Genomic DNA, 57,671 nt, shown 5'->3' on the forward strand with positions numbered 1-57,671 from the left:
CACCTGTTACACCAACTGTTGTTAAAAAAATTGGAGCAATACCATTTGTACCTGCAATTACAGGTGCAATATTAATAAATGGTACATATGGGCTTGATGGAATTCCTGTCCATAAAGCAACGTTATTTACACCAGACATTCTAGAAGACCCAACTCCCATTGTTCCTTTTTCTGCAATTAACATTACACGTTTATCTGGGTGTTGCTCTTTTAAAGCCAACACTTCTTGTTGCATTTCTTTATTATGCTCAAAAATACATTGTCCGTGTAATTCACGGTCAGAACGAGAGTGTGCATCACCTCCTGGTGATAATAAATCTGTAGAAATATCTCCAACACCAGCAATGTATGTTACTACTTCTATTTCTTCTTCTATTTCTGGTAATTTTGTAAAAAACTCAGCTTTAGAGTAACTTTCAATAATATCTTTTGCTATTTCACTTCCGTTTTCAAAAGCCTCTTTTAAACGATCTGTGTCTGCTTCGTAAAGAAAAACTTGTGTTTTTAATACTTTTGCAGCTTGTTTTGCTATAGCTACATCACTACCTAAAGCAAGATCTAATAATACTTTTACAGAAGGACCTCCTTTCATGTGCGATAATTGCTCTAAAGCAAACTCTGGAGTAATTTCTTTTACAATCTCTTCTCCTAAAATAATTTCTTTTAAAAACTTAGCTTTAACAGTTGCAGCACTTGTGGTTCCTGGCAAAACATTGTATATAAAAAAGTTTAGAGATTCTTCTCTATGCTCATTATCTAAATCTTTAATTTGGGAAATGATAGCACTTAATAAATCTGCACCATCAATTGGCTTTGGATGAAGTTTTAAACCTTTTCGGTCTTCTATCTCCTGGAGATAATCCTTGTAAATATTCATGAAAGAAATCTTTAGTTAGTACAACGTTTAAATTAATTAAAATTTAAACGTTTAATGTATTTGTTATTTGTTAATTTTTAGTAAAAACAAATTTACATTTTTTATATTGATATTAAAAAATAAATAATAGTTTGCAGCAATTTATGAATAAACAAAAGCTATACATATATTTATTAAATTAAATCTAAGTAAAACAGCAATTTACCTAGTAAAAATGGAAGATTCTTAAAATTATAGTAAAAGCAGACTAATAAGCCGAATTCTGTACCTTATAAAAATAAGGCTCTTATCATTTATCTAGTTCTAAAATTACTCTTAGAATCTATCTGCCTACCCTTTAGAATCGAGCGAGTAACTCTCAAACTCTAATATACATGGCATTTCACCTCATAGAGTTTACCTGGTTTCACTACAGCCTAACTGTACATTCTTTCTGTTGCACTTGTCCTCAACTCTCGTTGGACGGATGTTATCCGCTATGATTACTCTTTGGTGTCCGGACTTTCCTACTTATTATTAAAATAAGTCGATAAGATAAGTCTGCTAATTCTATAATTTTTTATAATTATTTTTTTAATTCATAAAAAAACCCACTCATATATGAGTGGGAAAAATTGCTATGAAAAAGAAAAAGTGTTGCTAATAAATTAACAACACTACAAATGTATACTAAAAAGCTTTATAAAAAAACAATTATTTTAAAAAAAATTATTATTTCTAATTTATTAACATTTTTTTATGAAAACATGTCTTTTACTTTTTCAAAAAATGATTTGTCTGACTTGTTAGGACTTGGCCTAAAGTTATCATTATCAGACATTTTCTCGAAAAATTGCTTTTGTTCTTTATTTAACTCTTGAGGTGTCCAAACACTAATATGTATTAAAAAATCTCCTGTTCCGTAACGCTCTATACTTGGTAAACCTTTACCTTTTAATCTTAAAATCTTACCAGACTGTGTACCTGCTTCAATCTTAATTTTTACTTTACCAGTTAATGTATCTACCTCTTTACTGGTTCCTAAAACAGCTTCAGAAAAATTGATATATAAATCAAAATGAATGTTTGTACCTTCTCTTTTTAAAGTTTCATGAGGTATTTCTTCAATTAACACCAATAAATCTCCCGAAATTGAATTTTTACCAGGAGCATCATTCCCTTTTCCTCCTACTTTTAACTGTACTCCTTCTGTAACACCAGCAGGAATATTAATAGGTACAGTTTCTTCTTTTACAATTAAACCTTGTGCATCTGCACCATTTGGTTTACTACTTATAATTTCTCCGGCACCAGAACAAGTACTACAAGTAGTTGCTGTTTGCATTCTACCTAAAATTGTATTTGTAACTCGCATTTGTTGACCAGAACCATTACAAGTTGTACAAGTTTTATATCTTACACCATCTGCTTGTACTTTTCTACGGACTTTTACTTTCTTCTCTACTCCTTTGGCAATTTCTTCTAAAGTTAATTTTACACGAATACGCATATTGCTACCTTTAACTCTTGCTTGCCTTTGGCCTCCGCCACCGCCGAAACCTCCAAAGCCGCCGCCGCCAAAGATATCTCCAAACTGACTAAAAATATCATCCATGTTCATACCTCCGCCACCAAAGCCGCCTGCGCCGCCACCTTGTGGACCATCAAAAGCTGCATGACCATATTGATCATAACGCGCTTTCTTATTTTCATCACTTAAGATTTCATAAGCTTCCGCTGCTTTTTTAAAGTTTTCTTCAGCTGTTGTATCTCCAGGGTTTTTATCTGGATGATATTTTATAGCCATTTTTCTGTATGCTTTCTTAATTTCTGCTTGAGTTGCAGATTTAGAAATTCCTAATATCTCGTAAAAGTCTTGTTTTGCCATAATTTTTCAATTATCAATTAACAACAATCAATGATCAATGGTAATTGTAAAATATTAATTGTAATTTATTTATTGTCCAATTACTACTTTTGGGTAACGAATTATCTTGTCACCTAATTTGTATCCTTTTTCTACACAATCAATAATTTTTCCTTTTAGATCTTCTGTAGGTGCTGGTATCTGAGTAATTGCTTCGTGTATTTCTGCATCAAAAGTATCACCTGCTTTGGTTTCTATTTTTGATAGCCCTTTTTGCTCTAAAGTATTATAAAGTTTGTTATAAATTAATAGAACTCCTTTTCTTAATTCTTCTGCTTCTTTATCTTCTTCTATGTGTGACAAAGCTCTTTCAAAATCATCTATAACTGGCAGTAAAGATGTCATAACTTCTTGTCCTGCTGTTTTAAATAATTCTATTCTTTCTCTAGAAGTTCTTTTTTTATAGTTTTCAAATTCTGCAAAAAGACGTAAAAACTTATCTTTTTCTACCTGAACTAATTCTTCTGCAGTAGGTTCTTCTTTTACCACTTCTTCTTCAACCTCTTGATTTTCTTCTGATTGAACAACTTCTGGCTCGTTTTTTATTTCTTCTTCTTGTATATTTTCTTTCTTACTCATTATCTTGTAATCGTTAAATTGTACTCTGTTTATTCGCAAAAACATTGCCAACAAAAAAATAGTGTCAGATTGACACTATTTTTTATCTTATTTTTAAATTTTAACATGAGCCCAATTCTCTCCGCTCTTAATTCGGTGTATTTGCATATCCGAAACTCCAAACCGCTTGGCTATCATTGTTATTCTTGTTCTCTTATTTTTTAGCTGCCTTTTAATTATCTTAACTTTTCCTTCTGAAAGTTTATAACTTGTTTTTTTATTTTTTTTAGCCTCTATAAAAACAGGATTTTTAAATTGATGCAACTCTTTTTCTCTTTTGGTTGCCCATTTTAAATTTTCTACTCTGTTATCTAATTTGTTATAATTTAAGTGAATTACAAAAACTTGTTCTTCGTTTTCTTTTTCTATAAAATGACGTGCAACTAATTTATGAACATACCTACCTGTTGTTTTACCATTTTCTTTTTGTTTTAAAGATAAAAAAACATAACCGTTAGTATAAGTCTCTTTTTTTAAATACTCTTTTTCTTTTTTTTTGCAATTTATTATTCTTCCGTAATTTGATATCTTAAACTTTTCTTTATCAGAAATTTTCTCATCAAATTCTATTTCTTTCCATTCTTCATTAAATAAATTTCTTATCATAATATTAAAGTGTTTTTAAATTATTAAAAATACTTTTCCTTAGTCAGCAATTCTTTCAATTTTTGCACCAATAGATTTTAAACGTTCTTCTATATTTTCGTATCCTCTATCAATTTGTTCTATATGATCTATAACACTTGTTCCCTTGGCAGATAAAGCAGCAATTAATAAAGAAATACCCGCTCTAATATCTGGCGAGCTCATCTTTGTTGCTTTTAATTGTGATTGATGATTATGACCAATAACTGTTGCTCTATGCGGATCACATAAAATAACTTTTGCTCCCATATCAATTAGCTTGTCAACAAAAAACAATCTACTTTCAAACATTTTTTGATGTATTAACACATTACCTTTAGCTTGTGTAGCAATTACTAATACAATACTTAATAAATCTGGCGTAAAACCTGGCCATGGTGCATCTGCCACTGTTAAAACAGAACCGTCTATATAATTTTGAATTTCATAAGATTCTTGTTCTGGGATATAAATATCGTCTCCTCTCTTTTCTAATGTAATTCCTAACTTTCTAAATACATTTGGTATTTGACCTAAGTTTTCCCAAGATACATTTTTTATAGTTAACTCAGATTGTGTCATTACGGCAACACCAATCCAAGAACCAATTTCTATCATATCTGGTAAAACGGTATGCTCACATCCACCTAAATAATCTACACCATTTATGGTTAATAAATTAGAACCTACACCTGTAATGTTTGCTCCCATAGAATTCAACATTTTACATAATTGTTGAATGTAAGGTTCGCAAGCTGCGTTATAAATAGTTGTTTTACCTGTTGCTAAAACAGCAGCCATAATAATATTTGCTGTACCTGTAACCGATGCTTCATCTAATAACATTTCTGTACCAAATAACTCTTCTGCATCTACACCGTAAAAATGTTCTTCTTTATTATAACGGAATTTAGCTCCTAATCGTATAAAACCTTCAAAATGGGTATCTAATCTTCTTCTACCAATTTTATCTCCTCCTGGTCTTGGTATATATCCTTTACCAAAACGAGCTAAAAGAGGACCAACAATCATAATAGAACCTCTTAAAGAACTACCATCCCTCTTAAAATCTGCAGATTCTAAATATTCCAAATTAATTTCGTCTGCTTGAAAAGAATAAGAGTTTTTACCTAGCTTTTCTACTTTAACACCTAATTCGCCAAGAATAAAAATTAATTTATTTACGTCTATAATATCCGGAACGTTATTTACTGTTACTTTTTCTGGTGTTAATAAAACCGCACAAAGTATTTGTAAAACTTCATTTTTTGCTCCTTGAGGAGTAATTGTTCCGTTTAATTTATGACCGCCTTCAATTTTAAATGATGCCATACACTAATATCTTTTTCTATTTTTATTTTGATTATTATGGTGCGGCTTCTTGTAATTATTCTTAGAATTATGTTGCCCTTGCGTTGTTCTTTTCTTTAGTAAACTTTTACTTTCTGAAAGTGTTTCTTCTGAGTTTCTTAAATCTAATTTACCATCAGATAAATCATATAGATGATTAAAAATAACATTATCATCTACAGTATCTTTATTCCAATTTAAGTAACATTTTTTCATGTGATTAGCAATCGTAAAAACCAAAGCTTCCTTTTTTTCACCTTCTTCCCAGCTTAAAGCAATATCAATCATTGTTTGGATATTGTTACCATAATAACGGTATCTTGATGCTGATTTAGGGTAAGGCAAACCCTCTGGTTTTTCTTGTAACTCTTCTTTAGATGGTTGTGGGTAAGGAGACTCTACGTCTAATTTAAAATCTGCCATAATGTACAATTGATCCCAAAGCTTGTGCTTAAAATCTGGTACATCACGCAAATGTGGCTGTAAATTACCCATAACATCTACAATAGCTTTTGCCATTTTATCGCGTTCTTCTTTTGTTTCTAGAGCTACGCAATGGTCTACTAATTTTTGTATATGTCTGCCGTATTCTGGAATAATCATTAACGGTCTTTCTGAATTATATTCTAAATCGAATGTCATTTATTTGTTTTTGTGAAGTGTGTTCTCAATACATTTTCCTTTCTCCTTTTTATCAAAAGAAAACACTAGAGCTAACAATTATGTTTGTAGTTATTTAACGTTGCAAAATAACGATTTATTTTTTGTTTATAAAAAATTCTTATCCAATCACTTTTAATTTAGCAAATTGTAATAATAATTTCTTCTTACCAACAGTACCAAATTTAATTTCTGCTTTTTTATTTGGTCCATTTCCTTCTAAAGCAATTACCTCTCCTGTACCAAATCTATTGTGTTCTACAATATTACCAACTACCACTTTACCGTCAAATAAATTGGTTTTTGAGGTTGCTTGCGATACTTTTTTAAGATTTTTAGGTATAATTACTTCTTTTTTCTTTATCAAATCTCGCTCCATTTTTTTGCGCTGAATCGGTTTTTGAAAACGGATTCCTTTTGGAGCATCATCAAAAATACTTTTATCAATAAAATTATTTACCGCTCTTTCTGGTCCTTTTGGCGTTAAATAGTGCAAATATTTATCGTCTATTTCTTCTAAAAACCTACTTGGTTCTGCATCTACCAATTTACCCCAACGGTAACGTGTTTGTGCATACGTTAAATAAGCTACTTTTTCTGCTCTTGTTAAGGCTACATAAAATAACCTACGTTCTTCTTCTAACTCACTTCTTGTATTCATGCTCATGGCAGAAGGAAATAAATTTTCTTCTAAACCAACAACGTATACATATAAGTATTCTAATCCTTTAGATTGATGAATAGTCATTAAAGAAACACTTGGTTTTTCATCGTCTTTTTTAGCATCAAAATCTGTTGCTAGCGCTACATCTTCTAAAAAAGTGGTTAAAGATGCATCTGCTCCTTCTTCTATTTTATCGGTAATAAAATCTTTAATTCCGTTTAAAAGTTCTTGTACATTTTCTACTTTACTAACCGCTTCTGGTGTACCGTCTTTTTCTAAATCTTTTATTAATTGCGTTTGTTTTACTACTTTTTCTGCAATTTCAAAAGCATTCTTTGTTTTACTTTCTATTTGCAAACTCAAAATCATATTCATAAAGTTCTGCAACTTATTCTTAGTTCCAGTATTTATTTTTAAATCGATTTTATCAATGTATTTTATAATATCAAAAATTGATTTTTTATAATGATTGGCTGCAATAGTAAGCTTATCTATAGTTGTTGCACCGATTCCTCTTGCCGGATAATTAATGATTCTTTTTAACGCTTCTTCATCACTTGGATTAATAAGAATACGTAAATAAGATAATAAATCTTTTATTTCTTTACGTTGATAAAAAGAGATTCCTCCGTAAATTTTATAATCAATATTTTTTTTACGTAGTGCATCTTCTATTGCTCTAGATTGTGAGTTTGTTCTGTACAACACACAAAAATCATCTGGTTTTAATTGATGATTCATTTGGTTTTCCCAAATAGATTGTGCTACAAAACGTCCTTCTTCTCCATCAGAAATAGTACGCATTACATTTATTGCTTCTCCTGCATCATTAGACGTCCAAACTTCTTTGTCTAATTTTGTTTTATTTTTTTCTATGACAGAATTTGCAGCATTTACAATATTACTTGTAGAACGGTAATTTTGCTCTAATTTAAAAGTTTTTACATCCGGATAATCTTTCTGAAAGTTTAAGATATTCTGAATATTTGCTCCCCTAAAACTATAAATACTTTGAGAATCATCACCAACCACACAAATGTTTTGAAAACGATCTGCTAATGCTTTTACAATTAGGTATTGCGAGTGATTTGTATCTTGATACTCATCTACCATAATATATCTAAAACGATCTTGGTATTTTGCTAAAGATTCTGGAAAACGAACTAATAACTCATTGGTTCTTAATAACAAATCATCAAAATCCATCGCGCCAGCTTTAAAACATCTATCTACATATTCTTTGTAAATATTACCCACTTCTGGCCTACTTGCATGTAAATCTGCTTCTTGTAAATCTGGATTGTTAAAATAAGCTCTAACCGTAATTAAACTGTTTTTAAAGGAAGAAATTCTGCCTAAAATCTGTTTTGCTTTGTACTGCTCTTTATTTAAATTCTTTTCTTTAATAATTGCAGAAATTAAACGAACAGAATCTTGAGAATCGTAAATGGTAAAGTTTGTCGGAAAACCTAATTTATCTGCTTCTGAACGTAAAATACGTGCAAAAACCGAGTGAAAAGTTCCCATCCACAAATTTTTAGCTTCACTTGCACCCACAACACCTGCAATTCTTTCTTTCATTTCTCTCGCTGCTTTGTTGGTAAATGTTAGCGATAAAATATTAAAAGAATCTACACCTTGCTGCATTAAATGTGCAATTCTGTAAGTTAGCACACGTGTTTTACCAGAACCCGCACCAGCAATAATAATCATTGGTCCATCTTTTTGTATAACTGCCTGTCTTTGTGCTTCGTTTAAAGTATTTAAATAAGTATTCAATAGATTATTTTAAAAGAATTTAAAAACGTGAAATTAGCCAAACTATTTGTTTTTATAAAAGAAGATCGTTAATTTTTATTCACAAATTACATTCTTCTTAATTCGGGTCTACGCCCGATATTTAAAAAATTCGTGCTAAGACCCGAATATTTCAAAATTCGTTCTAAAACCCGAATTTTTTGTTTTAATTAGATAAAAAAGGTATTTTTACTAAAAATTAAAAATGACAAGTATTTTAACTGGTGATATAATAAACTCTAGATCTGTTGCTTCTAAAGAATGGTTACCTTTAGTAAAAACTGCTTTTAAAACAGTTGGAGAAACACCCAAAACTTGGGAAATATATAGAGGCGATAGTTTTCAAATAGAAATTAACAAGCCAGAAAATGCGTTACTTTTTGCTATTGAATTAAAAACCATTTTAAAAAAAAATAAAAATTTAGATGTTAGAATTGCCATAGGAATTGGTTCTAAAAACGATGATTATAAAAATATTACCGAAGGAAGTGGAGAAGCTTTTATAAATAGCGGAGAAGCTTTTGACAAGTTACTTAAAAAACAAAATTTAGCTATTATTTCTCCTTGGCAAGAAATTGACAATATTTTTAATACTGCTTTTGCTATTGCTCTTTTAACCATTGATAATTGGACAGTAAATTCTGCCGATTTTGTTGCCATGTGTCTTAAAAAACCAAATACAACTCAGAAATTAATTGCCAAAGAATTAAACATTTCTGAAAGTAGCGCAAGTGAACGTAGAAAAAGAGCTGGTTTTGATGAAATTATGCAATTAGAAAAATTATACAGAGAATTAATCATCAAAAAAACAAATACATAAAGATGTTTATATTCCTTCAATTTTTATTGGCACATATTTTAGGCGATTTTGTTTTTCAACCAGAAAAATGGGTGAAAGACAAAGAAGAAAAGAAAGCAAAATCTGTAAAATTATTTTTTCATATTTGTATACACGCAGTTTTATTATTGCTAATTTTTATTTTAAACTTAAAAGAATATTGGCTTGGCATTTTATGTGTTGTAGTTTCTCATTACTTTATAGATATCTTAAAACTATATCTTCAAGAAAAGAAAACAAAAAGAGCTTGGTTTTTTATTGATCAAATTTTACATGTCTTAATTTTAATTATTACCACTTCTTTTTATGTTGATTTTCAAATATCAACAGACAAAATAATTACTGATAAAACTTTATTATTACTGATTTTTTTATTGCTAGTAATTTACGTTTCAGCAATTATCATTAAAATAATTATTACACAATGGAATCCTGAAAAGAAAAAAGAAAATGATGATTCTTTGGCTAAAGCCGGACGTTATATTGGTATTTTAGAACGTTTGTTTGTTTTTACTTTTGTAATTACCAATCATTGGGAAGGAATTGGTTTTTTATTAGCAGCAAAATCTGTTTTTAGGTTTGGTGATTTAACTTCTTCTAAAGACAGAAAATTAACCGAATATATTTTAATAGGAACATTATTAAGTTTTGGATTGGCAGTATTTTTAGGAATTCTATATTTGTATATTATAAACTTACTCTAATTTATGGAAGATCAATTAATAGAAAGTATTGCTTATATTCTACCCGCTGCCGTTACAGGTTTTGTTGCTTATTATATGTTTAATGGCTTTTTAAATCAGCAAAATTCTGATAAAAAAATGGCTCTTTTAGCGGAAAAAAGAAAAGATGCTTTACCTATTAAATTACAAGCTTACGAAAGAATGTTATTGTTTTGCGATCGTATAAATCCTGTAAAAATGCTTATTAGAGTTAAACCGATTTCTGAAGACACAAATGATTATTTACAACTTTTACTAGCTAACATAGAACAAGAATTTGAGCATAATCTGGTACAACAAATATATATTTCTAATGAAACATGGACTGCTATTGTTGCTACTAAAAACGCTATTATAAATAAATTAAAACAAGTTGCAGAAAGCTCTAACTCTGCAAATGATTTAAGAGAAAATGTTTTAATCGACTATTCTAAAATATTACCACCTACAGAAACAGCGATTTCTTTTATTAAAAATGAAGTAAGAAAAATATTATAATTCAAAAAGGCTCTTACTTAGAAAAACTACTAAGTAAGAGCCTTTTTAAAAAATATTAATTAAAATATATTTTAGAAGCACCAATAGCTACATCTTTTGTTATACTTACAGATCCACTAGAAATACTGTAGATATTTAATTTACTTGAATCAGAAAAACTAGCATCTAGAGTATATAAGTTATCTCCTTCAACTTCTAGACCATATAAAAACCCTTCAGTTTCCACAATACTTGTGCTAGATAAACTTGTTGCAGATTCATTAATAACATAAACACTGTTACCAATATTATAATAAATAGCTCCGTTTTCAAATACCATTAAAGAAGGTTGTTCTCCTTCTGCAAAAACCAACTCATTAGTAATTTCTAATGAGGTAATATCAATCATAGAAATACTAGCTAAAGTAGTACCAATTACACTCCAATCAGTATCATAAATAGTTCTTCCAGAGGATAAAACAACTAACTCTCCTAAATTATTAAAAAATAACTCATCTGGATTGTCTTTAACAGTTATTTCAATAACTTCTTCAGAATCGATATCAATAACAGAAATAACATTATTAGTAGTATATGCACCTTTATGAGAAACATATAATTTACCATTATTTTCTATAATTCGTTCTGGTCCATTACCTACAGAAATAGTACTCTCTACTTCATAAGTTTCTAAATTTACAACCGCTATAAAATCATCTGTATCACTTGAGGTAGAACCCCAGTTTGTAACGTAACCTTTATTACCCACAACAGCAATAAATCTTGGTAAAATTAAACCTGTATTAATAGACCCTAACTTTTCAAAAGTATACCTATCTGCTACTGTAACTGTATTTTGGTTATCTACAACAATGTAAGCATTATCATTATCAAAAGTCATTGATTGTAAAAAAGTACCTAACTCTTCATTATTTACGGTTTTGTAAATAAGATTTTCTGATGTAACAAAATCATCAGAAACAAAAGAGATAGAACCTGTACCTGCTCCACTACCTTCTCCTGAAATTAAAACTCCGTTTTCGTAATCTCCTTTAGGTAAATCTACCGAATCCTTTTCGCAGGATGCAAAAAGAATTGTTGCTAATAATAAAAGTGAAAGTAATTTGTTAATTTTCATTTTTTTTTAAAATTTATAGTTTATGTTTAATTTGAAATTCCTATTTGGCATTGGTCTTCTAGGTTGTGTAACATACAATTCGTTAAAAATGTTATTTACTCTGAAACCAATAGATATTTGTTTTTCTTTATAATTATATATCTTATAATAACTACCAATATTGGCTACGTAAAAACTAGGCACAATAAAATCTTTAGAATTGCTTTCTGTTGTAAATGTTTTCCCTGTAAATAATTGCTCGTAAAAAAAGCCATATTTTTTATAACGATAAGACAAGTTGTTGTTCAATAAATGTTTTGGCACAAAAATTAAATAGGTTTGTGTTTCTTTATTTTTTGCTTCTGTATAACCATAAGTTAAGTTAAAGTCTACAAAATGATTTTTAAAATTTTCTTTAAAATTTAAAGCAACCTCTATTCCTTTATTTTCTGTATTTGTTAAGTTAATAGGCGTCCAAATACCTGGTCTCTCTGGATCTCCATTTGGTGTCCAAACAATCTTATTTTCAGCATTAATATAAAACACAGACATATCTATACTTAATATATTATTCTTAAAAACAACCCCAAACTCTCCTTGTAAAGCTATTTCTGGTATCAGGTCTGTATTACCTTGACCTGGCCAATACAAATCATTATAAGTAGGTACTCTGTAATTTTTAGATGCGTTAGCCCTAACAAATAAATTATTAATTTTTTTAGATTTTATACCAAGTGCAAAGCTTAAAGGCACTTTATAATCTGAATTAAAATCTTTTCTAATTTTAGCATCAAAAAAAACAGCATTTGCTAAATTTTGATTATAAAGTATGGATTGAGAAAATTGTCTTCTATTTTTTTCTAAAATTTGATCCGTTTTACCAAAAATTGATTCATATTCTGAATATGAAGTAACTACTGCTTTTAATTCTTGTAATTGATATGAAAATGAGTAGTTTGTAATGTATCTTTTGCTTTTACCAAAATTAAATTCTGTTGAATTTTTATCTTCAAAATACTGATATTCTTGTGTTAAAAATCCGAATTTTAATTCGTGTGATATTTTTTTATCATCATAAGTATAGACTAATAAATTTCTATTATTATAATCCTTATACTTTTCGTTTGCAGAAGTTGGGTTTGGTAATTCTCCAGAAAAAAATCTTTCTGCAGCATAACTTGTACTGTAAAATTTTATTTGAGATAAAGTAGAAAATCTATGTCCCAAACTTACATTAATATTTAGATTTTTGTAAGCTCCATTAAAATTCTTGTAATCTGTACCTAATAATTTATAATCATTTTGAGATTGGTTGTAAGAAAACCCTATTTTTAATGAAAAATTATCAGCATACATTTTAAATTTATGTAAAGCATTAAAAGTATCAAAACTACCTAAAGATGCTATAAATTGATTACTAATTGTTTTTTTAGGTTGATATTTTAATTCATCATTTAAATGAATAGTTCCACCAATTGCACCAGAGCCATATTCTATACTTCCACCTCCACTTCTAATAGAAATTTGATCGAATAAACTAACCGTTAACGAATTAAAACCTGTTTGCCCATTATTAATTGAGTTAATATTTATACCATTCCACACTACTGCTGTGTTAGATGCACTTGTTCCTCTAAAACTAGCTGTACTTGTACCTCCTGCACCATATTCTTTTAAGTAAATTGGAGAATTAAAACGTAAAAGAGAAGTAAATGATTCTGTATTTTTTAGTAAAATAGAATCGTTTAAGGTAGTAATTTTATAGCCTTTAGAATTTTTAGCTATTCTTTTATCAGCAACAACAATAACTTCATCTAAAATATTTTTAATAGAGTCGTTCTGTGATAAAATAGAATTTGTTACAATAAAGAATATTGCAAATAATATGAGTCTTTTCATGTTTACGTTAACTTTTATCCCGAAAGTTTTAATTGTTAAAAATACAGGCAGGTCTCCTGGCTTGCGTCTTGTAATTGGTCTTCCCATTTTTATTCTAATTTATTTTAGAAATACAAACAGTGACATTAAATAATTACAAGCTTTGTAGCTTACAGTTGCGGGAACAGCTTCGGTTTTTAACCGAATTCCCTTTTAATTTATCCTAAAAGAATAAAACCTTAATTTTTGGCAAAAATAGATTATTATTTATGATAATCAACAAATAATAATTAATTATAATTTAAGAATTTACGACTTAATTTTTCTGAAATCTCAAAATGCTCTGGATGAATCATTTTTGCTAAACATTCTATCCCGTTTACTAAAGTTCCTGCAGAAGATTGGGTAAACATATCAAAATCTGCAATAAAAACTTGCTTGTTTTTTACTGCTTTTAATGATTTCCATTCTGGTTTATTTTCTAAGAATTGCATATCTTCTTTTGTTCTTGCAACATTGTAACCACAAGGTGCAATGATTAATACCTCTGGATTGTATTTTACAATTTTATCCCAAGGTATTACAATACTATCTCCAGAAGGATGTGATAATAAATCGATACCACCAGCATACCCAATTTGATGAGGAATCCAATGCCCGCAATTAAATAAAGGATCTATCCATTCTAAAAGTAAGACACTTTTAGTCTGAATTCTTTTGGCTCTTTGAGTATCTATAATAGCATAAATTCTTTCTTTTAATTGCTGCACATACTCCAAACCAATTTCTTTTTTTTCTAGAGCAGTTGCAATAGTTATGGCATTATCAAAAACATCTTCTAAAGAATTTGGTGTAATAGAAATTAATTCGGGTATTTTTGGTAATTTATATGCAGATGTTGCTACGCATGCAGTATCTATTTGACAAACATCACAAACATCTTGTGTAAAAATAATATCTGGTGCAACGCTGTTTAAGACAGGCTCATCTACGTAATATAAAGTACCTCCTTCTTTCTTTGTTTTAGAAAAAATAGCATTTATTTCTTCGCTTGTTAATTTTTGCCCCTCTAATTTATATCTAACAGCAACTTGTTTTTCTTCTAATGCAATTTTAGGACATTCAAAAGTAATTCCGTTTAAATATTTTTGTAAACCCATATCGTAAATCATTTGAGTTACTGCAGGCATAAAAGAAGAAACTATCATTTATATTTTATTTTTTTACTTACAAATTTACATCCTTTTTAAGGATATTTTTACTTTTCTAAAAATGTTTCTAAGCGTAGAAATTAAAATATTTTGATTATTAAAAATATTTTTTCTTAAAATTATAACCTTAAAAAAAAAAATCTTAAATAGCTTTACATCATCTAAAACTGTAAAATTCTTAGTTAAGAATTAATCAAAAAATATTTTTAAAAACACCGATTTTTTGTCAGAAGTTTACACGAATCATTCATAATATTCCATAAAAAATTTATTGCTTTAAAATGAGACATCTTTTATCAATCCTAATTATTTGTTATAGTTTTATTTCTTGTAAAGAAAAAAAAAGTAAAACAATTTTAAATAAAAACACCAAAAGCACCGTAGAATATGCCAAAGGTTTTGATATCATTACAGATGGTAATCAAAAAAAGTTAATTATTAAGAGGCCATATCAAAATGCCAAAAAAAACTATACTTATATTTTAAGTAACAAAACAGACATTAACAAAAACACCCTTAAAGTTCCTGTAAATAGTATTGTTGTAACAAGCACAACACATATATCTATGCTAGAGCAAATTAATGCGGAAAAATATCTAGTAGGTTTCCCTAAAACAAAATTTATTTCGTCTAAAAAAACAAGAAAGCTTATAAACCAAGATAAAATAACCGAACTTGGTAACGAACAGACAATTAATACAGAAAAATTATTAGAATTGGCTCCAGAATTAGTAATCGGTTTTGGTTTAAATGATAGCAATAAAGCTTATAAAGCAATTGCTAACAACGGAATACCCGTAATTTACAATGGAGATTGGCTAGAAGAAACACCACTTGGGCGTGCTGAATGGATTAAGTTTTTTGGAGTTTTATTTAACAAAGAAAAAGAAGCCGATAGTATTTTTAATGTAATAAAAAACAATTATCTATCTGTAAAAAAAATGGCTTCTACAGCCAAAACAAAACCTACAATTATGTCTGGTAGTCTTTTTAAAGATATATGGTATGCACCTGCTGGTAAAAGTTTTATTGCCAGTTATTTTAATGATGCCAACACTAATTATTTATGGCTAAACACAAAAGGAGCCGCAAGTTTAAATCTAAGTATAGAAAGTGTCTTAGACAAAGCTGTTAATGCAGATTATTGGATAGGTTGTGGTTTATATGAAACTAAAGAAAACATGTTAAACTCTAATCAATATTACAGTTCTTTTAATTCTTTTAAAGAAAATAATGTGTATACATACGCTGCTGATAAAGGAGAAACTGGAGGAATCATTTATTTTGAAACATCTCCTACAAGACCAGATTTAGTTTTAAAAGATATTATTAAAATTACACATCCAACTATATTGCCTAATTACAAATTAACATTCTTTAAAAAATTAGGTAACTAAAACTGTTGGTTCTTTTTATAAAAACTACCAAATACTTTTTTTGTTGACAAAACAAACTAATCAAAACCAATAGAATCACTTACAAATTCAATATATTTATCGCTTAATTAATTTTACAGATGAGAATAGAGAATGATTTAAAATTAGGTTTTAAAGACGTTATGATTCGCCCAAAACGTTCTACATTAAAATCGCGATCGCAAGTTAATTTAGAAAGAGAATTTACTTTTTTACATAGTGATGTAGTTTGGAAAGGAATACCAATAATGGCCGCTAATATGGATACTGTTGGTACTTTTGAAATGGCAAAAGCAATTGCAAAACACGGTCTTTTTACCGCAATACATAAACATTATTCTATTGAAGAATGGAGAGATTTTGCCAACAATACAGACCAAAAAACATTAAATAATATTGCTGTAAGTACCGGAACAGGAAAAGAAGATTCTGAAAAAGTAAAGCAAATTTTAGAAGAATTTCCGCAAATAAATTTTATTTGTATTGATGTTGCCAACGGATATTCTGAACATTTTGTAAATTTTGTACAGAAAATGCGTAAAAATCATCCTAACAAAATAATTATTGCTGGTAATGTTGTTACTGGAGAAATGGTTGAAGAATTATTACTAGCTGGCGCTGATATTATTAAAGTTGGTATTGGGCCTGGTTCTGTTTGTACAACGCGTGTAAAAACAGGTGTTGGCTATCCGCAACTGTCTGCAATTATAGAATGTGCAGATGCTGCTCACGGAATGGGCGGACAAATAATTTCTGATGGTGGTTGTAAAATTCCTGGTGATATTGCTAAAGCTTTTGGTGGTAGTGCCGATTTTGTAATGTTAGGCGGAATGTTAGCTGGACACGAAGAAAGCGGAGGAGAATTGATTGAAGAAAATGGAGAAAAGTTTAAAGCTTTTTACGGTATGAGTTCTGAAACTGCCATGAACAAACATGCTGGTGGGGTTGCTAATTATAGAGCTTCTGAAGGAAAAACAGTAAAAGTGCCTTTTAAAGGAAATGTAGACAATACAATTATTGATATTTTAGGCGGTATTAGATCTACATGTACTTATGTTGGTGCAAGCAGATTAAAAGAATTAACTAAAAGAACCACTTTTATTAGAGTTCAAGAACAAGAAAACCAAGTTTATTCTTAATGAAGAAATTACAAATAATTTCCGTAATTACATTTTTATTATTTACCGTTTCTTGTAAAAAGGAAACGGTAAAAACTACTAAAAAAACAAAACCCGAAAGTGCTATTAAATATGCAAAAGGTTTTGATATTGTTGATGAAAATGGAGTTAAAAAACTTATAATTAAATCTGCTTATCAAAATTCTGATAAAGTTTTTGAATACATTATTAAAAGAAAAACAGATGCTAAAATAAGAGAGTTTAATACTTCTATGATTTCTACACCTATTGAAAAAATAGTAGTTACCTCAACAACACACATACCAATGGTAGAGTTGTTAAATAAAGAAACTTCTATTGTTGGTTTTCCTTATGCTAAATATGTATCATCAGAAAAAACAAGAGCTTTAATTGATACAGGAAAAATAATAGAAATAGGAAAAGAAAGTTCTTTAAATACAGAAATATTACTCGATTTACAACCAGAATTGGTTGTTGGTTATAGTGTTTCTTCTGCAGATAAATCTTTAACCACTATAAAAAAAGCGGGTATTAATGTTATTTATAATGGAGATTGGTTAGAAGAAACTCCATTAGGAAGAGCAGAATGGATTAAATTTTTTGGTGTTTTATTTGATAAAGAAAAACAAGCCGATAGTATTTTTAAAACTATTGAATCAAATTATTTAGAAGCTAAAAATATTGCTTTAAAATCTACAAAAAAACCAACTGTTTTATCTGGTGCAATTATGAGTAAAGATATTTGGAACTTACCTGCCGGAGAAAGTTTTGTTGCTACTTTTTTAAAAGATGCTAACGTTAATTATTTGTGGCAAGAAACAAAAGGAAAAGGAAGTTTGTCTTTAAGTTTTGAGAGTGTTTTTGATAAAGGAAAAGATGCTGATTTTTGGATTGCTCCTGGTTATTTTTCTTCTAAAGAACAACTTTTACAAAGCAATCAATTATATGAAAAATTTGATTCTTTTAAAACGGATAACATCTACACTCCATCAACTAAAAAAGGAAAAACAGGCGGTGTTATTTATTATGAATTGGCTACAACAAGACCAGATTTGGTTTTAAAGGATATTATTAAAATTACAAATCCAGAATTACTACCAAACTACGAATTTACTTTTTTTGAAAAAATGAAATAAAAAAAAGCCTTCAGTTAATTTATAAAAAATAACTGAAGGTAAATAAAAGTTGGGGGAAGGCATACAAAATGTATACGCTCTCCAAAAATAGCCATAAACCCATAAAAACAAAGTATATAGACGGGTAGTTTAAGGGTAGTTTGAGGGTGGTTTTTTTAAATTTTAAAAGTTAGAGCCTCTTTTCTACTTTTAATCTCTAATTTTTCATAAATATTTTTAATATGAAATTTAACAGTATTTATAGATATATTTAAATCGCTTGCAATTTCTTTATTAGATTTAGCTAGTACAATTAAATCAAAAATCTCCTTTTCTCTTTTACTTAACTCTGTTAAATTTTGCTCTTTGTTTGACTGATTATCATTAGTAGATTTTGCTAATTCTTTAGAGTAATTTATAATTTCATTTTTCATGAATTTGTTTTCATTAATCAAAACATTCATTCTATATAAAACAGCAAAAGAAAGCGTTATCATCTCTACAAAAGCACCTATTTTTATACTTAAAGAATCTACATTTATAATTGACAAACCTAAAAATTTTAAGACAAAATAATCAATTGCTGAAAACAATATAATAGCATCTGCAATTACTAAAATTTTAGTGTAAAAATTTTTATTAAATAATATTATACCGCAAACCCAATAAATAGTCACCAATGAAAAAACAAGAATATTTAAAATTAATAGATTATAATAATTAGTACAAACTAAAAATAGAATAGCAAAAACAAGAATGCAAAATCCTAAAAATTTTGTGTATTTTTTAAGGTTAGGAAAATAAGTATCAATAAACAAATAGCTTACAGCAAACTTAGATGAAAAGTAAGCCATTGACACATAATTAATAACCATAATTAACTCGTTTAAATACCCCGTAATATTGTAGTAATTAAGCATCCCATCCATCGTAAATATTCCAAAACACAATGTAAATTGAAAAAACGCATAGTAACAGAAGACCTTATCTTTAAATAAAAAGTAGTAAATAAAGTTTAAAAATATTATTAAAATAGAAAAACCGTAGTAAAACCCATTGATTAATAGTGAGTTTGTTTCCTCAAAAATAATATCCTCTAAACTATTAAGCTCTACAGGAATATAAGAATGAAACTTTGGTTTCACTCTTATGTAAAAATCATTATCTCTAGAAAATTTATAGCTTAAATATCTTTGATTTGGTATTTTCTCTAATTTAATAGTATCAATATAAGCGTCTGCAAAATAATATCTATCATACACCATCTTAAAAATATATTTTAATGATGTTTTATAAGCTGGCACTTTAAACCAATAAGCTACCTCATTATTACCATACCCTTCTTTAATTTCTTTTTCTAGTAATAAAAAATTTTCCTTTTTTACTTCATTTAATGAGAGGGTACCTTTTATATCTTGGTAATAATAAATTTCTTCTTGCGAAAACGCAGTTATACCTAAAAAGATAAATAGTAGAAAAAAAACAAATTTCATTAATAAAATTATTTATAAAGTATATTCTACTTTTTTAGGTGAAGATTCTGTTGAAAGAATATTATTGCTGTTGTTGCTGTTGTTGCTGATAATTGGTTGAAAACTCAAAAGCTGCTGTTGCATGAATTTTAGTGGTATCAAAAACAGGTATAGAAACATCTTTTTGTTTTATTAATAAAGGAATTTCTGTGCAACCTAAGATAACACCTTCCGCCCCTTTTTTAATTAATTTTTCTATTATTGTCAGGTATTTTTCTTTAGATATTTCATTTATAACACCAGAGGCAAGTTCGTTATAAATTACGTTATGAATAAGTTCTCTATCTTCCTCTTCCGGAATAACAGCTTCAATATTAAAAGATTTTAAAACATCAATAAAAAAATCTTTTTCCATAGTATATTTAGTACCTAATAAAGCAACCTTACTCAGCTTTCTCTCAATTATTTTTTTGGATGTAGCTTCTGCAATATGAATTACAGGAATTTTTACTGCTTTTCTAACAGCATCTATACACAAATGTATTGTATTGGCACAAATTATAATACAAGTTGCGCCAGCATCTTGTAGGTTTTTACCTGTTTTTGCCATTAATTCATCTAACAAATCCCATCTGTTTTCTTTTTGAAGTTGTGATATTTTACCAAAATCAAAAGAATTAATAACAACTTCTGCAGAGTGTGTTTTACCTAAATTATCTGCATTTAGTCGATTTAAAATTCTATAATATAAAACTGTTGATTCTGGTGTTATTCCGCCAATTAAACCTATCTTTTTCATAAACTATAAGAACTAAAATAATTTTGTTTGGCTTTCATCATCTCTTTTTTTCTCTTCTGCCTTCTTTTTTGCAATAGATTTTTGCAAAGCTATTTTTGCTTTTTCTTCAGCAGAAAGTTCTTCTAAAACAGGCTTTTTGGTAACTACTTCTGGCAAATCAATTGGTAATTTTTCTACAGTTTCTTCCTGTTCATCTTCTTCATCTTCAGACACCTCTTCTTCTGGCTCTTCATAAGGTAAAGATTCTAATAGATTTACTTGTCTTATTCTTTCTGTAGTTAATTGATTTCCTAGAGCTTTAATTCCTTTTACAGCAATAAATTCTTCTAAATTTACTTCTTCGTTTTCTAAACTTCTCTTAGAATACACAATTTCTACAATTGGTCTGCAATCTGTTACAACAATCTCTAATTTAGATTTTGGATGTTCAGAAATAAAAGCCTCTTCTTTTTCTGTAGTTTCAATCATAAAGCGTTTTATATAATAACGCTCTTTTTCTCCATCAAAATACACAGCAGAAATAGGTTTGTTAGGCATCCATTTTTCTAAGACAATCATATCATTATCAAAATGCATTGCTAAATCTGGTTTTACAGCTTTAGCTTTACCGCTTTGTGTAATAATTAATAATTTATCTTCTGCTTTAAACTCTCCCAACAAATCTCCTCTATTATCAACATTTAAACGCTGTACGGTTTCATCAAACCAAATTTTTCGTGGTTTTAATGTAGAAACACCTTCTGATTTAAACTCTACTTTTCTAATAGCGTATTTAGTAATTGTATTACCTCTTACAGCTCTTCCTTTAACAGCAAGATCTGCAAAATCTATATCCCATTTTAGCTTTTTAACACTACCTACAGAACGTAAATTAATAGTAACAACCTCTGCTTCTCCATTTGGATTTGCCGTAAAATAATGTACAATAGAGCCTTTATTTCCGTTGGTTAAATCGTACTCTTTGTCTCTTGTTACAGATAACACATTAAAACGTTTCATATAACTTGGCCCACGAGATCCGTCTCTGTACATAAAATTATAAACTGTTCTTCTATCTTTCTTTTTAAAGACAGCAACATGAATAATATCTTTACCAACAAACGTTTTTGCATCAATCTTGGTAACCATCATTTTACCGTCTTTTCTAAAGATAATTACATCATCAATATCAGAACAATCGGTAACAAATTCATCTCTTCTTAATGATGTACCAATAAAGCCTTCTGCTCTATTAACATATAATTTAGCATTTTTCATAGCTACTTTAGAGGCAACTATATCATCAAAAATTCTAATTTCGGTTTTACGTTCTTTTCCTTTACCGTAAGTATCTTTTAAACGTTTAAAATAATCGATAGCAAAGTCTATTAAATTTGCTAAATGATGTTTTACACCCGCAATTTTTTCTTCTAAACTTTCTATAAATTGCTTGGCTTTATCAATATCAAATTTTGATATTTTTTTAATTCTGATTTCTGTTAAACGTGTTATATCTTCTACAGTTATAGCACGTTTTAAGTGTTTAATGTGTGGCTTTAATCCTTTATCAATTGCTTCGATTACACCTTCCCAAGTTTCTTCTTCTTCAATATCTCTATAAATTCTATTTTCTATAAAAATACGTTCTAGAGAAGAAAAATGCCATTGTTCTTCTAATTCATTTAACTGAATTTCTAACTCTCTTTTTAATAATTCTACCGTTAAATCTGTTGAATGTTTTAACAATTCTGAAACACCTAAAAATACGGGTGTATTTTCTTTAATTGTACAGCATAATGGAGAAATTGAAGTTTCGCAATTTGTAAATGCATACAAGGCATCAATAGATTTATCTGGCGATACATTTGGTGGCAAATGCACTAAAATTTCTACTTCTGCAGCCGTATTATCTTCAATCTTTTTTATTTTAATTTTACCTTTTTCATTAGCTTTTAAAATACTATCTATTAAAGATGATGTTGTGGTAGAAAAAGGAATTTCATTAATTACCAATGTTTTTTTATCTAATTGAGAAATTTTAGCTCTTACCCTAACTTTTCCTCCTCTTTTTCCATCGTTATAATGAGAAAAATCGGCAATTCCGCCAGTTAAAAAATCGGGTACAATTTTAAAACTTCTACCTTTTAAATATTTAATAGAAGCATCAATTAATTCGTTAAAATTGTGTGGTAATATTTTGGTTGATAAACCAACTGCTATTCCTTCTGCTCCTTGTGCTAATAAAAGTGGGAATTTTACTGGTAAATCTATCGGTTCTTTTCTACGACCATCATAAGAAAGTTTCCATTCTGTTGTTTTCGGGTTAAAAACAACATCTAAAGCAAATTTAGACAAACGTGCTTCGATATATCTTGATGCTGCTGCACGGTCTCCGGTTAAAATATTACCCCAGTTCCCTTGCATATCAATCAGTAATTCTTTCTGACCAATTTGCACCATTGCATCTGCAATTGAAGCATCTCCATGCGGGTGATATTGCATGGTATGACCAACAATGTTTGCTACTTTATTGTAACGTCCGTCGTCTAAATCTTTCATAGAATGCATAATTCTACGTTGTACTGGTTTTAAACCATCTTCTAACGAAGGAACAGCTCTTTCTAAAATTACATACGAAGCATAATCTAAAAACCATTCTTTGTACATTCCTGTAACTTTGGTAATGGTTTCTTCTTGAGGATTTTCTCCCTCGTTAATTAATTCTTCTTCGTGTTCGTTGTCGTTTATTTCTTCACTCATGTATTAGAAATAATTATTTTTTAGATTCTTTAGGTTTAATTTGCAATGCAATAATGATTAACACCCCTGCTAATACACCAAAAATTGCTCCTGAATTTTCTTTGTTTGATAAATTATGCCAATCTATTTGTAACACCCAAAACATTATAAATAATGCCAATACTCCACTAATAATACTTTTAATTGCTTTTGTATTACGCTTCCTCTTCAACATAATCTAACTCAACTTTTAAGTTTTCTATGATAAATTTCTGTCTGTCAGGAGTATTTTTACCCATATAAAATTGCAACATTTGTTCTATAGACATTTCTTTGTCTAACATTACTGGGTCTAAACGAATATCATTTCCTATAAAATGTACAAACTCATTTGGAGAAATTTCCCCCAAACCTTTAAATCGAGTTATTTCTGGCTTTCCTCTTAATTTTTCTATTGCTTCGCGTTTTTCTTCATCAGAATAACAATAGAAAGTTTGTTTTTTATTACGCACTCTAAACAAAGGCGTTTCTAAAATAAATAAATGTCCTTCTTTAATCAATTCCGGAAAAAATTGCAAAAAGAACGTTATCAACAATAAACGAATGTGCATACCGTCTACATCGGCATCGGTAGCAATTACAATATTGTTGTATCGTAAATCTTCTAAGCCATCTTCTATATTTAAAGCGGCTTGTAAAAGATTAAATTCTTCATTTTCATACACAATCTTTTTGCTTAATCCGTAAGAGTTTAAAGGCTTTCCTTTTAAACTAAAAACAGCTTGTGTATTTACATTTCTAGATTTTGTTATAGAACCCGATGCAGAATCTCCCTCTGTAATAAACAAAGTAGTTTCTAAATAATTTTCTTTTTTAACATCGCCTAAATGAATTCTACAATCGCGTAATTTTTTATTGTGTAAACTAGCTTTTTTTGCTCTGTCTTTTGCTAATTTTCTAATACCTGAAAGTTCTTTTCGCTCTTTTTCTGCTTGTAATATTTTCTTTTGCAGTATTTCTGCAACGTCAGGATTTTTATGTAAAAAATTATCTAATTTGGTTTTTAAAAAATCGTTTATATAAGTTCTTACCGTTGGCAAATCTCCTCCCATATCTGTAGAACCTAATTTGGTTTTTGTCTGACTCTCAAAAACAGGTTCCATCACTTTTATAGCAATAGCAGAAATAATTGATTTTCTAACGTCTGAAGCTTCAAAATTTTTACCATAAAAATCTCTAATTGTTTTTACAATCGCTTCTCTAAAAGCAGCTTGATGTGTACCTCCTTGTGTGGTATGTTGCCCATTTACAAAAGAATGATATTCTTCTGAATATTGAGTTTTACTATGTGTAATGGCAACTTCTATATCATCTCCTTTTAAATGAATTATCGGGTACAACATGTCTTCTACATTGTTGTTATCTTCCAGTAAATCTTTTAATCCGTTTTTAGAAAAGAATTTTTCTCCATTAAAAATGATGGTTAAACCTGGATTTAAATACACATAATTCTTAAACATTTTAGCTACATACTCATTTCTAAATTTGTAGTTTTTAAAAATGGTTTCATCTGGCACAAAAGAAACTTTTGTTCCTTTTCTACGAGATGATTCTTCTAAAAATTCTTGATTTTCTAAATTACCCTGGCTAAATTCTGCAGAAGCAGATTTTCCTTCACGAGAAGATTCTACTCTAAAATAAGATGATAATGCATTAACAGCTTTTGTACCTACCCCGTTTAAACCTACAGATTTTTTAAATGCTTTAGAGTCGTACTTACCACCAGTATTCATTTTAGACACAACATCAACCACTTTACCTAGTGGTATACCTCGCCCATAATCTCTAACAGTTACTTTGTTTTCTTTAATAGAAATTTCGATGGTTTTACCAGCACCCATCACATATTCATCAATAGAGTTATCTAAAACTTCTTTTACCAAAATATATATACCATCATCGGCAGAAGAACCGTCACCCAATTTACCAATGTACATTCCTGGACGCATTCTAATATGCTCTTTCCAATCTAAAGACCTGATATTATCTTCTGTATATTTTGTTTCTTGACTCATGAAATATCTTACTGTTATTTAGGTTTGAAGTCTCGCTAAAATAGCATTCTAGATGATAAAATAAAACAAGTAACTTAATTAGTTATCAACAAGTATTTCAACGAAAATCTTAAGCTTTAAAAATATAAAAAACACAATAAAAAACAATATGTTATATTTTTAAACATATAATAATATACTAAACAATTTAATTACTTTTGGGGCTTAGTAATAAAATCATACAAAGTGGAAAGATCACAATTATTAGAGTTAGCAAATAAATACGGAAGTCCTTTATATGTTTACGATACAGACAAGATAGAATCTCAATACAACAGATTAACAAATGCTTTTAGTGGCGTTAAAAACTTAAAGTTAAATTATGCTGTTAAGGCACTTTCTAACATTAATATTTTAAAGTTCTTTAAAAATTTAGGTTCTGGTTTAGATACGGTTTCTGTGCAAGAAGTACAATTGTGTTTAACTACTGGTATTGCACCACACGATATTATTTATACACCAAACGGAGTTTCTTTATCAGAAATTGAAGAAGTTGCTAAATTAGGTGTTCAAATAAATATTGATAACCTATCTATTTTAGAGCAGTTTGGTCAAAAACATCCAGATATTCCTGTTTGTGTGCGTATAAATCCACACATTATGGCTGGTGGAAATTCTAAAATTTCTGTAGGTCATATTGATTCTAAGTTCGGAATTTCTATTCACCAAGTACCACACATTAAACGTGTTGTAGAAAATACAGGGATGAATATTAACGGAATTCACATGCACACAGGTTCTGATATTTTAGATATCGATACTTTTTTACGTGCTTCTGATATTTTATTTGGTGTTGCAAAACAATTTGAAAACATCGATTTTATAGATTTTGGTAGCGGATTTAAAGTACCTTATAAAGAAGGTGATATTTCTACAGATATTGAGCAATTAGGATTACAATTATCAGAAAGATTCAACGAATTTTGTGCAGATTATGGTAAAGACATTACTTTAATGTTTGAACCTGGTAAGTTTTTAGTTTCTGAAGCTGGTTCTTTTTTAGCAAAAGTAAACGTTGTTAAACAAACAACCTCTACTGTTTTTGCTCATGTAGACAGTGGTTTTAATCACTTAGTAAGACCAATGATGTACGATTCTTATCATCATATTACAAACATTTCTAATCCAGAAGGTAGAGATCGTTATTATTCTGTTGTAGGTTATATTTGTGAAACAGATACTTTTGCATCTAACAGAAGAATTTCAGAAATTTCTGAAGAAGATATTTTATGTTTCCATAATGCCGGAGCATACTGTTTCTCTATGGCTTCTAACTATAATTCTCGCTACATCCCTGCAGAAGTTATGGTGTATAAAGGACAAGATTATTTAATTAGAAAAAGACAAACTATTCAAGATATTTTACACAATCAAGTAGTAATTGATTTGTCTAAAACAGAAAAAGTAGAAGCTTAAAATTAGCCTTTTTACAAATTATAAATCCATCAGAAAATATATTTTTTGGTGGATTTTTTTATTAAATTTACGTATTAAAATTAAAACAATTTAAAAATGAAAATTCTAGGAATAGGAAGTAACTACGTTACTGATTTAAAAGATATTGAAGAAAAAAAGAAAGGTAAAAAATTTATTTTTTCTAAACCAGAATCTAGTTTAGCTGTTAATTGTGATGTAGCATATCCTAGTAGTATTACCAACGAATTAATTTACGAAGTAGAATTAGTGGTTAAAATTGGTAAAGAAGGTAAAAATATTACTAAAGAAGAAGCAAACTCTTACATTTCTGAAATTGCTGTTGGTATAGATTATACAGCTACAGATATTTTGAAAGATGCTAGAGAAACAAAGCATCCTTGGGAATTTGCGAAAGGTTTTGATGGTGCAGCACCAATTTCTAGCTTTAAACCTGTTGCAGATTATGATTTAGGTGATATTGATTTTGACCTAAAAATTAACGGAGAAGAAAAACAAAAAAGTAATACAGCTTATATGATTAACGATTTTGCTGATATTATTGTATTTATTTCTAAATATATGACCTTACAACCTGGCGATTTAATTTTTACAGGAACACCTGCTTTAGGTAAAGGAGAAATTTTTAAAGGAGATCATTTACAATGTTCTGTAAACGGAGAATTATTGTTAGATTTTAAAATGATATAATTGTCTGTTAGAGCGCAGTCCAGAACTATTAATTTTAGTTAAGGTTTCGATTGCGCTCAACCTGGCAAAACCTTATAATACTTTTTGATGAAAATAAGACTTTCTAAAATTGAAGATGTTCCGCAAATTGAAACCATTATTAATGATGCTAAAAACTATTTAGCTTCTTTAAAAATTGATCAATGGCAAAATGGTTATCCAAATGCAATACAAGTAGAACAAGATATTTTAAATCAAGAAAGCTACGTTGTTGTAAATGACAAAAATACAGTTATGGCAACAGCTATGTTTACCTTAAGAAAAGAACCAACATATAAAAAAATTATAGACGGAAATTGGTTGATTGATGAAAACAAAGTTTACGGAGTTATACATCGTTTAGCAATTAAAAAAGAGTTTAGAAAATTAGGTTTGGCAACTTTTCTTTTTGATGAATTTCATCAACAATTAAAAGATAAAAACATAGAAAGTTTAAAGATTGATACGCACGAAGACAATCTAGGAATGCAAGCTTTAATCAAAAAATTAGATTACAAATATTGTGGAATTATTTACACAAGCTACAATGCAAAACGTTTGGCTTTTGAAAAAGTAATTTTTTAAAAAAGACTTCTCGATACAAAATTCTTAAAAAAAAAGAATTTCACTCGAAGTGACAGTCTGTTTATTATCAAACTTAAAACATTATCACATAATGTCACTTCGAGTGATTTTCTGACAAAGGAAGAAAATTGTATCGAGAAGTTTTTCATCTCAAAACACAAAATAAAACTATATTTACAACCTCATAAATTCATTTTTATGAGGTTTCTTTTTTCTGATAAAATTCAAATAAAAAAATGCAATTACACCAATACATAACACAACAAACTCAACTTTCATCAAAAGCTGTAGAAAATACTATTTCTTTATTAAATGAAGATGCTACAATTCCTTTTATAGCTAGGTATAGAAAAGAAATGACAGGTAATTTAGATGAAATTGAAATTGGAGAAATTGTAAAATTTAAAGAAACTTTTGAAACGTTAGAAAAGCGTAAAAAAGCTATTTTAAAAACGTTAGAAGAACAACAAGTTTTATCTACCGAATTAGATAATAAAATCAACAATTCTAAAGATTTAATTGCTTTAGAAGATTTGTATTTACCCTTTAAAAAGAAACGAAAAACCAAAGCAGAAACTGCAAGATTACAAGGCTTAGAACCATTAGCAAAAATGATGATGAGTCAGCGTGTAAATGATTTAGAATACACAGCATCTAAATACACATCCAACGAAGTTGAAACTGTTGAAAATGCTTTAGAAGGCGCACGTTTTATTATTGCAGAATGGATTAACGAACGTACAGATATTAGAAATAATATTCGCTACCAATTAGAGCGTTTTGCACAAATTTCATCCAAAGTAATTAAAACTAAAAAAGACGATGAAAAAGCACAAAAATTTAAAGATTATTTTGATTGGAATGAATCTTTAAGTAGAATTCCGTCTCATCGGTTTTTAGCCATTTTACGTGCAGAAAAAGAAGGTTTTATTAGAGTTAAAATAGAAATTGACACCGAAAGAGCGCTTCAAAAAATGGAAGACAGAATTATTCGCAGTCAAAATGAATGTTCAGAGCAAATTCAATTAGCTATTAAAGACGCTTTTAAACGTTTGCTTTTTCCTTCGTTATCTAATGAAACTCTAACTGTTGCCAAAGAAAAAGCAGATGAAGCTGCCATTGTAGTTTTTTCTAAAAACTTAAAACAATTATTATTAGGATCGCCTTTAGGTGAAAAACGAGTTTTAGCAATTGATCCTGGTTTTAGATCGGGCTGTAAAATTGTTTGTTTAAACGCACAAGGCGATTTAAAACACAATGAAACCGTATTTCCACATGCTCCACAAAATCAATCTTTTGATGCAATTAAAAAAATTAGTTCGTTAGCAGAAGCACATAAAATTGAAGCCATTGCTATTGGTAACGGAACCGCTTCTAGAGAAACCGAACAATTGATAAAAAAGATTCAGTTTAAACACCAAGTGGATGTTTTTGTGGTTAGTGAAGCTGGCGCATCTATTTACTCGGCTTCTAAAATTGCTAGAGATGAGTTTCCTAATTATGATGTTACCGTTCGTGGTGCTGTTTCTATAGGACGAAGATTGCAAGATCCTTTGGCAGAATTGGTTAAAATTGATGCAAAATCGATTGGAGTTGGTCAATATCAGCACGATGTAGATCAAACCAAATTAAAAAAATCTTTAGACACAACTGTAGAAAGTTGTGTAAATACCATTGGCGTAAACATAAATACAGCAAGTGAATCTTTATTAAGTTATGTTTCTGGTATCGGACCAAAATTGGCAGAAAACATTGTAAATTACAGAAACGAAAATGGTTCTTTTTCTTCTAGAAATGAAATTAAAAAAGTACCACGATTAGGAGGAAAAGCTTACGAACAAGCTGCTGGTTTTTTAAGAGTTAAAAACAGTAAAAATCCGTTAGATGATTCTGCTGTACACCCAGAAAGTTATGCTATTGTAGACAAAATGGCAAAAGACATCAATAAAAAAGTAACCGATTTAATTGGGAATTCTGCATTGATTCAGAAAATTAATCTACAAAATTATTGTACAGAAAATATTGGTTTACCTACATTAAAAGACATTGTAAAAGAGTTAGAAAAACCAGGTGTAGATCCTAGAGAAAAAGCAAAAGTGTTTTCTTTTGATAAAAACATAAAAACCATTTCAGATTTAAGAGTTGGTCAATTATTACCCGGAATTGTAAATAATATTACCAATTTTGGTTGTTTTGTAGATATTGGAATTAAAGAAAGTGGTTTAATTCATGTTTCTAATTTGTCTGATACTTTTGTAAAAGACGTAAATACAATTGTAAGTTTGCAACAACAAATAATAGCCAAAGTTTTAGAAGTTGATGTGATTAGAAAACGAATTCAATTAGCTTTGGTGAAGTAAAATAATAGTTTCTTAAATTTATAAAATGAGCAATAAAACAGAAAAAAATGATCTTTGGGACGACTTAACAGACGCTCAAAAGAATGAAATACATCAAGAAGTTAATGAATTAAGCAAAAAGAAAAAAACAACTTGGGAAGATGTTAAGAATGAGCTTTCAAAATTAAAATAATATATATTCTATTTACTGAACAATATATAAATATCAGTTTTAGTCCTTCAGCTTTAAAAAAATACTGAAGGACTTCTATTTTATTAACAATTGTAAAAAGAACATCTTTAAATATATAATAATTCCTTAATTTCGAGCCCGCAAAAATAATCAATGAAAGTCTGTATTGCCGAAAAACCATCTGTAGCAAGAGAAATTGCTAATATTCTAGGAGCCAACACAAAACGCGATGGCTTTTATGAAGGAAATGGCTATGCGGTAACGTATACTTTTGGGCATTTATGCACACTTTTAGAACCCAAAGATTACAAACCACATTGGAAAAGTTGGGATTTAAATAATTTACCAATGTTACCAGAACGTTTTGATACCAAAGTTACGGGTGATGCTGGTATTAAAAAGCAATTTAATATTGTAAAAAGTCTTTTTGAAAAAGCAGACGTTATCATTAATTGTGGAGATGCTGGTACAGAAGGAGAATTGATTCAGCGTTGGGTAATTAACCAATGTAATTACAAAGGAAAAGTACAACGTTTATGGATTTCTTCGCTTACAGAAGAAGCTATTAAAGATGGTTTTAACAATTTAAAACCTGCAGAAGATTACGATAATTTATACTACGCTGGTTATTCTCGTGCTATCGGAGATTGGTTGTTAGGTTTAAATGCAACGCGTTTATATACCGTAAAATTTGGTGGTTTTAAACAAGTTTTATCGGTTGGTAGAGTGCAAACTCCTACCCTAGCTATGTTGGTAAATCGATATCTTGAAATTAGAGATTTTAAACCTCAACCTTATTGGGAATTACAAACTGCCTACAGAAACACACTTTTTAATTACGAAGATGGGCGTTTTCTTAAAAAAGAAGACGGACAGGTTTTAGCCGATAAAGTTGCGCAATCTGATTTTGAGGTTGTTTCTGTTACCAAAAAGAAAGGAAAAGAATATGCACCAAAACTGTTCGATTTAACAGGCTTACAAGTATATTGTAATAATAAATTCGGTTTTTCTGCAGATGAAACTCTAAAAATAGTTCAGAAGCTATATGAAATGAAAGTAGTTACATACCCAAGAGTAGATACTACTTTTTTACCGAATGATGTATACCCAAAAATTGCTGGTATTTTATCTAAATTAACCAAATACAACGAGTTAACTCAGCCACTTTTAGGTCACAAAATAAAGAAAACAAAACGTGTTTTTGATGACAAAAAAGTAACCGATCACCACGCAATTATTCCTACAGGAATTGAAGGAAATTTACAGTACAATCAACAACAAGTATATGATATAATAACGCGTAGATTTATTGCTGTTTTTTACCCAGATTCTGATGTTTCTAATACTTCGGTAATTGGTAAAGCTGCAGATGTTCCTTTTAAAACAACCGGAAAAGAAATTATAAACAAAGGTTGGCGTGTTGTTTTTGAAACAAACGAAAGTAAGATTAAAAAAGAAATGAATGAGAAATTGACCTTACCTTCTTTTGTAAAAGGAGAAAAAGGACCTCATGAACCTTCTTTTTTAGAAAAGGAAACCAAACCACCAAGAAATTATACAGAAGCAAGTTTATTACGCGCCATGGAAACTGCCGGAAAGCAAGTTGATGATGATGAAATGCGCGAATTAATGAAAGAAAACGGAATTGGAAGACCTTCTACAAGAGCAAGTATTATAGAAACTTTATTCCGTAGAAAATATATTGAACGTAAAAAGAAATTGGTTTTACCAACCCAAACCGGAATCGATTTAATTAATATTATTGACAACGAATTATTAAAATCTGCCGAATTAACCGGACGATGGGAAAAACGTTTAAAAGAAATTGAACGTGGCGATTTTAATGCCGGAACTTTCATAAATAATATGAAAAAAATGGTAGACCAGTTAGTGTATGAAGTCCGTTCTAATACATCTAAAAAAAGAATTTCCTCGAATGCGACTACAAATTCGAGCACAGTAGAGAACTCGTCAAAATCAAAACCCAAAAAAGCATCAACAAAAAAACAGGTTGCAGGTAAAACCTGCCCAAAATGTAATAAAGGAACTCTATTAAAAGGATCTTCTGCTTTTGGTTGTTCTGAGTATAAAAACAATTGCGATTTAAAAATTCCGTTTGTAATTTACGGTAAAAAAGTTTCTGAAAATCAATTAATAAGATTAATAGACAAAGGTTGTACAACCAATTTAAAAGGATTTACAACAGATACAGGAAAAGTTGAAGGATTGATGCGTTTTGATGATAATTTTGCCTTAAAACTAGAACCGAAAAAAAACGTCATTGCGAATGAAACGAAGCAATTTGTTAAAAATAATGAGATTACTTCGTCGAAAACTCCTCGTAATGACAGCAATAAAATAATTTGCCCTAAATGTAAAAAAGGAACTGTTTTAAAAGGAAAAACAGCCTATGGTTGCTCTGAGTATAAAACAGGCTGTGATTTTGTTTTTACTTTTGAAAACATCAAAAAAATAGCCAATGGAAAACCATTGACTAAAGATTTGGTTTTAAAAATTATCAGTCAATAATTTTTAAAATAGTTATAAAAACACAGCTTATTATTCTGCGTACATTTTATCTATAAGTGTCTTATATTTTTTCTGAATTACTTTACGTTTTAATTTTAACGTTGCTGTAATTTCTCCTGCTTCTATAGTAAATTCTTTAGGTAATAAAGTAAACTTTTTTATTTGCTCAAATTTAGAAAACTCTTTCTGCAATTCTTCAAAACGTTTTTCTAACATTGTTTTAATTTGATTGTTTGCAATTAAATCTTCTATATTTTTAAAACTAATTTTATGCTCTACTGCATATTTTTTAATATTTTCAAAACTTGGTACCGCTAAAGCAGTCACATATTTTTGTTGATCTCCTATAACAGCAATTTGCTCTATAAAAGAATCGCTAACTAAAGCCGTTTCTAACTTTTGCGGAGCAATATATTTTCCTCCAGAAGTTTTCATCAAATCTTTAATTCTATCTGTAATTATTAAATTTCCAGATGCATCTATTTTTCCTGCATCACCAGTTTTAAACCATCCATTTTCAAAAACAGCTGCAGTTGCTTCTGGCTTTTTGTAATACCCTTTCATTACTCCAGGTCCTTTTACTAAAATTTCGTTATTATCGCCAATTTTAATTTCAGAACCAATAATTGTTTTTCCTGCAGAATTAAATTCAAAATGATGATCTCCAAATAAAGTAACCGTTGCTGTTGTTTCTGTTAAACCATAACCACATTTTACATTTAATGCAAAAGAATGGAAAAACGAAACCAAATCTGCACCTAACGGAGCACCACCACATGGCATAAATTTTATATTTCCGCCAAATACACCACGTAATTTACTTAACACCAATTTATCTGCTATTTTATATTTTAAACCTAGCATTAATGGCACTTTTTTATCTAGTCTTTTATGTTTATTATGATAATTATTTCCAATACCTAAAGCCCAACTAGCTAATTTCATTTTTGCAGGAGAAGCTTCTTTTCTTTTTTCTTGAATTGCATTAAAAATTTTCTCAAAAATTCTTGGTACCGTACACATTAAAGTTGGTTTTACCTCTTTTAATACATCGGCTATTTTTTTTGGATCTTGATTAAAGTATACTTGAATACCTTGCTGTAAACAGAAAAACACCCAACTACGCTCGTAAATATGACTTAATGGTAAGAAACTTAAAGAAACATCATTTTCATTAACATCTAACTCTGCTTCGTGTGCTTTTAAAGACGATGCAAAATTATTATGATCTAACATTACACCTTTTGGTTCTCCGGTTGTACCAGAAGTATAAATAATACTTGCTAAATCATCTAATTCAGATTCAAAATGACGCTTTTCTAATTCGGTTTCAATACTTTTTGGAAATTCTGCATTGATAAAATCTGTAAAGTAAACAGCATTCTTAAGATTTTTTAAATCTACTGTTTTAGTTAACGCAACAATTAATTTTAAATATTGATTGTTTTCTGATATTTCTGCTGCTTTATCAAACTCTTCTTGATCTCCAACAAATAATACACTAACCTTTGCATCGTTTACAATATATGCTGCTTCTTTTTTAGAATTGGTTGCATAAATAGGAATTGTTACAGCTCTTGTTCCCATAATACCTAAGTCTGCAATAATCCATTCTGTCATGTTTTGAGCAAAAATCCCAATATTATCTTGCTCTTTTACTCCAAAATTAATTAAAGCTTTAGAAACTTGCTGAACTTGAAAGTAAAAAGAATCCCAAGAAACACCTTTCCAACTTTTAGAAGCTTCATCTTTATAAAAGATAGCTTTTTTAGTAGTAAACTTTTTAGTATTCTCTTTAATTACTTTCAGTAAATGTTTGTAATTCATAATTAATATTTCAATTATTTTTTAAAAATAATATTTATAGGTTACAAATTTACGAATATTTAAATATTTAAACAGACAGAACCTTTTTGATTGTTGTTAATAAATAGCAATTAAAAAGAAAAGAAAAAAACATCAACAAAAAAACTCAAGGTCTTGGTTTTAAAAATTATACCGTAATTCTTCTCTTTATAGCAACAACAAAACAATTATTTTAAAAAACTAACGTTAAAAAACTTTAGTTATTCTCTTATTTTACCTTAGTTTTATCAAAAAATTTAAAAATAGTAGATGGATTTTACAAACCCACTTGTATATGGTGTTCCTTGTTTTTTAGGACTTATTTTAGTCGAATTAACATATAGCAAACACAATAAAAAAGAAAAAAGCAAAAAAATTTATAATTGGAAAGATTTAGCAGCAAGCCTTACAATGGGTATTGGTTCTGCAGTTTTAGCACCTTTAACAAAAACAATTGCAGCAATTGTACTTTTTAATTTTGTGTATGAAATTTTTAATCCATTAGTAGATGGTGTTCGTACCAATATTATGGGTTACGAATCTTTTGGTTATGCTTGGTATGTTTGGATTATTTGTCAATTATTAGATGATTTTAGCTATTATTGGTTTCATAGACAAAACCATAATGTTCGTTTTTTATGGGCTGCACACATAGTGCATCATTCTTCTGATAATTTTAATTTAGGAACTGCGGTTAGAAATGGTTGGTTTACCATTTTTTACAAACCATTTTTTTATATGTGGATTACTGCTATTGGTTTTCCGCCAGAAATGTTAGTTGTTTGTTTGGGTATTGAGGCTTTATGGCAATTTCAATTACACACCGTTTACATTGGTAAATTAGGTTTTTTAGACAAAATATTTAATACACATACTATGCACCAAGTACATCATGCTCAAAATTTTGAGTATATGGATAAAAATCATGGTGGATTTTTAAATATTTTTGATAGAATTTTTGGTACTTTTAAAGAATATGATGAAACTATTGATATAAAATACGGAGTTACAACACCGCCAAATTCTTACAATCCGTTTGTAATTTTAACGCATGAATACAAAGATATTTGGAATGATATGAAAAAATCTAAAAATTGGTATCATAAATTTATGTATGCTTTTGCTCCTCCGGGTTGGAGCCACGATGGTAGTTCTTTAACCATAAAACAACAACGTAAATTATTAAAAGAAAATAAAATATAAAAAAATCTGTCAGTTTAAAAACTGACAGATTTTTTACTTTATAAATTATTGAATTGTTCTTACGGCTTTACAAAAAGCTTATCAATTGGTTTAGCCCTGATTGTAGCTTTTGTTTGAGCTCTTTTTTATTCCTTTTTAGGATAAAAAAAGCGAGTGCGGAAAGCAGGAAATAGCTTCTAAAAAAATTAATCTATCATATTTTTTAGGTAAAATTTTTCTACTTTTTCTCTTGCCCAAGGCGTTGTTCTTAAAAATTTTAAGCTAGATTTATAGGTAGGATTGTTTTTAAAGGCATTTATATTTAACGCATATCCTAATTCTTCCCAACCATATTCTAAGAACAATTCTTCTAACATGGTGGCTAATTTTATACCGTGTAACGGATTATTTGGTTGTTCTTTGCTCATTTAATTGTCTAAATTTGGTAAAATAAACTCGTCTAAAACAGTTTTTTTTGCCATCATTTTTTCGATGTCTTCTGCTTTTCTTGGCGCTTCGCCAGATAAATTAATTGGTGTTGTTTTTGTTACTAAAATATCGTCTTCTATTCTAATACCAATTCCCCAATATTTTTTATCACAATTACTACCTTCTGGAATGTAAATTCCAGGTTCCATAGTAACAATCATATTTTCTTCAAAAGTATTATAATTTCCTGGATCGTGCACATCTAAACCAATATGATGACTTGTTCCGTGAGGAAAATATGGATGTTTTTCATCTATAGATTTTATAATTCCTAATTTATACAAACCTTCGTTAATAATTTTTTTTGCTGCTTGGTTTGGAGCTTGCATACTTGTACCAATTGTATATAACTTAATACCAGCTTCTTGTGCTTTGTATACAATATCGTAAATTTCTTTTTGTTCTTTTGTAAACTTTCCACTTGCAGGAATTGTACGTGTTACATCTGCAGTAAAACCTCTATATTCTGCACCTAAATCCATTAAAACTAAATCATTTGCCACTTTGGTTTTGTTATTTTCTATGTAGTGTAAAATGCAACCGTTATTACCAGCACCAACAATAGATGGGTAACCTTCGTATTCTGCGCCGTACTTTTTATATACAAATTCATGAATACCTTGTAATTCTGTCTCTGACATATGAGGTTTCATTGCTTTCATTACTTCTATTTGCCCAACAGCAGAAATTCTTACAGCTTTGGTTAATAATTTAACTTCTTCTGCTGTTTTTACTTCTCTCATTGTTGCTAAATGTGTTGGTAAAAACTTAACATCAATATTTGTTTTTGGTTTTAAGGCTAAAGAAACTTTTTGTTTTATTTCTTTTTTAAGTTCGTTTGAAGTTGCTGTTTTATATTTTTTAATTAACTCATCTTCTTTAACTTCATCTGAACGACTTTCTACTCTATTAATAATCTGAATAACATTTGCGCTACTTTCTACAGGTGTTTCTGCAATATTACTGTAAACGTATTCTTGAATACCCGTTAAAAATAATTTAGGATTATAACCTGCTTTTATTTTAAATCCTTTTACCAAATCAAAAGTATCTGCATTACCGCCTAAATTTCTATAATCATCATTAAATTTTTCTATAAAAACTTTATCAAACTTTTTAAAATCGATGTTTGCATTTACAAATTCTTCTGCATTTAAAGATTTGCTAAAACCTAATTCTGTTTTAGCTCCTTCTGTTCCTAATCTTTTTCCATTCCATTGTTCTGCTCTTTTATCACGTTTTTGCACGTATAAAATTTCGTTATAAGTATTTCCATTTTCATCTGTAATAGTATCAGAAAATAAAACTAAAACCGCATTTGGTTCTCTATAACCAGTTAAGTAATAAAAATTTGGATCTTGATGAAAAACATAATCTACATCATTTGCTCTATTTCTTAACGGATTTGCAAATAAAACTGCTACTGAGTTTGCTGGCATTTTAGATCTTAAAACATCGCGTCTTTCTTTATGGAATTCTTTAGATAAATAATCTGTTGGCGTTTGTGAAAATCCCTGAAAGGATATTGCTAAAAAAGCAATTAAAAGCGTTTTAAAAATCTTCATAATTAATAAGTTTGGTTGTTATTCATCCAAATGTAATATTATTTATTTCCAACTGAAAAATTTTACAAAATATTTGTGCTTGAATATTGTGTATTTTTCAATAATTTAGCCAAAAATTGAAGAAATTTACTCAAAAAAACAATAAACGATCTTTAAAAAAAGGTTTTCTCTAATAAATAAAATATAAAATTTTATAATACAATGAAAAATATTGCATTACATTCTGTTCATGAAAATTTAGGCGCAAAAATGGTTCCTTTTGCAGGTTTTAACATGCCTGTACAATACGAAGGTGTTACCGCAGAGCACAATACTGTTAGAGAATCTGTTGGTGTTTTTGATGTAAGCCACATGGGTGAGTTTTTAGTAAGTGGAGAAAATGCTTTGGCTTTAATACAAAAAGTAACCTCTAACGATGCTTCTAAATTAGAAATTGGTGATGCACAATACAGCTGTTTTCCTAATGAAGAAAACGGAATTGTAGACGATTTAATTTGTTATAAAATTGAAGATAATAAATACCTTTTAGTTGTAAATGCTTCTAACATAGAAAAAGATTGGAATTGGATTTCTAAATATAACCAAGAATTTAATGCTGATTTAAGAGATTTATCTGATGATTATTCTTTGTTAGCAATACAAGGACCAAAAGCTGTAGAAGCAATGCAATCTCTATCTTCTTTAGACCTTGCCTCTATCCCTTTTTACAAATTTAAAGTAGGTGATTTTGCCGGTATAGAAAATGTAATTATTTCGGCTACAGGTTATACTGGTTCTGGCGGATTTGAAATCTATTGTAAAAATACAGAAGTTGCTCAAATTTGGGAAAAAGTTTTTGAAGCTGGTGCAGATTTTGGAATTAAACCAATTGGTTTGGCGGCACGTGATACCTTACGTTTAGAAATGGGATATTGTTTGTATGGTAATGATATTGATGATACAACATCGCCAATTGAAGCTGGTTTAGGTTGGATTACAAAATTTACTAAAGATTTTGTAAATGCTGATGCTTTAGCTAAACAAAAAGCAGACAAACCAACAAGAAAATTAGTTGCTTTTGAATTAGATGTAAGAGGAATACCAAGACATGGTTATGATATTGTAGATGAAAACGGAAACGTTATTGGTAATGTAACTTCTGGTACTATGAGTCCGTCTTTAGGAAAAGGAATTGGTTTAGGTTATGTACCTAGTACTTTGGCCAAAACTGGCTCTAAAATTAACATTCAGGTTCGTAAAAAAGCAATACCTGCAACGGTTGTAAAGTTGCCTTTTTACAAAGGATAAAAAAATAATAGTTTAAAAACCTCACAAATTTGTGAGGTTTTAATTTTTTATAAAACAAAATTTATAAACTTTGGATTCTTTAACTCAAATAGTTTTAGGTGCTGCCGTTGGCGAAGCTGTTTTAGGTAAAAAAATTGGCAATAAAGCTATGTTGTACGGCGCAATTGCAGGTACAATTCCAGATTTAGATGTACTTTCTTCTTTTTTTACAGATAAAGTTACTGCTCTAGAAATACACAGAGGTTTTACACATTCTATTTTATTTTCTATAGTTTTTGCACCAATTTTTGCTTTTATCGTTACAAAGTTAGAAAAATATAAAAGCAAAAAAGATTGGTCTTGGCTTTTCTTTTGGGCTTTTATTACACACCCTATTTTAGACGCACAAACTACTTGGGGAACACAACTTTTTTGGCCTTTAGATATTAGACTGGCTTTTAAAAATGTATTTGTAATTGATCCTTTATATACAATTCCGTTTTTAGTTTTATTGATTCTTGCCATGCGTCAAAAAAAAGAATCTACCAAAAGACGTTATTACAATAATTTAGGATTGATAATTAGTAGTTCTTATTTATTTATAACCTTAATTTTAAAAGGCATTTCTTATCAAACTTTTATAAAAGAGCTTAACAAACAAAACATTTCTTATAAAGAAATAGAAACCAAACCATCTCCGTTAAACACTCTTTTATGGACAGCAAATGTAGAAACTGAAAATGCTTTTTTAATAGGGCATTCATCATTTTTTGATAAAAACTCTATTCAGTTTTCTAGTTATCCTAAAAACCATCATTTACTTGGCAATTTGGCTAATCATGAAAAAGTAAAACGTATGATTGCTATTTCTAAAGGATGGTATACAATCAATCAAAAAAAAGACATTTTATATTTTAATGATTTACGTTTCGGCACTTTAAGTATAAAACCTAATGCAGATAATTTTGTTTTTAAATATAAAATTGAAATTGATAAAAATGGAAATCCTTATTTTATAGAAGAAGTTAAGGATAAAAAAGCTGGGGGAAAGTTGTTATTAGAATTGTGGACAAGAATTAAGGGTAAGTAAAAACAATTGTTATTGTTCAAATCTCCTTATTCTTAAAGACAGATCTTTTGGATCAAATGGTTTTGTTACAAAATCATCTACTCCTAAAGAAAAAGCTTCTAAAACAACATCTTCTGCACCTAGAGATGTAAGTATAATAATTTTTATTTGATCGTTATAATTATCCTTTATCCAGGCTACAAGTTCTAAACCTGTTATAAAAGGCATCATAATATCTAAAATTACTAAGTCTGGAGTTTCCTTTTTAATTTTTTCTAAGGCATCACTTCCGTCTACAGCGAATACAACCTCATGGTTATCGCTAATACTTAAATTAAGTAGTTTTCTACTTAACTCACTATCGTCTGCTACTAATATTTTCATACTAAAGTTTTTAAATTATTTATGTAAATGTATATAAAAAAATATTATTTTTTTGAGAGGTAAACTTCACCTCTTTCTCTTTTGTTTTTTTAAGCTATTTTATAGGTAAAAAGTCTCTTATTAATAAAACAACTTTAACTATAAACTAATATTTACATAAAATAAATATTTAATATTCAATATATTAACCTAAAACACAAATATTTTAACCTCTATATTTTTCAAAAGAAATAGAAAAGAAGTTAACTGCAAATAAACCTTACAAAAAAGCAATTCATCTTTATTTTTTGGCATTCAAACCCTTTTTTTTTCTTACCTTTTACAATGATTTTAACTTTAGAAAAAATGTAAATTATAGTATCATTTAAGATTGATTTTAAGTGTATTTAATTTTAGAAAATTAACATTTATAAATTTTAAATTTTGGAAAAAAAACTGCTAAAAGAAAAACAATTACAAAAAGAACTCTGGAAAATTAGCGACACAATTTTTTGGAGTTTAAATTCTGTAATTTTATTTACTATTATTTTAGATCTTATAATACTAAGTAAAAATTGGTTAGATTTTGTGCTGCTTAAATTATTTCTGTTTATTTTCTTTTACGCAGCTTACAACTTTTTTAAGAAAACACGAGGCGCAACACCTTACCTTTTAATACATCTAATTTTATTTAGTTTTAATTTTTTAACCTTAATCTCTATTTCTCATTCTGGCACCGTAAATACAATTGTATACACTACTGTACTTATTGTTTCGTTTGTAACTTTTAATCTAATTATTGTATGGCCTATAATTAATAGTTTTATACAATATCTTTTAGTTGTAGTGGTCTTTTCTTTGTTAGTGCTACTAGAAATTATAAACGATCCTTATCAAGTTTTAAAAGAAGGAGGTTACCTGTTTTTATCTTTAGGTTTTATAAGTTTTTTCTTACCAAAAATTAAAGAAAATGTATTAATAGAAAGAATTGAAGTAGCTTTAAAAGCAGATGAAAAGATTAACTTTTTACAAAAAGAATTATCAGAAACACAAACTAAATACAACTTATTAGAGCAAAAAGTACTGAAAAAAGAAAACGAATCTAAGTTTATGTTTCAGCAAATTAGTAATGATTTAAATAAAGTTAACGATGTTATTTCTACCGTTAATGATAATACTTCACAAGAAAGAAAGAAAAAGATAGAAGACATTAGTGACTTGATTGATAATTTAAGAAACCAAAGCTCTGTATACTTTAAACCTGTTAATTTAAATACAAATAACAAAAATTACGCTACAGACACCGTAGATGTTAAAAAAGTATATTTAGACGTATTTAAATCTTTTACAAACAAAATTGCAGAAAAAAATATTACCGGTACAGATAAATTAATAGACACTAACCCGTTAATAATTGGTAACGAAAGAATGTTTAAAACTATAATTTATAATATTTTAAACTTTATGGTAATTTTTTCTAAAGAGAATGATGAAATTATAGTTACCATAGACAACCTTAAAAACGATACTATTTTTAGTGTTACAAATAAAACAACCGGTATAAACTCTACTGAAATAGAATCTTACTTTAGAGATTTAGAGTTTGTAAATTATGATTATCAAAAGCACAGCGATAGTGTAAAAATAGGATTAAGAATATCTAAACAATTAACACAAAAAATGAACGGATATTTTAGTTATGTCTCTTCTGAAAGTATGGGATTTGAACTTAAAATACAATTTGAAACATATAAATAAAGCTAAATGATTATGAAAAAATATTATTTTATTGTACTAACAATTTTGTTAGGAATCCATGTACAAAGTTTCGGTCAAGTAGTAGAGCATTTTAATGAATATGATTATAGTGAAGAAATCACCATTAATGGAGCTCAAGGAATGGAAGAAATTTATATTCCTGTTAAAGAAAATATTGATATTCTAAACAGCTATATAAACTTAGAATTTATTTGCTCTAATGTTTTAGATTTTGATAAAAGCCATATGTCTGTATTAATAGCAGATACACCTATAGAAACTAGATTTCTTAAAAATCAAGATCAGATTATTAGCTTTAAAATACCTGTTAAGAAAAAGTATATTGTTTCTGATTTTATAAAAATTACTTTACAAACTAACTTAAGAATTGGAAGTGAAATATGTGAAGCCGATTCTAAAAGTGGTTTTTGGATTAAGTTAACTGAAAACTCTTTTTTCTCTTATAATTTACTTCCATCAGAAGAAAAAATTGTTAAAAAAACAATTAGCTATACAATACCAGATATTAAGTATATCGTTTTATCTGATAATAGTGAAATTAAAGATATAGAATATGCATCTTATATTAAGTTCTACTTAAAAAGAGTTTATGGTTTAGATACTAAGATTAAAAACATTAAAGATTATAAAAATAGCGTAATTGAAGATGCTATAATTATAATGCCATATGACAAATTAAGTGAAAGAATTACAACAAAAACACCTACAATAGAAAAAGAAAATGTAGGTTTAGTCTCTGTTTTTAACGATCAATATAAAGACTCTACAAGCTTAAAAACATACAATGGACAAAATATTGTTGTAACAGGTAAAAGCGAAACTGGTTTTAGTAAAGCTGCTCATTACTTACTACAAAAACACCTTATAAATTCTTCTTATGTAGATTATGTTTTTGTGCATGAAGAAGCAAAGTTATTAGACATTCCACAAAGAAAAGATTACGAACCAATTTACTTTAAAGAATTAGGCGCACAAAATAATATTTTACAAGGATTAGGTTACTTACAATCAAATGTTGCCTTACCTAGATCTAAATTTGGATCTAACGTAAAAAAAATGGATGTTAATATAGAAGGTAAATACAGACCTTTATCAGACAATGAACAAGGTTATTTTAATCTTTATTTTAATGATATCTTTTTAACATCATACAAATTAGATAATACAGGTGATTTAAATATCAGTTTTAGTTTTGATGACATTATTATGCAACAAAACAATAACTTTAAATATGAATTTTATTTTGTTCCTGAAGGTGGAATGTGTGACACAGCAGGAGCAACATTTTACGGTCAAATAGATGCTGTTAATTCTTATTTTAAACCTGTAGGATACGATGTTTCTTCTTCGCTTTCTTTCTTTAGATTTCCAGAAAACTTTCAATCTAAACCTTTAACTATTTATACTGATTTAGATCCTGAACAAAAATTAATAAGCAGCATTTCTGAATTAATTGATATAATTAATCCAGGAGAAACTGGTTTATCTGGGTTTATTTATCCTAAAATTAAAAACGCTACACTAAAAGAAATTGAAGCAGATTTAGAAACTTCTAAAATTATTATTAGTAAAGAAAGTGAAAAATTTTCTACCTTTTTTGCTGAATCTGCTTATATAAAGTTTAAAAACAATGTGGTAGAATATGATTCTGAAGAAATTAAACCTTTCTTTAATGTAGAATACGAAAAAGAGTTAGGATACAACCAACTTTTTTACCACAACAGTTCTCCTGTAATGCTGGTAAACGTACCTCAAGAATACAATGCAAATACATTACTATCTTTAATTTCTAACATTAGAGAACAAACAATTGCAGATACAGGTAATGTAATTATAGCAGATAACAATAATGCTTATTTCTTTGATTTAAGAATTATTAATGACAATCATGATAAAAACTATTTAAATTCTCTTTTAGACGGATTTTGGGGTAAATACAGAATTTTCATCGTTTCTATTTTATTAATTTTAGGAATATTAGTTTTAATATTTATTTTCCAAAAATCTAAAGAATCTAAAGCAAAAATTCAAGATGAAAAATAAGATTCTTTTACTTCTTTTGTTTCTACAAACCATCTGTAATTATGGGCAAAACCCTTGGCTACAATCCAAAGGAGATGTATTATTTTCTCCATCTATAACTCATTATTATACAGATACAAAAAGAGATGAAAACAGTATCAAATCCGATTTTGATAACAATGGATATTATAAAAACAATGTGTATAAAATCTATTTTGCAACCTCATTAATCGGTAATAAGTTAGATCTTATTGGTAATATACCTTACGTAGAAAGTACATATTCTGATGATTTTAATTTTAATGAGAATAATGAATTTGGTGATGTAGAATTAGGTCTTAAAATGCATTTAAAAAAAGTTGGCGAATTTCATTACCTAATGGGATCTTTAACTTCTATAATACCAATGTATAGTAATGATGCAGAACCATTTGTGGGTTTTGGCAAATTTGGTACAGAATTAAAAATTAATATTTCTGGAAATTCTAAATGGATGGGAGTTAATGATAATTTTCATCAATTAGAATTTGGTGTTAAGCAATTTTTTGGTGGTCCTACTCAATTTAAACTATACGGCTCTCAAGGATACAGATTTACAAAAAAGTTTCTTGCTTTAGCAGATATAGATATTTTTCTCTCTAGAGGAGATAATTTTACTGTTTCTCAAGAAAATGTACAAATTACACCCGACTTTGATATTGTTAAAACAACTCTTAGTCTTGGTTATGAATTCTCACCAAGTTTTGCTCTGTACGCAGGTGGTTTTAGCGATTTATGGAATAGAAATGTATCTATTGGTAAAGGTTGGCAAATATTTACGGTAATAAAATTATAAATATCTATGGCTAATTTTAATATAAACATTCATAGAAAAGAACTTTTTATAGAAAGCAAATTGCTTACTCATAAACAAGTATCTAAAATTGAAAGAATTAAAATTGGTCTAAATAAATCTTTTTTAAAGACAGCTTTAAACCATGGTTTTATTTCTAGATATCATTATAACAAAGTTATAGAAGATTTAAATTTACCCACTCTTAACATAAATTGTGATGAAATTGAAAACTATAAATCTTTTTCTGACACTCACGAAAGATTTAATTTATTTTTAAACACTTTAATATTTCCAATAGAACATAATAATAAAGTTGCTTTTGTTGTTGCCGATCCTTCAGATATAAATAACATAAGACTTGTTGAAGAGGAGTTAAAGGTTAAAGTTTCTGAAATTTTTGTTACTAATGAGCTAGATTTAAACAAAGCTTTGCACTTAAGATATGGTGATAAAATTTTACATAAATCTGTGTTTCATCTATATGAAAGTGATGCAGATAGTTGTGCTATAGAAACTTTTACACTAAAACAAGTAATTGCATTAGGTATCCTTTTTTTTATATTTTTAATAAGCTTATATTTTAATTTTGTTAATACTTTAATTGGAGCAAACCTTTTATTAAATTTCTTCTTATTATTTTCTATTCTTTTTAAATTTATGCTTACTATACATGGCTCTAGAACAGAGCTAGAAAGTAAAGTAAGTAAAGAAGAAATCGATTTAATTAACGATAAAGATCTACCTATATACACAATACATTTACCTGTATTTAAAGAATCAGAAGTAATTCAAAAATTAGTTTGGAACTTAAATAACTTAGATTATCCAATAGAAAAATTAGATGCAAAATTGTTAATTGAATCTGATGATGCAATGACATATAATGCTATCAGAGAAATGAAATTTCCTACTAATTTTGAGCCAATAATAGTGCCATATGCACAACCAAAAACAAAACCTAAAGCCTGTAATTATGGTTTGTATTTTTCTAAAGGAAAATATTTAACTATTTATGATGCAGAAGATATACCAGATAGTGATCAATTAAAACAAACTTATAAGCTTTTTAATAAATTACCAGACGATTATATTGCCATACAATGTGCTCTAAATTATTTTAATAAAAGTGAAAACTTTTTAACAAAAATGTTTACACTAGAGTATTCTTATTGGTTTGATTATATGCTACCTGGTTTAGACAGCCTTAGAATACCTATTCCTCTTGGTGGTACAAGTAATCATTTTAAATTTGATAAACTAATGGAACTTGGTGGTTGGGATGGTTTTAATGTTACAGAAGATGCAGATTTAGGTTTACGTTGTTATGCAAAAGATTACAAAATTACCGTATTAGATTCTACTACTTACGAAGAAGCTAATAACGATTTTTTTAATTGGATTAGACAACGTTCTAGATGGATAAAAGGATACATGCAAACCTATTTGGTACATATGAGAAATCCTCTTAAATTATATAAATCAATTGGTGCTAGAGGATTCTTTGGTTTTCAGTTTTTTATTGGTGGTACTGTTTTTACTTTTTTAAGTTACCCTATTCTATTGTTATTTTTATTAATATACTTCTGTTTTAAAAGTAAATGGATAGAATTGCTTTTTCCTGATTGGTTAATTATTATTTCTTTAATCAATTTTACATTAGGAAACTTAATAATGATTTACACAAATATGATTGCTATTTTTAAAAGAAGGTCATATTCTTTAATAATATACGCCTTAGCCAATCCAATTTATTGGTTAATGCATTCCATTTCTGCATACAAAGGATTAAATCAATTAATAACCAAACCTTTTTATTGGGAAAAAACCAACCATGGTTTAACCAAGAAAAAGAATTAAAACAAAAGGTATGGCTAATATTAAAGCAAAAAGCTCTTTACTAGTATTTTTTATCATTTGGTTTATTTACATTGCTTTTTTTAGTTTTGTAACCATGCTAATTCGTATGGATGGGTACATAAATTTTGAACCTTTATTTATTACCAGCCATATTAATACTCTTTTTGATAGTGGAGAGTTAGTTAAAAACTTTTTTCTATCATACCCATTATTAACCAACTCATTAGCATATCCTTTTTCTATATTTAGTGCAGAAGATGCTCCTTTTTTTGCATCAGTATTTTATACTTCTTTATTTGCTACTTTTGTTGTAACTGTTGTTGGTAAAGAAAAAAGTAATACACTTAAAGGATTCGTTTTTTTATATTTTCTAGTTAGCCCAATTACTATTTATACAGCAACTTCTGGTACATCTGTATATGCTTTTTATATTTTATATTTTTTTATTTTTTACTATCTTTTTAATTACATAAAAAACTTTACAACTTATCATATTGCTATATTAAGTATTATTTTAAGCTTAGCTACTTTTTTAGATTATAGAATTTTATGGCTCTTACCAATTCTATTTTTTTATGTATTTATCTTTAGTTTATATGGTATGAAAGGTTTAAAATCTTCTAATATTATTATTAAATATATTAAAACAACACAACACCATTCATTAAGACGAAAGTTTAGAGGTCGTTTAGGTTCTATGATATTTATTATCGGTTTTTTCCCTGTTACAAGTCTACTTTTATACTTTATTATAAATTATTTAATGGGTAATGATTTCTTTTACTTCTACGATTCTTTAGATACTAAATGGAATGGAAATAGCATTTTTAGTTTATTAGAAATAAATACAATTACAAGCTTAGACAATAGAGCAGTAAACAACTTTTCGTTTTTTAATATTGTTTTATTTATATCACCTATATTTATTTTTGAAATAATAAGACATTATAAGAAACCTTTAAATATTATTATTTTATCATTAGTACCTTTATTACTGTATACCTTATTAAGAGACAGTAATACTAATTTTATGAACTTGTCTTACTATGTTATTATTATAGCTGCCGCCATTGCTTCTATTGCTGCTGCAACAAGTAATAATTTAAAGTTTAAAAAAGTAAGCTATTTAATTTATGCTTGTTTATTTTCTATTAATATTTATGGTGAATATCAATATTTAAAAAAATCTTCTTTTACTTCAGAACAAATTTATTTTAATAGTGTAATTAACAAAGAACAGAACACTACTTTATTAGAGTACAAAGAAGGAGGAAGATATTTAGCTGCTAACACACCAGAAAATGCTATTGTTTTGTGCGATAGGTCTATTATGTATCCTTTAGTTGCTTACAATAAAGATAATAACTTCTTTATATCTAACTCTTCTACAGAGTTTAAAAATGCTATTTATAATCCTACCGAAAATTGTGATTATATTATTCTTTCTAATGCAGAATCTCCTTTTTATTATTATGATAAAGTAGAAGCTAATTTTAATAATATAGAAAAAAACGGATTGAGTGTTAATGATTATAGAACTAAAGTTATTTATTTTTCTAATACTTTTAGAATCCTTAAAGTAATCAAATAATTACAAGCAATCTATAATTTTATCAGAATTAGAAATTCCAAAATTACCTTTGTATTCCCATAAGTAAGATTTAATATTATGTTCTTTAAAAACCTCTATCAAATCTTTAAAGTATTTACATCTATAGTTTTCATCAATTGTATTAATTGCACCAAATTCTGTACACCATAATTCTACATTATGCTCTTTAGCCCACTTAGAAATAATATCAATTTTATGACTTAAAGACGTTTTATTAGCCATGTCTTTATAGTCTTTGTAATTAACTTCACCTTCTGTACCTATTGCTTTTACATCTATTTTAGGCATTTTAATAGAATCATACGGATAAGGAATTTTTTCTGTTTTAGTTTGATTTCCTATCCAATTTGCACCTTGATGTGTAAAAATAAACGGTTCATAAAAATGAAATGTATAAACAATGTTTTTATAAGGAAATGGCTTTTTTCTAGAAAGCTCGTAAATACTATTATAATTAGTTGCTCCTATAAGTATTTTAGTTTCCTTATCTTTTTTTCTTATTTCCGGAACAATTTCTTGTACCATTTCATCCCATTTATTGGGATATAAATTAGGTTCGTTTAAAATTTCATAGAAGATAAAATTAGAATACTTTCTTAATTTACGGCTAACATATACCCAGTTTTTCTTAATCGTTTCAATATTTGTAAACGCTGTTTCTTTCTCTAAAGTATGATCAAAATAACAAATTATTAAGGTCATATCTTTACTTTTAATATATTTTACAATCTTTACTAAATCTCTTAAAAAACTACCTTTAGATTTTTTTTTAAATTGATATTCAAAAGCAATTGGTAATCTAATGTCTTTAATTCCTTTATCATACAACTTATCAATATCTGCAATTATCTCTTTATAATTTAATGGTTCTTGCTCCCAAAATCTTTCATAACCCGTTAAATTTATACCAACATTAAGAGTACTTTGTTGAGCTTTTACAATAGTATTGACTGATAAAAGAAGCATAATACAAACGGTTTTTGAAAAACACATATTCTATAAATTATTTTAGTAAAAATAACATCTTTTTTTACCTATTTAAATAACGATGAATGAATCTTAAATATTTTAGATGTTTAAATTTTATTTCTTCATTATCATTATCGTTTTTATTTACTAAATTGAGTGCTTAAACACAACTCTATGAAATTAAAATTAATTACCCTACTTCTTTTAGTAACAGTTTTTACTCTACAAATTAATGCACAAGAAAATGCTCAAAGTATTTTAGAAAAAGCATACGTAAAAGCCAAAGCAGAAAACAAAAATGTTTTTATAAAGTATAGCGCTTCTTGGTGTGGTTGGTGTAAAAAAATGGATAAACAAATGAAAAACGAAAGTTGTAAATCTTTCTTTGATGATAATTATGTAACTGTTAACTTGGTTGTACAAGAATCTGAAAAAAATAAACATTTAGAAACTCCTGGAGCGATGGAAATATTAACAAAACAAAAAGGAGAAAAAGCAGGTTTACCTTTTTGGGTAATTCTTGACGATACAGGTAAATTACTAGAAGATTCTTTTGACTCAAAAGGACAAAATTTAGGTTGCCCTGCAACTAAAGAAGAAGTTACTGAGTTTATAAAAATCCTTATAATTACCTCAACAATTTCTAATGAAAATCTTAAAACAATTTCTGAAATATTTTTAGCAAAATAATATTTTCTAATACAATTTTAAGAGACGTTCCTTTTTTAATCGTTTAAAAATCAATCATTAAAAAACATCTCTATAATATAAAGAACCTCCTTCTAATTTACTTAGAAAGAGATTCTTTATATATTCATCAAAAATAAATTTAAACTATTAAAGTTTAATCCAACAACGCTGCATTATCAAGAATTAATTCTATTTTCTTAATAATTACAGTTATCTGACTCATTTGAGCTTCTATATTTCTAAAATAAATACTTATATCTCTATTTACCCAACTTTCAGAAATAACACGTGCTCCTAAACTAATTCTTAAAACAGCACTTTGCAAATCGTTTCTATATTTTACATTAACTGCTTGACCAATATGACATTTTTGAGCAGCAAGTCTGATAATTTCTAACGAAGCACCTTCAAATTGTTCTGATAAATCTGAATTTAACAATAAATAAAGTTTTTTTACTTTATCTACAGTTAATGCATCTCCGTTTTTAATGATAAAGAAAGGGAAAATAGTTCTAATATTTCTTATTCCGAATTCCTCATTATCATAAGGGTTTTCTTGAAATTCGTTTACATGAAGAGGTTCTAAAAAAGAAGCTTCGTTTATAGAGTCTTCTACAAAATTACAGAACATTTCAATTCCCATATTTCTGTATAAAATAGGTGTTAAAAAGTACTTTTCCATTTCTACAATGGCAGCTTTCCAACGCATATTAGAACCATAATTAAAACCATCACATAAATCTGTAGCACAAGACCAATTTGATGGCCAATCTGATCGATTATAGTAATCTGTTAAACCTTTTGGTAATTTTTCTGTGACAGCACTTATAGATTGACTAACTCCTTTAGGAAAAATTAATGCTCCTGAATAAGGAGGACCTGTAAAATATTTACTACCTGTAATACTAACAATATATTCTTTTTCTAAATAATTTTGAATATCTACAGGATCTAATCTAAGTTGTGCGGCATCTATAATTACTTGTATAGACAGTCCTTTTAACGTATCTAAATCTTGCATCATTTTTTCACTAGGAGATTGATATCCTAATTTAGAATGATCCATTATATGCAATACAACGTGTTTTCCTAATTTATTAGTTTCAGAAATAGCTGTAAAAACTTCATTATCTAATTGATTTGTAGATTTTAATTGACCGTTTTCATCTCTAAAAGGAATTTTAATCAAATCTACATCTTTAAACCCTTCTATTCTATCTCCTTTTTTAGCAGGACAATTAAGTGCTGTATTGTTTTCAAAATGACATCCTTTTAAAGCTGCTGGCACACCACTACCCGTTTCATCAGAGGCAACCAATACATGTGTAATTTCTTTATTAGTTACAATTTGAGTTAATGCTGCTATTTGAAGAGATGAATCTGTACCAGAAGGAGAAAAAATAATTTCGCAAGCTTCATCTAACGTAAATATTTTTCTTAAACTATTTTTTAAAGATTCAGAAAATTCTAATGCTGTATTTTTAAATCCTTTTTTTAAGCTATTTTTAATTAAAATGCTTCTTGCTTTATCCGTTTTATCAAAAGCAAAATTAGAAACACTTGTTGCAGTAGATGATGCAAATGTAAATGCTTCTGGTCTAGGAAACGGTCTACAACCATATTTATTTAATAAGTAAACCTCATCAATTGTTAATCTAAGATCTCCTCCATCCATTAATAAATACTCTGTTGGTTTTGCTAAATTTTTAACAATAGGTTCCCAAGCTTTTTCAAAAACATTTGTTTCTGTACTTATTCCATGAAAAGTTTCTAATTCTTCATAATTAGACGAATTATTATCCGTAGGATTTTTAATTAAGTCTATTAAAGAAAAGTTTACATTTTCTAACTTTTCTTTATCTTCTTTAGGTAATAATTTATAAAAAATCTTGGTTACTTCTAACGCAGAAATATCACACAAATAAGTAGCTTTTTCATTATTATTTAAAGCCTTAAACCAAAGTTGCCACTCTATACCATATCTTAAATATACTAAAGCTAGAACAGGGTTTCTTAAATATAAAGAACCTATTATAATAGATTTATTTGGTTCTATTTTAAAAACATTAGGTACCGTATTAGAAGTAATAATATTTATATTGTTTAATTTAGGTACTGTGTTAAATCTTTTTAAAACATGTACTAAATAATTAACATTTTCTTTTTCAAATAAACTTGTTCTTTTGTATTGATTTTCAATAGGAATATTATTTGTCATAAGTACTTTAATTTTAATCGTTTGCAACGATACTTACTTTTTTAATTCGGTTAAAACCTTTTATTTTTTAATTATTTTTAAACTTTGGTAATAGATGTAACTCTTAAAAATTAATCATTTAAACTTATCAATTCATTTTTACTACTAGTAAGACAATCTACACAACTGGTTGTACCTATAGTGGTTTCAATCAATTTAAAACACTTTTTACATTTATACCATTCTTTTCCAAACTCAAAATCTCCTCCTTTAATAAGAATTGATTTACCTTCTACAAATGCTTCTGCTATTTTTTTTAAGGCACTGTTATAAATTCTGGTAAGAGTTGGCCTAGATACTTCCATCATTTCTGCTGCTGTATCTTGAGATAGCTTATCATAAATAACCAACTTAACAGATTCATATTCTTCATATTGTAAAGAAATATGAGAAGAGTTACAGAATTTAATTCCAAAAGGTTTAAACCCTAACATTTTAGGTGGGCTTTTAATTTTTCTCTTTTTTTTAGGACGTGGCATTTCTTACCTTTAAAATGAGTTTACTTAGTATAAAAGAATAAAAAGTAATTTTTAAGTTTACTACTTGTTAAATCTAAAATTCTATGCAAATGTAATGAACAAACGTTCATTATAAAAAATATAATCTTCTTTTTAAGGTAATTTTTAGAAATTTATAGCGCAATTTAATTATGCAATTAAAAAACAAATGACATTAAAATTACATAAAATTGATTTTAGTGTTTTAATTTAGCATTTTAATTATTTTTTTTTGAAAAAATGTAAGGAATACCATTTTAGATCGATTATATAATTTAGATATTAAATAAACCAATTAAAAACTAATCATGAAAAAAACACTTATTACCGTAATCTCAGCATTTTCGTTATTTATAAGTTGCCAAAAACAAGCTAAAAAAGAAGTAACTGTAACAGAAAACAAAACAGAAGAAATAGTTGCTCCTACTTTTGCTGAAAACATAGAAAAAGCACATAAAAAAGCAGATTTTTTAAAGCATGAAGCAATACAGTATAATACTGTTATAGAGTTTGGTGGAAACGAAATTTTTAATGCAACTATTACAGTTTCTACAACTTCTGATATTGCAAAAATTGTATATAAAAATGGAGATGAAATTTATGTTAACAAAGAAAAAACATTTGTTTCTCCTAGCTTAAAAGAAAATCCGCAAGTTCGTTTTCATGCATATACTTGGAATTATTTTTTCCTTTTTCCTTATAAATTAAATGATAATGGAACAATTTGGGATGATAATTTTAAAACTAATGAAACTGAAAATCCTTATAACACTGCCAAATTAACTTTTGAAGCAAACACAGGTGATGCACCAGACGATTGGTATGTTGTTTATGAAAACAAAGAAACAAACCTTTTAAACCACGCTGCTTACATTGTTTCTTTAGGAAAAACAGTAGAAGCTGCAGAAGCAGACCCACATGCTATAAAATATATAGATTATAGTACTATTGATGGAATTCCTTTTGCAACAAACTGGGAATTTTATGGATGGAATCTTAATGAAGGTTTAACTACTAAAATTGGTAGCGCAGTACTAACAGATATAAAATTTGTTGAAGGTTTTAGAGAAAACTTTAAAGTACCAGAAAATTATATTGCTAAATAATTTTTAGTAATTTTTTTAATAGAAAAATCCTCAGAATTGTTATGTACAGTTCTGAGGATTTTTATTTACTATCTAAATAAGAACAAACCTTTTAAGTCTATTATTTTTATTTAAATATTATTTTTTGTTTTAAATTTATGCTCTAAAAAATGATAAATAAAAGCGATAAATAAATTATATTGCATATTATTTTACAAATTAAGAATAATAATTATGGTGGAGTTCAGAATCCACTTAAAAAAACGAGGCGTATCCGAAAAGCCACATGAGTAGGTAAATTATAAATAATTATGAAAAAGTTAATTTTTAAATCTCTTTTTATTCTTTTAGCAACTCTTTTGTTAACAAGTTGTAATGCTAAATTATATGGAGGAATGTCTAACTCTGCTTCATTAAGTAGTAACAATTTTCGTTATATACACAAAAACTTACAAGGTAAATCTCAAGCGGTTTATATTTTAGGTGTAGGTGGTTTTAACAGACAAAGTATTGTTAATGAAGCCAAAGAAAACCTGTTAGCTTATGCTCCGTTAGAACCTAACCAAGCATTAGTTAATGTAGTAGTAGACTTTAAGAAAACTAGATATTTAATTTTCTTTAAAAAATTAAAATGTTACGTATCTGCAGACATTGTAGAATTTCAATAAATTATATAAAACGCATTAAATAAATTATTTAATGCGTTTTTTTTAAGTAGTCATTTCAAAAACATTTAAGTGCTTCTTTAATACTCCAGAAGGTGTGTTTTTTGTTTCATCAAAAACATTGGTATCCCCAAATAAAATAAAACTATCTCTAGCTCTAGAAACTGCTACATTTAACATATTTGGTTTATTATCTCTATCAAAAAATAAAGTTCCTTCATCTTTTACTGTATATACAGAACTAAACAACACAATATTACGTTCTGCTCCCTGCAATGCATGTACAGTACCTAACTTTATATCATTTACTTTAAAACCAGAAGCGATTAAAGCTTTAGATAATTCATTTTTCTGACTAGCAAATGGTGTAATTATACCCAGAACGCTTTCTATAGCGCTAACATTATACGCTTTTTCTATAGCCTCTTTATGTCTATTTAACCATAAAATAATAGCCTTAACTTCATTTATATTATGTCTACTGTTAAATTTGCGTTCGCTAAAACCATCTATATGATACGCCATCATAGAAGGGAATATTTGATCTCTATCTGCCTTACCTTTCATTGGTTTTAAAATACCATCATAAGCCAATTCATTACAGAAAGTAATAATTTCATCATTACATCTTCTATGTTCTAACAAGAGCAAACCATTTTCTTTTTTGGTAACTAAAGAGGTTTCATATTCGCAAGCATTTTGCGCCATTTTCATGATACTTCCACTAGAGGCTAAAAAACCTACTTCTTTTAAATAGGTGTTTTGATGAGGATCTACAATAATATTTTGATCTATTAAATTACCTAAATCTATTTTTGGTGGAATAGACCAAATAGGTTCTATTTGTTTTAAATCTCCTACAACAATGGCTTTTTTGGCTATCGAAAAAATAGGAATACTAACTTCTGGTGTTACTTGCCCTGCTTCATCTATAATTAATAAATCTAAAAAATTAAATAAAGGTAAATAATCAAAAATTGGTTTTCCTTCTTCATTTTCTCCTTTAAATTGACTGTATAAAAAATGTGTAGGTGCTGTATATAATGTAGCTACAAAACAAGGCGTAAGCATTGCTCTTCTTTTCCATTTTGCAATTACTGTTTTTTCTCCGGTTCCTTTTTCTGTATCATTTTCTAATACATCTTCTGTTTCTAAAATCCATCTTGCTTCCCAATAATGGGTTGCTAATAAAAATGCTTTGTGGCGCAAACTTAAATCTATTTCATCATAAAAAAAACGATGAGTGGTATCATTAGATTGCATTTTTTCGTATTCAAACTTCCACATTTGTTCTTCTGAAACAAAAGGATATCCTGTAATATTATTTTTCTGTTTCCAATTATTCAATTCTAGGTTAGAAGATAAGGCCAAATTAAAATTAGCAATACATTTTTTTATAAATACCAGTGCCGTATCATTATTAGTCAAGTCTTTTTCATCAACCAAAAAAATATGTGCAGGATTAGAGGAATTTTTGTCAGTAACTACTTTAAAGTATTCTTTTATTTTGCTAATAAAATTTACCTCTCTAGAAAACGACTTTATTTTGGTAATAATATTTCTCCATTCTTGTAGTTTTGTAATTTGAATGGCATTATTTTTAATATAATCTTCTTTATGTAAAAGTAATTTATTTACTTTTTCTATAGAACTTAAATAGTTTTGAGAAATACGTACCCCTACAATTAAATTGTCTTCTATGATAGCAATTTCTTCTTGTAAGTGATTACAAGCATCTTCTAAAGAACCCGCATCAAAACCAAAAAATTCTAAATATTTATTGTAAAAAAAATGCTTTGCATCTAGCAAGTACTTTTCGTTTTCTAAATCGCATAAAGTACCTTCGTTACCAAACATATTTCCTTTTAAATAATTGATATTTTTTAAGGATTTTTCGCTTTTAGAACTAGAAGGTAAAAAAGTAGCGTAACCATTAAATCCTGGTATCCATCTTTCTGCTAAAATGCCAAAAGTACTCTTAGAGTTTACAAAACTATCTATAATATTAGTTACCGCTTGGTTGTTTGTAGAGCAAGCTAAAATAACAGGTGCTTCGTCTCCGTTTATGGCAGATTTTACCACTTCTGTAGCAACCAAACTTTGTAATAAAGTAGTTTTACCAGTACCAGGAGGTCCGTTTACTGCTGTAACAGCATTTTCTTCTGCTGTAAAATAAGATAGTAAGGTTTTTCGCTGACTGATAGAAAGCGGGAATTCGTTAGACATTTGACCTAAATGTAAATGATTATAATCTAAAAAACCTTTATCTGTTATAGGAGTTCTTCTTTGCCTAACATTAGGATTAATAATTTTAGAAATTAAGGG

46 protein-coding genes, 1 other RNA gene and 1 riboswitch (2 of these 48 running past the window's edge) are annotated in these 57,671 nt (G+C 28.2%); of the genes, 23 read left to right on the forward strand and 24 right to left on the reverse strand.

Features of this window, described 5'->3' with window-relative positions; all coding sequences use genetic code 11:
* The 8 genes from KI686_RS08670 to KI686_RS08705 all read right to left on the reverse strand — a co-directional run.
* Positions 1-877, reverse strand: the start of a protein-coding gene (locus KI686_RS08670; protein ID WP_237588881.1) for a bifunctional aconitate hydratase 2/2-methylisocitrate dehydratase. 1,898 nt of this gene lie to the left of the window's left edge; only the first 877 of its 2,775 coding nucleotides appear in the window; its start codon is at positions 875-877; the stop codon falls past the left edge of the window.
* A gap of 235 nt (positions 878-1,112) precedes the next feature.
* Positions 1,113-1,424, reverse strand: an RNA gene (gene rnpB / locus KI686_RS08675) — RNase P RNA component class A.
* Positions 1,425-1,613: 189 nt separating this feature from the next.
* Positions 1,614-2,744, reverse strand: a complete 1,131-nt coding sequence (gene dnaJ, locus KI686_RS08680) for a molecular chaperone DnaJ (protein ID WP_237588882.1) — start codon at positions 2,742-2,744, stop codon at positions 1,614-1,616.
* A gap of 69 nt (positions 2,745-2,813) precedes the next feature.
* Positions 2,814-3,362: a nucleotide exchange factor GrpE gene (locus tag KI686_RS08685; RefSeq protein ID WP_237588883.1), complete on the reverse strand. Its 549-nt coding sequence runs from the start codon at positions 3,360-3,362 to the stop codon at positions 2,814-2,816.
* A gap of 93 nt (positions 3,363-3,455) precedes the next feature.
* The gene (locus tag KI686_RS08690; protein WP_237588884.1) at positions 3,456-4,007 is read right to left on the reverse strand and encodes an NUMOD4 domain-containing protein; all 552 of its coding nucleotides are present in this window, start codon (positions 4,005-4,007) and stop codon (positions 3,456-3,458) included.
* Positions 4,008-4,046: 39 nt separating this feature from the next.
* Positions 4,047-5,357, reverse strand: a complete 1,311-nt coding sequence (gene murA / locus KI686_RS08695) for a UDP-N-acetylglucosamine 1-carboxyvinyltransferase (RefSeq protein WP_237588885.1) — start codon at positions 5,355-5,357, stop codon at positions 4,047-4,049.
* Between the two features lie 3 nt (positions 5,358-5,360).
* Positions 5,361-6,017: a DUF4290 domain-containing protein gene (locus KI686_RS08700; protein ID WP_237588886.1), complete on the reverse strand. Its 657-nt coding sequence runs from the start codon at positions 6,015-6,017 to the stop codon at positions 5,361-5,363.
* 139 nt (positions 6,018-6,156) lie between these two features.
* Complete coding sequence (locus KI686_RS08705; RefSeq protein WP_237588887.1) at positions 6,157-8,478, reverse strand: ATP-dependent helicase; 2,322 nt, start codon at positions 8,476-8,478, stop codon at positions 6,157-6,159.
* Positions 8,479-8,701: 223 nt separating this feature from the next.
* Here KI686_RS08705 and KI686_RS08710 point away from each other — a divergent pair, with 223 nt between their 5' ends.
* From KI686_RS08710 to KI686_RS08720, 3 genes are read left to right on the forward strand one after another with little or no spacing between them, the layout of a single operon-like run.
* The gene (locus KI686_RS08710) at positions 8,702-9,316 is read left to right on the forward strand and encodes a SatD family protein (RefSeq protein ID WP_237588888.1); all 615 of its coding nucleotides are present in this window, start codon (positions 8,702-8,704) and stop codon (positions 9,314-9,316) included.
* Positions 9,317-9,318: 2 nt separating this feature from the next.
* Positions 9,319-10,038 (forward strand): DUF3307 domain-containing protein, encoded by a 720-nt coding sequence (locus tag KI686_RS08715; protein WP_237588889.1) that lies wholly within the window; start codon positions 9,319-9,321, stop codon positions 10,036-10,038.
* A gap of 3 nt (positions 10,039-10,041) precedes the next feature.
* Positions 10,042-10,554 (forward strand): DUF7935 family protein, encoded by a 513-nt coding sequence (locus KI686_RS08720; protein ID WP_237588890.1) that lies wholly within the window; start codon positions 10,042-10,044, stop codon positions 10,552-10,554.
* 55 nt (positions 10,555-10,609) lie between these two features.
* Here the strand turns inward: KI686_RS08720 and KI686_RS08725 are convergent, their stop codons facing one another.
* The 3 genes from KI686_RS08725 to KI686_RS08735 all read right to left on the reverse strand — a co-directional run bounded on the left by KI686_RS08725 (position 10,610) and on the right by KI686_RS08735 (position 14,736).
* Positions 10,610-11,671 (reverse strand): YncE family protein, encoded by a 1,062-nt coding sequence (locus tag KI686_RS08725; protein WP_237588891.1) that lies wholly within the window; start codon positions 11,669-11,671, stop codon positions 10,610-10,612.
* 6 nt (positions 11,672-11,677) lie between these two features.
* Positions 11,678-13,549, reverse strand: coding sequence for a TonB-dependent receptor plug domain-containing protein (locus KI686_RS08730; RefSeq protein WP_237588892.1), 1,872 nt, complete (start codon positions 13,547-13,549; stop codon positions 11,678-11,680).
* Positions 13,550-13,578: 29 nt separating this feature from the next.
* Positions 13,579-13,785, reverse strand: a riboswitch (cobalamin riboswitch).
* 33 nt (positions 13,786-13,818) lie between these two features.
* A complete protein-coding gene (locus KI686_RS08735) occupies positions 13,819-14,736 on the reverse strand; it encodes an ABC transporter substrate-binding protein (RefSeq protein WP_237588893.1) in 918 nt (305 codons plus the stop codon).
* Between the two features lie 284 nt (positions 14,737-15,020).
* Here KI686_RS08735 and KI686_RS08740 point away from each other — a divergent pair, with 284 nt between their 5' ends.
* The 3 genes from KI686_RS08740 to KI686_RS08750 all read left to right on the forward strand — a co-directional run bounded on the left by KI686_RS08740 (position 15,021) and on the right by KI686_RS08750 (position 18,429).
* Entirely contained in the window at positions 15,021-16,136 is a 1,116-nt protein-coding gene (locus KI686_RS08740) for an ABC transporter substrate-binding protein (protein ID WP_237588894.1), read from the forward strand.
* 119 nt (positions 16,137-16,255) lie between these two features.
* Positions 16,256-17,293 carry a GMP reductase gene (locus KI686_RS08745; RefSeq protein ID WP_237588895.1) on the forward strand — a complete coding sequence of 346 codons (1,038 nt, stop codon included), beginning with the start codon at positions 16,256-16,258 and terminating at the stop codon, positions 17,291-17,293.
* A complete protein-coding gene (locus tag KI686_RS08750) occupies positions 17,293-18,429 on the forward strand; it encodes an ABC transporter substrate-binding protein (RefSeq protein WP_237588896.1) in 1,137 nt (378 codons plus the stop codon). The genes KI686_RS08745 and KI686_RS08750 overlap by 1 nt, the downstream gene beginning before the upstream one ends.
* A 155-nt stretch (positions 18,430-18,584) precedes the next feature.
* Here the strand turns inward: KI686_RS08750 and KI686_RS16830 are convergent, their stop codons facing one another.
* The 5 genes from KI686_RS16830 to KI686_RS08780 form a co-directional block, all read right to left on the reverse strand.
* The gene (locus tag KI686_RS16830; protein WP_306665751.1) at positions 18,585-19,901 is read right to left on the reverse strand and encodes a LuxR C-terminal-related transcriptional regulator; all 1,317 of its coding nucleotides are present in this window, start codon (positions 19,899-19,901) and stop codon (positions 18,585-18,587) included.
* 61 nt (positions 19,902-19,962) lie between these two features.
* On the reverse strand, positions 19,963-20,679 hold the full coding sequence (locus KI686_RS08765; RefSeq protein ID WP_237588897.1) for an aspartate/glutamate racemase family protein: 717 nt from the start codon (positions 20,677-20,679) through the stop codon (positions 19,963-19,965).
* 12 nt (positions 20,680-20,691) lie between these two features.
* Positions 20,692-23,418 carry a DNA gyrase/topoisomerase IV subunit A gene (locus tag KI686_RS08770; protein WP_237588898.1) on the reverse strand — a complete coding sequence of 909 codons (2,727 nt, stop codon included), beginning with the start codon at positions 23,416-23,418 and terminating at the stop codon, positions 20,692-20,694.
* 13 nt (positions 23,419-23,431) lie between these two features.
* Entirely contained in the window at positions 23,432-23,632 is a 201-nt protein-coding gene (locus KI686_RS08775; RefSeq protein WP_237588899.1) for a hypothetical protein, read from the reverse strand.
* Positions 23,613-25,472 carry a DNA topoisomerase IV subunit B gene (locus KI686_RS08780; protein WP_237588900.1) on the reverse strand — a complete coding sequence of 620 codons (1,860 nt, stop codon included), beginning with the start codon at positions 25,470-25,472 and terminating at the stop codon, positions 23,613-23,615. The genes KI686_RS08775 and KI686_RS08780 overlap by 20 nt, the downstream gene beginning before the upstream one ends.
* Positions 25,473-25,697: 225 nt before the next feature.
* Between KI686_RS08780 and lysA the strand changes: the two genes are divergently transcribed.
* The 6 genes from lysA to KI686_RS08810 all read left to right on the forward strand — a co-directional run bounded on the left by lysA (position 25,698) and on the right by KI686_RS08810 (position 33,299).
* The gene (lysA, locus tag KI686_RS08785) at positions 25,698-26,927 is read left to right on the forward strand and encodes a diaminopimelate decarboxylase (protein ID WP_237588901.1); all 1,230 of its coding nucleotides are present in this window, start codon (positions 25,698-25,700) and stop codon (positions 26,925-26,927) included.
* A gap of 96 nt (positions 26,928-27,023) precedes the next feature.
* Positions 27,024-27,635: a fumarylacetoacetate hydrolase family protein gene (locus KI686_RS08790; RefSeq protein ID WP_237588902.1), complete on the forward strand. Its 612-nt coding sequence runs from the start codon at positions 27,024-27,026 to the stop codon at positions 27,633-27,635.
* Between the two features lie 87 nt (positions 27,636-27,722).
* Entirely contained in the window at positions 27,723-28,238 is a 516-nt protein-coding gene (locus KI686_RS08795; protein WP_237588903.1) for a GNAT family N-acetyltransferase, read from the forward strand.
* 236 nt (positions 28,239-28,474) lie between these two features.
* Positions 28,475-30,598 carry a Tex family protein gene (locus KI686_RS08800; protein ID WP_237588904.1) on the forward strand — a complete coding sequence of 708 codons (2,124 nt, stop codon included), beginning with the start codon at positions 28,475-28,477 and terminating at the stop codon, positions 30,596-30,598.
* A gap of 25 nt (positions 30,599-30,623) precedes the next feature.
* Positions 30,624-30,770 (forward strand): hypothetical protein, encoded by a 147-nt coding sequence (locus KI686_RS08805; protein ID WP_237588905.1) that lies wholly within the window; start codon positions 30,624-30,626, stop codon positions 30,768-30,770.
* A 153-nt stretch (positions 30,771-30,923) separates the two neighbouring features.
* Positions 30,924-33,299 carry a type IA DNA topoisomerase gene (locus KI686_RS08810; protein WP_237588906.1) on the forward strand — a complete coding sequence of 792 codons (2,376 nt, stop codon included), beginning with the start codon at positions 30,924-30,926 and terminating at the stop codon, positions 33,297-33,299.
* Positions 33,300-33,329: 30 nt separating this feature from the next.
* Here KI686_RS08810 and KI686_RS08815 read toward each other — a convergent pair whose 3' ends face one another.
* Positions 33,330-35,126, reverse strand: a complete 1,797-nt coding sequence (locus KI686_RS08815; protein ID WP_237588907.1) for an AMP-dependent synthetase/ligase — start codon at positions 35,124-35,126, stop codon at positions 33,330-33,332.
* 288 nt (positions 35,127-35,414) lie between these two features.
* On the opposite strand from KI686_RS08815, the gene KI686_RS08820 reads away from it, so the two are divergent.
* Positions 35,415-36,347, forward strand: coding sequence for a sterol desaturase family protein (locus KI686_RS08820; RefSeq protein WP_237588908.1), 933 nt, complete (start codon positions 35,415-35,417; stop codon positions 36,345-36,347).
* Positions 36,348-36,532: 185 nt separating this feature from the next.
* Here KI686_RS08820 and KI686_RS08825 read toward each other — a convergent pair whose 3' ends face one another.
* Entirely contained in the window at positions 36,533-36,754 is a 222-nt protein-coding gene (locus tag KI686_RS08825) for a VF530 family protein (RefSeq protein WP_237588909.1), read from the reverse strand.
* On the reverse strand, positions 36,755-38,380 hold the full coding sequence (locus tag KI686_RS08830) for an aminopeptidase P N-terminal domain-containing protein (RefSeq protein ID WP_237588910.1): 1,626 nt from the start codon (positions 38,378-38,380) through the stop codon (positions 36,755-36,757). It abuts the gene before it with no gap.
* Between the two features lie 201 nt (positions 38,381-38,581).
* Between KI686_RS08830 and gcvT the strand changes: the two genes are divergently transcribed.
* Together gcvT and KI686_RS08840 are read left to right on the forward strand one after the other, a co-directional pair.
* Positions 38,582-39,667 (forward strand): glycine cleavage system aminomethyltransferase GcvT, encoded by a 1,086-nt coding sequence (gene gcvT, locus KI686_RS08835; protein WP_237588911.1) that lies wholly within the window; start codon positions 38,582-38,584, stop codon positions 39,665-39,667.
* A 70-nt stretch (positions 39,668-39,737) separates the two neighbouring features.
* Positions 39,738-40,736, forward strand: coding sequence for a metal-dependent hydrolase (locus KI686_RS08840; protein ID WP_237588912.1), 999 nt, complete (start codon positions 39,738-39,740; stop codon positions 40,734-40,736).
* Positions 40,737-40,745: 9 nt separating this feature from the next.
* On the opposite strand, the gene KI686_RS08845 is transcribed toward KI686_RS08840, so the two are convergent.
* Entirely contained in the window at positions 40,746-41,099 is a 354-nt protein-coding gene (locus KI686_RS08845; RefSeq protein WP_237588913.1) for a response regulator, read from the reverse strand.
* A gap of 423 nt (positions 41,100-41,522) precedes the next feature.
* Between KI686_RS08845 and KI686_RS08850 the strand changes: the two genes are divergently transcribed.
* The 5 genes from KI686_RS08850 to KI686_RS08870 are packed head-to-tail and all read left to right on the forward strand — an operon-like array spanning position 41,523 to position 49,162.
* A complete protein-coding gene (locus tag KI686_RS08850) occupies positions 41,523-42,836 on the forward strand; it encodes an ATP-binding protein (protein ID WP_237588914.1) in 1,314 nt (437 codons plus the stop codon).
* A 12-nt stretch (positions 42,837-42,848) separates the two neighbouring features.
* Positions 42,849-44,900: a cellulose biosynthesis cyclic di-GMP-binding regulatory protein BcsB gene (locus KI686_RS08855; RefSeq protein WP_237588915.1), complete on the forward strand. Its 2,052-nt coding sequence runs from the start codon at positions 42,849-42,851 to the stop codon at positions 44,898-44,900.
* Positions 44,890-45,714: a hypothetical protein gene (locus tag KI686_RS08860; RefSeq protein ID WP_237588916.1), complete on the forward strand. Its 825-nt coding sequence runs from the start codon at positions 44,890-44,892 to the stop codon at positions 45,712-45,714. Before KI686_RS08855 ends, KI686_RS08860 begins: the two co-directional genes overlap by 11 nt.
* A gap of 6 nt (positions 45,715-45,720) precedes the next feature.
* Entirely contained in the window at positions 45,721-47,571 is a 1,851-nt protein-coding gene (locus KI686_RS08865) for a glycosyltransferase family 2 protein (protein WP_237588917.1), read from the forward strand.
* A 10-nt stretch (positions 47,572-47,581) separates the two neighbouring features.
* Complete coding sequence (locus KI686_RS08870; RefSeq protein WP_237588918.1) at positions 47,582-49,162, forward strand: hypothetical protein; 1,581 nt, start codon at positions 47,582-47,584, stop codon at positions 49,160-49,162.
* Here the strand turns inward: KI686_RS08870 and KI686_RS08875 are convergent, their stop codons facing one another.
* Positions 49,163-50,149 (reverse strand): glycoside hydrolase family 5 protein, encoded by a 987-nt coding sequence (locus tag KI686_RS08875; RefSeq protein WP_237588919.1) that lies wholly within the window; start codon positions 50,147-50,149, stop codon positions 49,163-49,165. It lies immediately after the preceding gene.
* A 177-nt stretch (positions 50,150-50,326) separates the two neighbouring features.
* On the opposite strand from KI686_RS08875, the gene KI686_RS08880 reads away from it, so the two are divergent.
* Positions 50,327-50,842, forward strand: coding sequence for a thioredoxin family protein (locus tag KI686_RS08880; RefSeq protein ID WP_237588920.1), 516 nt, complete (start codon positions 50,327-50,329; stop codon positions 50,840-50,842).
* Between the two features lie 154 nt (positions 50,843-50,996).
* On the opposite strand, the gene KI686_RS08885 is transcribed toward KI686_RS08880, so the two are convergent.
* Together KI686_RS08885 and KI686_RS08890 are read right to left on the reverse strand one after the other, a co-directional pair.
* The gene (locus KI686_RS08885; RefSeq protein WP_237588921.1) at positions 50,997-53,060 is read right to left on the reverse strand and encodes a hypothetical protein; all 2,064 of its coding nucleotides are present in this window, start codon (positions 53,058-53,060) and stop codon (positions 50,997-50,999) included.
* 110 nt (positions 53,061-53,170) lie between these two features.
* Positions 53,171-53,578: a DUF134 domain-containing protein gene (locus tag KI686_RS08890; protein WP_262913986.1), complete on the reverse strand. Its 408-nt coding sequence runs from the start codon at positions 53,576-53,578 to the stop codon at positions 53,171-53,173.
* A gap of 326 nt (positions 53,579-53,904) precedes the next feature.
* Here KI686_RS08890 and KI686_RS08895 point away from each other — a divergent pair, with 326 nt between their 5' ends.
* Both KI686_RS08895 and KI686_RS08900 read left to right on the forward strand, forming a co-directional pair.
* Positions 53,905-54,702, forward strand: coding sequence for a hypothetical protein (locus tag KI686_RS08895; RefSeq protein ID WP_237588923.1), 798 nt, complete (start codon positions 53,905-53,907; stop codon positions 54,700-54,702).
* A 290-nt stretch (positions 54,703-54,992) separates the two neighbouring features.
* The gene (locus KI686_RS08900; RefSeq protein WP_237588924.1) at positions 54,993-55,349 is read left to right on the forward strand and encodes a DUF6567 family protein; all 357 of its coding nucleotides are present in this window, start codon (positions 54,993-54,995) and stop codon (positions 55,347-55,349) included.
* A gap of 42 nt (positions 55,350-55,391) precedes the next feature.
* On the opposite strand, the gene KI686_RS08905 is transcribed toward KI686_RS08900, so the two are convergent.
* Positions 55,392-57,671, reverse strand: the 3' portion of a protein-coding gene (locus KI686_RS08905; RefSeq protein WP_237588925.1) for an AAA domain-containing protein. The gene runs 696 nt beyond the window's last position; 2,280 of the gene's 2,976 nt are visible here — the last part of the coding sequence; its start codon lies beyond the right edge, outside the window; the stop codon is at positions 55,392-55,394.

This window comes from Polaribacter sargassicola, assembly GCF_021991835.1.
GTDB lineage: Bacteria > Bacteroidota > Bacteroidia > Flavobacteriales > Flavobacteriaceae > Polaribacter > Polaribacter sargassicola.

Coding starts and splice junctions, on each gene's coding strand:
- dnaJ (WP_237588882.1), bottom strand. CDS start 2,744: ATGGCAAAACAAGACTTTTACGAGATATTAGGAATTTCTAAATCTGCA.
- KI686_RS08685 (WP_237588883.1), bottom strand. CDS start 3,362: ATGAGTAAGAAAGAAAATATACAAGAAGAAGAAATAAAAAACGAGCCA.
- KI686_RS08690 (WP_237588884.1), bottom strand. CDS start 4,007: ATGATAAGAAATTTATTTAATGAAGAATGGAAAGAAATAGAATTTGAT.
- murA (WP_237588885.1), bottom strand. CDS start 5,357: ATGGCATCATTTAAAATTGAAGGCGGTCATAAATTAAACGGAACAATT.
- KI686_RS08700 (WP_237588886.1), bottom strand. CDS start 6,017: ATGACATTCGATTTAGAATATAATTCAGAAAGACCGTTAATGATTATT.
- KI686_RS08710 (WP_237588888.1), top strand. CDS start 8,702: ATGACAAGTATTTTAACTGGTGATATAATAAACTCTAGATCTGTTGCT.
- KI686_RS08715 (WP_237588889.1), top strand. CDS start 9,319: ATGTTTATATTCCTTCAATTTTTATTGGCACATATTTTAGGCGATTTT.
- KI686_RS08720 (WP_237588890.1), top strand. CDS start 10,042: ATGGAAGATCAATTAATAGAAAGTATTGCTTATATTCTACCCGCTGCC.
- KI686_RS08725 (WP_237588891.1), bottom strand. CDS start 11,671: ATGAAAATTAACAAATTACTTTCACTTTTATTATTAGCAACAATTCTT.
- KI686_RS08730 (WP_237588892.1), bottom strand. CDS start 13,549: ATGAAAAGACTCATATTATTTGCAATATTCTTTATTGTAACAAATTCT.
- KI686_RS08735 (WP_237588893.1), bottom strand. CDS start 14,736: ATGATAGTTTCTTCTTTTATGCCTGCAGTAACTCAAATGATTTACGAT.
- KI686_RS08740 (WP_237588894.1), top strand. CDS start 15,021: ATGAGACATCTTTTATCAATCCTAATTATTTGTTATAGTTTTATTTCT.
- KI686_RS08745 (WP_237588895.1), top strand. CDS start 16,256: ATGAGAATAGAGAATGATTTAAAATTAGGTTTTAAAGACGTTATGATT.
- KI686_RS08750 (WP_237588896.1), top strand. CDS start 17,293: ATGAAGAAATTACAAATAATTTCCGTAATTACATTTTTATTATTTACC.
- KI686_RS16830 (WP_306665751.1), bottom strand. CDS start 19,901: ATGAAATTTGTTTTTTTTCTACTATTTATCTTTTTAGGTATAACTGCG.
- KI686_RS08765 (WP_237588897.1), bottom strand. CDS start 20,679: ATGAAAAAGATAGGTTTAATTGGCGGAATAACACCAGAATCAACAGTT.
- KI686_RS08770 (WP_237588898.1), bottom strand. CDS start 23,418: ATGAGTGAAGAAATAAACGACAACGAACACGAAGAAGAATTAATTAAC.
- KI686_RS08775 (WP_237588899.1), bottom strand. CDS start 23,632: ATGTTGAAGAGGAAGCGTAATACAAAAGCAATTAAAAGTATTATTAGT.
- KI686_RS08780 (WP_237588900.1), bottom strand. CDS start 25,472: ATGAGTCAAGAAACAAAATATACAGAAGATAATATCAGGTCTTTAGAT.
- KI686_RS08790 (WP_237588902.1), top strand. CDS start 27,024: ATGAAAATTCTAGGAATAGGAAGTAACTACGTTACTGATTTAAAAGAT.
- KI686_RS08795 (WP_237588903.1), top strand. CDS start 27,723: ATGAAAATAAGACTTTCTAAAATTGAAGATGTTCCGCAAATTGAAACC.
- KI686_RS08800 (WP_237588904.1), top strand. CDS start 28,475: ATGCAATTACACCAATACATAACACAACAAACTCAACTTTCATCAAAA.
- KI686_RS08805 (WP_237588905.1), top strand. CDS start 30,624: ATGAGCAATAAAACAGAAAAAAATGATCTTTGGGACGACTTAACAGAC.
- KI686_RS08810 (WP_237588906.1), top strand. CDS start 30,924: ATGAAAGTCTGTATTGCCGAAAAACCATCTGTAGCAAGAGAAATTGCT.
- KI686_RS08815 (WP_237588907.1), bottom strand. CDS start 35,126: ATGAATTACAAACATTTACTGAAAGTAATTAAAGAGAATACTAAAAAG.
- KI686_RS08820 (WP_237588908.1), top strand. CDS start 35,415: ATGGATTTTACAAACCCACTTGTATATGGTGTTCCTTGTTTTTTAGGA.
- KI686_RS08825 (WP_237588909.1), bottom strand. CDS start 36,754: ATGAGCAAAGAACAACCAAATAATCCGTTACACGGTATAAAATTAGCC.
- KI686_RS08830 (WP_237588910.1), bottom strand. CDS start 38,380: ATGAAGATTTTTAAAACGCTTTTAATTGCTTTTTTAGCAATATCCTTT.
- gcvT (WP_237588911.1), top strand. CDS start 38,582: ATGAAAAATATTGCATTACATTCTGTTCATGAAAATTTAGGCGCAAAA.
- KI686_RS08845 (WP_237588913.1), bottom strand. CDS start 41,099: ATGAAAATATTAGTAGCAGACGATAGTGAGTTAAGTAGAAAACTACTT.
- KI686_RS08855 (WP_237588915.1), top strand. CDS start 42,849: ATGAAAAAATATTATTTTATTGTACTAACAATTTTGTTAGGAATCCAT.
- KI686_RS08860 (WP_237588916.1), top strand. CDS start 44,890: ATGAAAAATAAGATTCTTTTACTTCTTTTGTTTCTACAAACCATCTGT.
- KI686_RS08865 (WP_237588917.1), top strand. CDS start 45,721: ATGGCTAATTTTAATATAAACATTCATAGAAAAGAACTTTTTATAGAA.
- KI686_RS08870 (WP_237588918.1), top strand. CDS start 47,582: ATGGCTAATATTAAAGCAAAAAGCTCTTTACTAGTATTTTTTATCATT.
- KI686_RS08875 (WP_237588919.1), bottom strand. CDS start 50,149: ATGCTTCTTTTATCAGTCAATACTATTGTAAAAGCTCAACAAAGTACT.
- KI686_RS08880 (WP_237588920.1), top strand. CDS start 50,327: ATGAAATTAAAATTAATTACCCTACTTCTTTTAGTAACAGTTTTTACT.
- KI686_RS08885 (WP_237588921.1), bottom strand. CDS start 53,060: ATGACAAATAATATTCCTATTGAAAATCAATACAAAAGAACAAGTTTA.
- KI686_RS08890 (WP_262913986.1), bottom strand. CDS start 53,578: ATGCCACGTCCTAAAAAAAAGAGAAAAATTAAAAGCCCACCTAAAATG.
- KI686_RS08895 (WP_237588923.1), top strand. CDS start 53,905: ATGAAAAAAACACTTATTACCGTAATCTCAGCATTTTCGTTATTTATA.
- KI686_RS08900 (WP_237588924.1), top strand. CDS start 54,993: ATGAAAAAGTTAATTTTTAAATCTCTTTTTATTCTTTTAGCAACTCTT.